The sequence below is a fragment of the Pontibacterium granulatum genome (assembly GCF_029961155.1).
GTDB lineage: Bacteria > Pseudomonadota > Gammaproteobacteria > Pseudomonadales > Balneatricaceae > Pontibacterium > Pontibacterium granulatum.
Map to the genome: position 1 here is coordinate 230,686 of NZ_JASBRH010000003.1, position 57,671 is coordinate 288,356.

The window sequence follows — 57,671 nt, forward strand, 5'->3', positions numbered from 1 at the left end:
CTCATGTGGTCACCGGCCTGAACCGGTTCCAGCGGTACCAGAGAACCGGACAGGATCACTTCGCCCGCCTTCAGTGGGATACCGAACTCACCCAGGGTATTGGCCAGCCATGCTACGCAGTTCACCGGACTACCCAGTGCGGCTGCACCCGCACCGGTGGAGATTACGGAACCGTTCTTTTCCACCACCATGCCGCAGGTCGCCAGGTCCACTTTGCGTGGATCTACCGCCTTGTCGCCGAGGATGAACAGACCGCAAGAAGCGTTGTCTGCTACGGTGTCTTGGATCTTGATCTGCCAGTTTTCAATGCGGGAATCGACCACTTCAAAACACGGGATCACACAGTCGGTCGCTGCCAGTACATCGGCGTTGGTGACACCCGGTCCCATCAGGTCTTTTTTCAGGATGAAGGCGATCTCACCTTCCGCTTTTGGCTGGATCAGTTGCTCGCTGATCGGCATCTCCTGACCCTGGCTGTACGCCATTTTGTCAGTCAGGTAACCGAAATCAGGCTGGTGCACGTTCAGCATGTTCTGAACCGCTTTGGAGGTCACACCGATCTTTTTACCGATGATCGCCTCACCCGCTTCCACACGACGCTCGATCATGCGCAGGGAGATGTTGTAGGCATCTTCGATGGTGATGTCGTCGTAGCGTTCGGTGAACGGGCGCAGGGTTTTCAGCTGCTGCATCGCGTCGAACAGTTCGTCACCACACTGGATAATTTGTTCTTTGTTCATATCTGGTCTCTTCTCAGTTGCCCGTTTTGTTCGGGAAAGCTGGGGTCAGATTCAATCGCGAGCCTTTGTAGGGCAGGCTTCAGCCTGCCGGCACCCTGAAGGGTGCCCTACAATATGAAGCGGATGCTCTTAAGCTCGAGCTTTTGTGTAAGGTTTCCTAAAGCACGCCCTACAGCTTTATGCAGACGTTTTTCAACTCGGTATAAAACTCCAGGCCGTGGATACCACCCTCACGGCCGATTCCGGACTGCTTGGCACCACCAAAGGCAGTGCGCAGGTCGCGCAGGAACCAGCTATTCACCCATACCAAACCCACATCCATGGATTCCGCTACGCGGGTAGCGCGGGAGGTGTTCTCGGTCCAGACGGTGGCCGCCAGGCCATACTCGGTGTTGTTGGCCAGCTCAATCACTTCCTCTTCGGTATCGAAAGGTCGGATGTGGCAGCAAGGGCCAAAGATCTCTTCAGTCACGGTGCGGGAATCGTCGGCAAGACCGGTCCAGATAGTTGGTTCAACCCAGGCCCCAGCGTTCAGTGCTTCACCCATATCCGGGATACCTCCGCCGGTTACGACTGTTGCACCCTCTTCCACCGCCAGGCGGTAGTAGGACAGCACTTTCTCTTTGTGCTCTTGGGAAACCAGTGGTCCGAAGTCCACGTCGGCATCTTCGGGCACACCCAGTTTCAGCTTCTCAGCCCCCTCTTTCAGGCGCTGTACAAACTCTTCAAAGATCGGGCGTTCCACGTACACGCGCTCGGTACCCAGACAGACCTGACCACAGTTCACGAAGGCAGAACGCATGGTGCCTTCGATCGCTTTGTCCATATCGCAGTCGGCAAAAACGATGCCCGGGTTCTTACCACCACACTCCATGGAGATGTTGCGCAGACCCACAGACGCTGCACGCATGATGACCTCCCCGGTTTTGGTTTCACCGGTGAAAGTGATCGCATCCACATCTTTATGGGCGGTCAGGAAAGCACCGGCAGAGTCGCCGCCAAAACCGTGCACCACGTTGTACACACCCGCAGGCACGCCACACTCGTTCATCACTTCACCCAGCAGGGTTGCAGTGGCCGGGGTTTCTTCGGACGGTTTCACCACCACGGCGTTACCACAGGCCAGTGCAGGCCCGACCTTGAAAGTCATCAGCAACAGCGGCAGGTTCCACGGGCTGATTACTGCAACTACACCTTTTGGCTTGCGGTGACCGTAGTTCAATGCGCCCTGACCATCCGGCGTGTCCAGTTTGAACGCTTCAGTCGGGTGGTTGGCCAACGTTTCGGAAAACGCCTTGAAGTTAGCTGCGCCGCGCGGGATATCGATATGAGAGGCGATCTTGCGTGGTTTACCGGTGTCCTTACACTCGGCGTCCAGGAACTCCTCAAAACGCTCGTTGATACGATCCGCAACACGGTTCAGCAGCTCGATACGAGCGGCTTGGGTCATCTTGCCCCAAGGTCCGTTCATGGCAGCCTTGGCCGCCGCGACCGCCGCGTCCACTTCAGGTTCACCGGCTTCGTGAACCATGCCGATCAGGCTGTTATCAACAGGGTTACGGTTTTCGAAAGACTTACCACTGGCAGAGCTGACAAACTCCCCGTTGATAAAGTGCTTAAACTCTTTCATTTGAAATTCTCATTCAGATGGCTATCTGGGTATATATCTGGCCTGTACGAAGCTCGGCGTTACCCGGCAACAGCAGATCCACGCCAACATCTGTCGACGTGGGAACAGCCGCTCTGATCAGGTCAGTACTGTCAGGAATCGATCGTTGAGGGCACGATCGTGGTAGAAGATCGCCTTACCCAGCTCGTCGGCGGTCCAGGTCACGGGCTCATGATCCGGGTAGTGATAGTCGCCACCGCAGAACACTTCGGAGCGGTTACCGGACGGATCAAAGAAGTAGATGGTTTTACCGTGGGTCAGGCCATGGCGGGTTGGGCCGATATCCAGGGATACGTCTTCCATGGAGATCAGGTCAGCCGCGCGCAGCACATCTTCCCAGGTATCCAGGAAGAATGAGGCATGGTGCAGCTTGCCCGGCTCAGGACATTCGATAAACGCGACATCGTGAGCTTTCATACCCACAGTCAGGAACAGCGCTGGACGCTTACCCTCATCGTCAATCACCTGCTCAGCGATATCAAAACCGAGGACCTCCTGGAACATCTTTACCGTGCCTTCGATGTTCGGCCCGTACAGCAGACAGTGGTCGAAACGGGTCGCCTTCATCCCTTTCAGGTCACGCGGCCAGGCTTCCGGGTTCACGTTTTTAACACCCCATTTGCCGGTCTGCTCTTTCTCGGCGAAGATCTCGAACATGTGTCCGGTTGGAGAATCAAAGCGCACGCGACGGCCGCAACCGTTCAGCTCGCCGGCCGGAATCTCTTCCACCTGGCAGCCATACTCTTTCAGCTCCTGTTCCAGCTGTTCCAGTACCTGATTGTTCAGCACCTTGTAGGCAACAAAGTCCATACCAGGCTCATCCGCTTCACGCAGCACCACAGAGAACTTATCCACCTCGGTCCAACCTTTCAGGTAGACACGACCCTGACTGTCGGTTTCGACTTCAATCAGGCCCAGTAGATCACGGTAGTGTTCCAGAGCTTCTTTCATATCCAGCACACGCAGCTGGATATGACCTGGGCGCATTACACCTTTTTTCATCTCATTGTCCTCGGTTTTATTATTTTGTTTGTATAGTCGCCGGGTCGTAGTGGTCAGACTCAATCACCATCTCGCTGCGGGGGAAGATGCGGCACGCCAGGGCGTAACCACTGTTTTCCTCAGCTTCGGAGATATGTGCACGGCTCATCCGCTTACGCTCGTACTCCCCCTTGAGGACACGAATCTTGCAAATGCCGCAACCGCCACCACGACAACCGATATCGATGGCATGAGCACCACTGCGCTCCATGCCCACCAGCAAGGTCTTATCTTCTCGGCACTGGTATTCCTCGTTGCGGTTCACCACCTGAACGCGATGAACCCGAATATCCACTGCCGTCGTCTGAGTGTTCATCCGCCACACCCACTATCAGATGCGCTTAAACAACGCAGACCGGGTCTGGTCTTCCGCCCCATCTGCGGCGGTGACAAAACGTTCCATGTGGATATCCCGCTCGAACAGGCGCCCCTGCATCAGGGTGGTGATCGCTGCGTCAATCATCGGAGGCGGTCCACACAGGTAGGCTTTGTGGCCACTGAACCTGTTATCGAAGTGGTCTTTCACCGCTTCGTGCACAAAGCCGGTAAAGCCTTCCCAGTGATCATCCTCGGTCGGTTCGTTCAGCGCCGGGATGTAGTGGAAGTTGTCATGCTCCGCCGCCAGCTGTTCAAAGATTTCGCGGTTATAAAGCTCGGCCACGTTGCGCGCCCCCTGGAACAGGTAGATCTGACGCGTATCGCCCTCTTCCAGCAATTCCAGAATCATCGACTGCGGACTGGAAAGACCGGATCCACCAGCAATAAAGATCGCATCCTGATCGTCAGACTTACGAGTAAAGAACTGACCGTAGGGACCGGACACATCCAGGGTGTCGCCCACCTGCAGCTGTTCATGCAGATAGGTGGTACCGGCGCCGCCCGGCACCAGACGCACATGCAGTTCCAGCGTTTTGCTGTCGGACGGTTTGTTGGCGATGGAAAAAGCACGGGTGCCCTCAACACCAGGGATATGCAGATTGATGTACTGACCGGCCTGGAACTCCATCTCGCCATCCAGCTCGAAGAAGAATCCCTTGATGGTTGGCGACAGGTCACGGATCTCGGTCACGGTACCGACAAAATCACGCACCGGGTGACCGGCGAAGTCAGGGTCCACATCGATATCCGCTTCGATGGTCACGTCGGATTCCGGCATGGCACAACATGCCAGTACTACACCGTCGTCCCGTTCAGACTCCATCAGCGCGAATGGGGAGGCATCCCCCACATCCACATCACCGTCGGTCACGGTGCATTTACAGGTACCACAGGTGCCGTGACCACAGGCGAATGGCAGCCATACGCCCTGGCGCAGTGCTGCGTCCAGAATGGTCTGGCCCTCATCGACCTCAATCACTTCACCGGTCGGTTCTACGGTTACTTCGTAAGTCATAACTGGTTACCTCCCGCTATCAGACGCCCGCACCCTGATAACCATTCAGGTCGGGGGTGCTGAAACGCAATACGGATTTGTGGCCAATGCCCTGATCTTTCAGCGCCACATCCGCCTGTGGCGTGAATGGATTCCCATCCAGCATCCAGCTCACGTTATCCCAATCGATCTGTTCAAATTCCGGATGCAAACTGAAGGTCTCAGGCATCACCTGCGTACGCAGTGCTTCGAATGTCATCTCCGGCGGCAGTGGGTATGCAAACGGCGCACAGAACATCAGGTGGTGATCCCACCCCACGTACACCACCTGGTTGCCACCAAAATTCTCTACTTTGTCGAGTACTTCGCCTTTGTAGTCAGGCGTAATTGCTTTAACAGCCATGGTCGTTCCTCACTTCGGTCAGGACGCGGGACAAACCCACCGCGCCCGCCGGTTGTTGTTCTTGTTCTGGCTTATGCCACGCCTTTCCACTGTTTCCAGCGCAGCTCGTCCGGGGAGCCCTTCATATCCATGTTGTCCACGCCAACATTCATGTGATAGAAGTCGCTCAGGATGTCGCCCACGTCCGGACCACCGCAGTTACCCTGGAAGATCTGGTGCACCGGCAACCAGGACTGAACAAACTTCTCAGGTTCATCCTCGAAGATGTCCTTACAGCCGTCGGAGCAGAAGTGGTAACGATCGCCGTTGTAGACGGTGTCGCGGTATGAGGTCTGGGTCGGATCGTCCATCTCGGTGAACAGCATCGGAATCTGACAGGTGGTGCACAGCTGTGGCAGGCCTTTGGTATAGAAACGCTCCCCCTTGGCTTCCATTTCCTTCGCCAGCTCCCAACGTGGGCGGTAGTACTTGTCGAAGGTTTCCGGGTATTTCTCGGACAGCCAGTCCAGCTCTTCATCGGTTGGAATCCAGGTGTGGAAACCTGCCGCGTGGCCGTGGGTGTAGAAGGTCCACCATGCCTGGTGAGAGATATGCTCTTTCTCTTTCTCGATGATGTCGGAGTACTTCGGCATGCGGATGCCGTAACGGGCCAGGTCTTTAAACAGGGCACCACCCGCTTCCTCGAAGTACACCTCCCACGCTTCCTTCCAGGACATCACTTTGTTTGGCAGCATGTAGTCCATCATCATCGCCACGATGGTCAGCAGACGGGAACCACGCCAAAACCACTTGTCGATCCACTTCTGCACGATCTCGACGTTGTCTTCGTGCTGCTCCAGCAGGAACTTGATCACTTCCAGACCCAGCGTCATATGACGGGCTTCGTCAGACTGCGCAGAGAAACCGAAGGTTACAGTCGCCATGTCACCGTTGTGTGCCGCACCGGACATAAACGGAACGAACAGCAGGTTGGTGAGCACGTATTCGAAGGAGAAACCGATCGCGATCATGAACTCGAACGGACCGGCGGTACGTGCGTCGTTGAAGAAGGACTTCGGTACGGACAGGTACCACACACGGTCGTGCATGTGGCTGTATTCCTGGAAGCCGTCGAAGAACTTGTTGAAGTGGCTCATCGCATGGATCTGAGTCTGCACGTGACGCAGCTCATCCAGCGACTGCATCTGGCACGCCACACGGGCACCCACGCCACCGAACTGACGGCCGGTGTGGGCAAAGCCCTGGTACGCCTGATACTCCAGCGGAGATACGCCAGTCAGGAAGATTTTGATGGCGTTGATGTAACGCGGATCAGAGACGTTCAGGTGCGCGTTGTTCTGCGCAAAGGCATCGAAGATCGCGTAGAGCTTTTTCTCTTTCTCTGCCTGGTACTTCCAGTAAGCATCCATGGTCAGACGGAACGGGTCTTCCCACTTGGACCAATCGGTAATTTTGATGCCTTCGAAATCTTCGTAAGGGAACGCTTCTTTACGATCGGCGTAGGAATATTCCCAGTCCAGATCGCGGGTCAAAAGACGGTATTTGTCTTTAATATTGAGTTTCTTAGCTGCCATGATTCGTTACCTTATTTTTATTCGTTCCAGTGCAGAGACAGGGAGTCGTCGTCTTCATCAACGTTGCCACCCAGCGTGATCAGGTTGACGTGCAGTTCCTGCACATCCCAATCACGGCCCATCTTCTCTTCGACGGTTTCGCGGTTAACGGTCAGACGACCTTCGTTTTCAATGCGGATCATTGCCGGCATGTGGATAACGGTCACATCCGGGTTGTCTTCTTCGATTGCTTCAACGATGTAGCGGGATTCGTCGTTATCCTGCAGAGCGATGTAAACCTTAGACATTGCGTATCTCCTTACTTGAACAGGCCAGCTTTGGTCAGACGCTTGTCCAGTGCTGCAACGGCTTTGTCCATCGCTTCAGCATCCAGCATCTCTTCTGCCAGGGGTTTCAGTGCTGCCACAGCTTTCGCTTTCCAGCTGGTTACCCAACCTTCCAACAGCGCCTTGTTGTCTGCGGATTCAGCCGCCGCGGTTTTCAGTACAGCATCCGCCCAGCGGGTGTTGTCCTTGTTCCACAGCTGCATAAACTCGGTCAGCATGCCGATGTCCTGGCCACCGTTGTCTGCCAGCCAGGCGTCGTATTGGTTGTAGACCAGGTCATACATCAGCGCGTCCATCACCACGTCCTGCGCGATAAACAGCTCAAACCAGTCTTTAGTCACGGTGGTTTCTTCACACAGAGCGCGCACGCCCTGCCAGATCTCTTCGCTCATCCAGTAGGCCTTGGCTTCACCCAGTGCATCACCGGTGTTGCCATCAAGGATCAGGCCGATGCGGGACAGGTACTGAGCAATACCCAGACGGTCCATGCCGTCGTACAGGAACGCCTGGGTAATAGCCGTGCCATACCCCTGGGAGGAGCTGTACATGTTGTTCAGGTTGGCGGTGTGTTCGAAATGGCGCAGAGGAATCAGGTAACGGATCACCTGTTTCTGCAGGTCGTCGCTCAGCAGACGTTTCAGGTCGCGCTTTTCAAAGAAGGCGTAGTTGCTTTCAGCCACTTCCTGCATCTTCGCGCGCTGCTGCACATAGGCGCCGTAATAGAACTGGCGCGGATCCTTAAAGGCATACCAGTCTTCCATAACCAACGCAGTGCGGCGCGGGTCGTTCAGCTCCATCTCTGGCTGCCATAGCGGGCGGTAGTGGAAGTATTTTTCAGACTGAACGTCGTAGGTTGCTTCCTGGTAACGCGTTGCGGGCTTGTCACCAAAACGACGCTCGATATGAGCGAAGGTGTTACGTACCGGCTCTAGCGTCGCGGTTTTGATTTCAATACTCATCGGACAGTTTCCAGCTTGGTCAGATTATTGTTATTCAGATGCGTAATGTTCGTGGTTATGAGACATCAGGGTGTCTTCGCCGTAGCGCCACTTCTCCATCTCGGCATCGACCTCAGCCATCTGTTCGTTGGTCATGTGCACCACGTCGTTCACCTTGCAAAAGTGCTCGAATGCGCCCTGCGGCATGATCAATTCCACGAACAGACTCGGATCACCGATCGCGAAGTCGAACTCCACGAATCGGGCATCCTGAGGACTACGGACCCTGATGTACTTGGTTAAGCGCTCAAATTTCGGCTTACTCGGATCACTCGACCGGGTATCCAGATTTATCACCTCAGCCATTTCGCCCCCTGCTTGTTTTTCTGATTCAGGTCACTGGGTCTAGAGCAACCCCTGTGCCAGATTTAAATAACGAAACCGGAAAGGCGCAAAAGCATCCAGATAACACTTTGTTTTTAAAGGAATAAAAAAACTTACCGATAAGAAAACCAAACAAAGATCGAATGCTTTTTCACCAAAAAGGCCTTGACGAAGGGGAGGGAAAAGATGATGAAATGATTAAAAGGATCAAAAAAAATTGATGATTTGATCAGGAGATCAATCTCCACTTGAGCAACTCATCACCCTCGAATTTGATCTTTTTAGGCCGCTTTGGCGGGGGAGTGGGGGAGGTGTCTAAAGGCACTAAAAAACAGGCACCAACCAAACATTTAAGCGACATTGACTACAAATAACCGCTTGATAATAACAATAAAGGCGAAAACTCATGAGCAACACGGCTCAACCAAAACTACCGGAATCAAAGGACCTGATTTCGCAGATTCAGTTTGCCAGTGAGGACGGCAAAATCTGGTTTAACGAGCAGCGCATGCTGCTGATTCACTCGGCAGTGATGGGGTCACTGCGAAAGGAATTGATCGAAACCTTAGGTGTAGAACGCACCCGCGGGTTTCTGATGCGCTTCGGCTATTACTCCGGCCTGAAAGATGCCGAAATGGCACACAAGATCCGTCCGGATTTCACCTCGCAGGAGGCCTTTCTTGCCGGACCTCAGCTGCACAACATCAAGGGGATGGTGAGAGTTGTTCCCAAAGAACTGCGCTTCGATATAGAGTCCGGCAGCTTTCATGGCGAATTTGATTGGTATGACTCGTACGAGTCCGAAGTCCATCTTGCCGAATATGGTCGCGCAGATGACCCCATTTGCTGGACCCTGATCGGTTACGCCAGCGGGTTTGCTACCTATTACATGGGCCGCAAAATCATCTTCAAGGAAACCCAGTGCAGCGGCTGTGGCGCGGACCATTGTCATATCGTAGGCAAGCCTGCCGAAGAGTGGGAAGACCAGGAAGAGCTGGAACGCGCGCTGCTACCCGACCCGATCATCGAAGAATTGTTTGCCCTGCAACACCAGATATCCACCTTGCAGGAACAGTTCCGTACTCCGGAAGAGGAGCAGGATCTGCTTTTCAACTCCGTTGGGCGTTCCGGCGGCTTCAAGAATGTCTGCCAACTGATCACCAAAGCCTCCAAGAGCAAAGTCACCGTTCTGCTGCTGGGTGAAACCGGGGTCGGTAAAGAGGTGGTTGCTAAAGGCCTGCATCAGAGCAGTGATCGCCGCGACGGCCAGTTTGTTGCTGTGAACTGTGCCTGCATCCCACCTGACCTGATCGAAGCAGAACTGTTTGGGGTCGAGAAAGGGGCCTATACCGGCGCCACCCAATCCCGCGAAGGTAAATTCGAGCGCGCTCATAAAGGCACCATCTTCCTGGATGAAGTGATTGAACTCTCCCCACGTGCACAAGCCACCCTGTTGCGTGTACTGCAGGAAGGGGAACTGGAACGTGTCGGCGACAATCGACTGCGCCGTATCGATGTACGTGTGGTTGCCGCCACCAACGAGGATCTGGAACAGGCTGTAAAAGAGGGCCGCTTCCGTGCGGATCTGTTCTACCGCCTTAACGTCTACCCGGTGCATATCCCGCCACTACGCGATCGCACCGAAGATATTCCGCTGCTGATCGAACACTTCCTGGAGAAGTACCACACCCTCTATAACAAACGCACCATGGGTGTCACCGATAAGGCCCTGCAGGCGCTGCTGATGTATAAGTGGCCCGGCAATATCCGGGAGCTGGAAAACATGATTGAGCGTGGCGTTATCCTCACCGACAACAACCATTGCATCGATCTGGAGAGTTTCTTCCCGTCTTTGGCAGAACCCACCCATCCACTCAATGTGATCAATGGACGCGGGCATCTGGACAAACCGGAGGAGAATTCAGGCGTCAATCTCACCGACGATAACTGGATGGATAACCTATTGGGCGAAGAGTTCAGCATCGAGAATCTGGAACACGATCTGATCAAACGCGCCATGAACCAGACCGGAGGCAACGTTTCTAAAGCCGCACGTCTGCTGGGTCTTACCCGCCCTGCACTGGCGTACCGACTGAAGAAACTCGATACCGACGAGGCATAACAATCCTCCCATACGCTGTTTGGTGAGCCGGGCGCACTGCTATACAATGCGCCCTTTATCGCCAACCGACAGTACCCACCGATGAACCTGATCCTGCTCTACACCAGCGATTTTATCGACGAACAGACCGTTGCCATCAGCGACCGTCGATTTCACCATATCCGCGGTGTCCATCAACCGGAGCCGGGTGAAGTGCTCAAGGTGGGTTTGCTCGATGGTGAGCGCGGCAGCGGTGAAGTCATCAGCCTGACCGAGGGCGAGATCCGGTTGCGCGTCACACTGGATCGAAATGCGCCCGCACCTCTCCCCCTAAAGTTAATCCTGGCACTGCCCCGCCCGAAGATGATGAAACGCACCCTGCAAACGATCTCAGCGATGGGTGCCAAAGAGATCTACCTGATCAACTCTTACCGTGTGGATAAGAGCTACTGGTCAACCCCCCTGCTGCAACCGGAGAAGATCCGCGAACAGCTGCTGCTTGGCCTTGAACAGGCCGGTGATACCGTGATGCCTGAGGTGCACCTGCGCAAACGTTTCAAGCCGTTTGTTGAAGATGAACTCCCGGCGATCTCCCAAGACACCCGCGCACTGGTTGCCCACCCGTATCACGCAGCCCCTTGCCCGGCGGAGTCATCAGTGCCAACCACGCTCGCCATCGGCCCTGAAGGGGGCTTTATTGCCTACGAAGTCGAAAAACTGAATGAGTGCGGCTTTACTGCTATCCATATTGGCGAGCGTATCCTTCGGGTTGAGAACGCAGTGCCGGTACTGCTGGCCCGGTTATTCCCGCTCTGATATTAATTTCAATGCTGCCAACACCCACAAACGCCCCGCTCGGGAATCCTTGACCGATCTCTATAGGGGAAAAGGATTTCAGACTCGTTGACCTGGATCATCTTGCTGTTAGCAATATTGATAATAATTTGCGTTAACACTTGACATTCCGACCCTGGAAAACAAGAATAATTCGCATTAGCAAATATATTTATCCAGGTTCAGATACGTCGATGAAAAAGATCCTCTCCGCTGTAGCATTGTCCGCTCTTTTCGCAGCACCTGTGGCGCAGGCAGCCGACGAAGTAAATATCTACTCCTTCCGTCAGGCCTTCCTGATCAAACCCTTGCTGGAAGCATTCACCGAAGAAACCGGCATCAAGGCAAACGTTGTCTTCTCCAAGAAGGGCCTGCTGGAACGTATCGAACACGAAGGCAAAAACTCCCCGGCTGACGTACTGCTGACCTCCGATATTGGCCCGTTGTACGACGCTGTCGAAAAAGGGCTGCTGCAGCCGATCGAGAGCGACCTGCTGAATGACAATATTCCGGCCAAATACCGTTCGACCGATGGCCAGTGGTACGGCCTGACATCCCGCTCCCGTATCATCTATGCATCCAAAGACCGTGTAAAAGAGGGCGAGATCACCAGCTACGAAGATCTGGCAGATCCAAAATGGAAAGGCCGTATCTGCACCCGCAGCGGTAAACATACCTACAACCTCTCCCTGATCGGTTCCATGGTGGCAGAACACGGCGAAGCGGAAGCTCAGCAATGGCTGGCAGCGGTTAAAGACAATCTGGCGCGCCGCCCACAGGGTAACGACCGCGCACAGGTTAAAGCTGTCAAACAGGGTGAATGTGATCTGGCACTGGGTAACTCTTACTACTTCGGTAAGATGATCACCAACGACAAGAAGCCGGAACAGATTGAGTGGGCACAGTCCGTTAACCTGATCTTCCCGAACCAGGATAACCGCGGCGCACACATGAACATCTCCGGTGCCGGCGTAACCAAGTACGCTCCGCACAAAGACGCTGCAATTAAACTGATCGAGTTCCTGAGCTCTGAAAAAGCACAGCAGATGTACGCTGAAGTGAACTTCGAATTCCCGGTTCGCGAGGGTACACCACGCTCCGAACTGATCAATAAATACATGGGTGAGTTCAAAGAAGATGGCATCAACCTGCAGCGCGTAGCAGAACTGCGCTCCACTGCAGCGAAGATGGTCGACAAGGTTGGTTTCGATAACTAATCTCTTAGGATATTCAGGCAGTTAGCGCTGCCTGAACCACTCGACTTTGTATCTCACTAACGGTAGTCTGCGCGGCTACCGTTTTGTCGTTTTAAGGATTAAGGATTTGAACGCAAGGCTCAACGCCGAAATCAACACCAACATCAGTAACCCAACCGGTCTCTGGCGCTGGTTTGGTTCTACCTGGTTGGTTGCGCTGCTGGTCGCCCTGCCCGTCCTTTCCGTGTTCTATCTTGCCCTATTCCCTAAGGAAAACATCTGGTCTCACCTGGCCGAGACCGTACTGCCGGTATATGTCATCACCACCCTTGAGCTGATGATTGGTGTGGGCGCATTGGCCGTCGCTACCGGTGTCGTCACCGCCTGGTTGGTGACCATGTGCCGTTTCCCCGGCAAGAAGTATTTTGAATGGGCGTTGATGCTGCCATTCGCCGTGCCCGCCTACGTAATCGCCTACGTGTATACCGATCTGCTGGAATATGCCGGTCCCGTACAAACCGCGTTGCGTGAGTTTTTTGGCTGGCAAACCGCCAGGGACTACTGGTTCCCCGAAATCCGCAGCCTGGCTGGCGCAATTCTGATGCTGGCCTTTGTGCTGTATCCATACGTGTATCTGTTGGTACGTGCGTCCTTCCTGGAGCAATCCAACAGCCTACGTGATGCCAGTCGCCTGCTGGGCTGCAGCCCGCTGCAAAGCTTCCTGCGCATCTCGCTGCCTATTGCCCGCCCTGCGGTGGCGGTAGGCTTGGCGTTGGTATCAATGGAAACCATTAACGACTTTGGTACCGTCGATTTTTTCGCTGTTAAAAGCATGAGCGCGGGCATCTACGATACCTGGCTGAACATGGGCAACCTGGGCGGTTCCGCACAGATCGCCAGCCTGATGATGTTCTTCGTGGTGACACTGATTTTGCTGGAGCGTCTGGCACGCGCACGCCAGAAACAGTTCAACAGCAGCGACCGTTTCAAAGCGATCGACACCTATAAACTCACCGGCTGGAAAGCGGCTTTCGCCTGGACTGTGTGTGCCCTACCCATCCTGCTGGGCTTCCTGATCCCGGTATTTATCTTGGGCGGTTATGCAATCCAGCATCTTGATCAGCTTGAGCAGGAAGACTTCCTCACCTATGCAGGCAATAGCTTCTTCCTCTCGGCCACGGCTGCACTGATCACCATCCTTATCGCCCTGCTGCTGGCGTACAGCAAACGTCTTTATCGCTATAAGAGCCTGACTGCCGCAGCAAACTTCGCCAGCCTGGGTTACGCCATGCCGGGTGCCGTCCTGGCCATCGGTGTGATCATCCCATTGGCCGCGTTTGATAACGTGGTCGACGACTTTATGCGCAGCACCTTTGACATATCCACAGGTCTGCTGCTGAGTGGCACCACCTTCGCGATTATCTTCGCCTACTCCGTACGCTTCCTGGCCGTATCGACCGGTGCGGTGGAATCGAGTCTGAACAAGATCACCCCAACCATGGATATGGCCTCCCGTTCACTGGGCCTTAATCCGCTGCAAACGCTGATGCGTGTGCACCTTCCGCTGATCAAAGGCGGTATCGTTTCGGCTGGCTTGGTAGTGTTTGTAGACTGTATGAAGGAGTTGCCTGCAACGCTGATTCTGCGCCCGTTTAACTACGATACGCTGGCAACGTTTGTGTATCAGTTCGCATCAGATGAGATGCTGGAGGAGTGCTCTCTGGCAGCGCTGCTGATCGTTGCGGTGGGGATTATTCCGGTAATTCTGCTTACCCGTACCATTACGTCTACACGGGAAGAGAGCTAAGGCGCTTTTGTAGGTTGGCCACCGCTACGCGGTGCCCAACGAATTCCTTGCTGATCTATCGTCCTGTAGGGTCGGCTTCAGCCGACCGGTAGGCTGAAAGCCTACCCTACAACCAAAGCATCTAACACCCGATTAAAAAACAATCGGCTTGTGCACGGATACCTCAACACCCACGGTATCACCTGCGTCGATCCTGAGTGGCTCACGCGCCATCGCTTCAATCTTACGCCCGTTGTTCAATTGCAGCTGGTAGCGTGTGGCATCGCCCAGGAACTCAAAGGATCTTACCGATGCAGTTTTTCCGCCAACAACAGGCTTCAGGTCATTTGGACGGATAAACAAACTGATCTCGTCACCCGCCGCGGCGCAACACGGCTCGGCAAACTCCAGCGTGCCCAGTTCGGTCTCAACACAAAACTCGTTCAGGCAGCGGCCGCTAAAGAGCTCACCCTTACCCACGAAACCTGCAACCATCGCGTTTACCGGGTGATGATACAGCTCCTGCGGTGATCCCCACTGCTGCAGTTCACCGTCTGCAAGGATGCCCACCTTATCGCCAATCGCAAAAGCTTCCTGCTGATCGTGGGTTACCACAATCGCCGCGATGCCCTGCTGCTTAAGAATATCTTTCACTTCCAACGACAGCTGCTGGCGAAGGTCGGTATCGAGGTTAGAGAACGGTTCATCCATCAGCAGCAGTTTCGGCTGCGGTGCCAAAGCACGCGCCAGCGCCACACGCTGCTGCTGCCCGCCGGACAGTTCGTGGGGATAACGCTTGGAGAGATCCGGCAAACGCACCAGATCCAGCATCTCAACAATCCGTTGTTTCTGGTTTTTACCTGCGCTTTTGCCCAAACCGAAACGGATATTCTCACCTACGGTCAGGTGCGGGAACAGTGCGTAATCCTGAAACACCATACCCATGCCACGCTTTTCAGGAACCAGCGTAAATTCCGCCGAGGAGATCGTTTTTCCTTCCAGACTAATTTCGCCACCGAATACGGGACTAAATCCCGCAACGGCACGCAGCACCGTGGTTTTACCACAACCACTCGGTCCCAGAAGGCACGCGATTTCACCCTCTCCCACTGAAAAATCCAGGGAGCTGACAATCACCTGATTCTGATATCCACAACTCAGTGAGCGTACATCCAGCAGAGAACTCATGGGTGTTAACCGGCCTTCAACATAAAACGACACAAATTCGAGGGACAAGAATTATAAATGAAAACTATTATCGATCACATAGCGATGTTTGCTACAGATCACTGTTCCTGCCCGATCTCATTGCGAAAGCGCTGCCAGTCAAAGCAAGGACCCGGATCGGTTTTACGCCCCGGTGCAATATCGGAATGGCCAGCGATTCGATCACTCATTACTGCAGGATAGGCCAACTGAATCGCCTGAGTCAGTTCCGCCAGCACAGCATACTGGGTATCGGTGAACGGCTGATCATCCGTACCTTCAAGCTCAATACCAATTGAGAAATCGTTGCATTGCTCGCGCCCATCAAACTGAGATAAGCCCGCATGCCAGGCACGTGCGTTGAGGTTCACAAACTGGGTAACCGCACCGTCGCGCGCAATCAACAGATGAGCAGAGACCTGAAGATCCTGTATCTCGGCAAAATAGGGGTGCTCATCAACCGGCAACTGATTCTGGAAGAAACGCTCTACATAACCGCCGCCGAACTGCCCTGGTGGTAAACTGATGTTATGTAGCACCAACAGGGAAACAGTTTCGCTTTCAGGGCGGTCATTAAAGTTGGGAGAAGGCACCTGCAGCGCCCCATATACAACGCCCGAATCGATGGAAAACTTCTGTTTCATCCCTATTCGCCTACATATGTTTTCGTTAGAATTGGTGCCCATCTTATCACTAATCAATCTGATCACCGGCACGCTATGCTATCGCGCGAAGAACTCCAGAAAGATATTCAGATCACCGTCACCAATGCCCTGAACGAAGACATTGGCGCTGGGGATATTACCGCCCAACTGATTCCTGCTGAAAACGAAGCGACCGCCCGTATTATCAGCCGCCAGACCGCAGTTGTATGCGGCACCGACTGGGTGAACGAAGTTTTTCGTCAGGTCGATCCAGAGCTAAAACTGGACTGGCAGGTTAAAGACGGCGATCTGGTTGAACGTGATCAGGTACTGTTTACCGTAACCGGTTCTGCCCGCAACATGCTCACCGCTGAGCGTACCGCGTTGAACTTCCTGCAAACCCTGTCCGGCACAGCAACCACCAGCTACAACTACTCTCAAAAGGTAGCAGGTACCGGCGTTAAGCTGCTGGATACCCGTAAAACCATCCCATGCCTGCGTACTGCTCAGAAATACGCGGTAACTTGCGGCGGCTGCTTTAACCACCGTATCGGTTTGTACGATGCGTTCCTGATCAAGGAAAACCACATTATGGGTTGTGGCGGTATCGAAGCAGCCATTCAGACAGCCCAGACCAACGAGCCGGGTAAGCCAGTCGAGATTGAAGTGGAAACCTTTGAAGAGCTGCAGGCCGCGCTGATTGCAGGTGCAGACATCATCATGCTGGATAACTTCACACTGGAAGAGATGCGCGAAGCGGTTGAGATGGTAGCGGGTAAAGCTAAGCTGGAAGCCTCCGGCAACATCACCGATGCAACCCTGCGCCCGATTGCAGAAACCGGCGTGGACTATATCTCCATCGGTGCCCTGACCAAGCACTGTCAGGCTGTCGACCTTTCCATGCGGTTTATCTGATCCTGCCTTACAATACGCATATGTATGTAGGGCAGCATTAATGCTGCCGGCACCCTGATCACCTGCGATGACGTCGAAGGGTGCCCTACAAAAAATATTCGACGTTATGAGTCACCACGTTGTAGTGATCTGCTGCATGCGTTCTGTCCCTGTAGGGCAGCGTTCACGCTGCCGGCACCCTGAAGGGGTGCCCTACATAAGAAAGAACTGTATGTGGTGACCCACCTGCTTACAACTGTTTACAGTTGGCCTTTCCGATCAGCGTCCACTCATCACTCTGCTGAATCTGCAGAATATCGTACGCCTCTACTTTCAGGTCAGTCACACCAAACTTCGCTGCAACACGGCATGCTTTTTTTGCGTCCGCATCGTGGTTGTCCTGCTTTTTCACCACACCAATCGCCAACAGGCCATCATCTTCCCACCACACTGGACGGGCCGGGAATCCAGGCAGCTCCAGCAACGCGTTTTCGATCTGGCTTTTAACCTCTGGCTCAAGCACCGTTTTGGTTGAGTTGATATAGACAGTCACCGCTACGGATGCAGCGATCAGGAGGATAATAATATTGCGTTTCATAATGCCCGCTAGATCCTTTCAGAATCGGATTGGGCAACCATGATAGCGGATTGGGAGGAGGATGCTAGTTGTGCTTAGGTGGAGTATCTTTCCGAAAAGGAAACGTTCCCGCGCAGAGCGCGGGAACGAAATAAGTAAAATATCAGCAGACACCCTGTGTACTGCAATTACCGCTTTTCGCCCAAGTCAACGTTCCATTGGCCGCGGTAGGAGTCAAAATATAGGTAGGGTTGTCGGTCCCATCAGTGGTCCCTGTTGTAGACAATGCAATTACGCCAGTAGCAGTAATCATACCTGCAGTAGTTGTATCAATTGCAACAGATTTCACCTGAGTACCGTTTTGAACTTGAGCAGCAGTCATACCGATCTCACCATAGGTATCGCACAGCGCCAGATCTGCAGTGCTCTGGTAACAAACTTCGATAGCAGATTTTACGGAGCTAGTTGCCAATACAACTTCAGAAAACTTAGCTTTCTTTGTATAGGTCTGATACGCAGGCAGCGCAATTGCAGCCAAAATACCGATAATTGCGACAACAATCATCAACTCGATAAGGGTAAAACCCTGCTGTTTAGTTTTGATCATTTCTGTTTTTTTCATAATTTTTCTCCAGCGAAAGAGAGTTCCATTTGTTCAAAGCCGTAGAACGATAATAGCGCAATTAAGATGACATGCCAGTGAAGATTTGCGAAAAAACGCAGATTTTCAAACGTGCGCTTAAATGCTATGTTAGCCCTTGATCTACGTCATAATTTACAGGTGCAGGACGAGACTGTGGCCCAAGCATTTCAACCGTTAAGCGGTCTGGCAAAGCGACTGGTTAACGAAGGTATCTTTTCCGCAGAAGTTGCCATGGAGGCGGCGCAGGAAGCCCGCGATAACAAACAAACCTTTATCGCGCACATTATAGAAAAGCGTCTGGTCAGTGCCGCTCGTGCGGCAGCGGTGGCGGCTGATGAATTCGGTATGCCGCTGCTGGATCTGGATGCCCTCGACCTCGACACCCTCCCGCAAGGCGTTATCGAAGATAAACTGATTACTAAGCATCATGCCTTGCCGCTGCAGAAGAGGGAAAACCGCCTGTTTGTGGCCATCTCTGATCCAACCAATATTCAGGCTCTGGATGAATTCAAGTTCCAATGCGGACTTGCTACCGAAGCGGTTGTGGTGGAAGAGGATAAACTGCGTCGCGCCGTAGATAACTTCCTTGATAAACAGACCTCAGCGCTGGACGATCTTGATGATACCGATCTCGATAATCTGGAGATCGACGAAAGTGGTCCTGACGCCGAAGAGGAGCTGGATAACGATGCCACCAGCGATGCGCCGATTGTCCGATTCGTTAATAAAATTCTATTGGATGCCATCAAAGGCGGTGCATCGGATATCCACTTTGAGCCTTACGAAAAGGCCTACCGTATTCGCTGCCGTATTGACGGTATTTTACAGGAAGTTTCACATCCACCATCTAATCTCGCGTCACGCCTTGCTGCGCGCCTGAAGGTGATGTCTCAAATGGATATCTCTGAGCGTCGTGTACCACTGGATGGACGTATCAAGATGAAAATTTCCAAGAACCGCGCCATCGATTTTCGTGTGAACACCCTCCCCACCCTCTGGGGTGAAAAGATCGTACTGCGTATCCTCGACCCGAGCAGCGCCAAGATGGGTATCGAAGCGTTGGGGTTTGACGAGGAACAGCACGATCTTTATATGAAAACCCTGCACAAACCGCAGGGGATGATTCTGGTAACAGGCCCGACCGGTAGTGGTAAAACAGTAAGTCTCTATACTGGCCTGAATATCCTGAATACCGAAGAGCGCAACATCTCGACAGCAGAAGACCCGGTGGAGATCAACCTTGAAGGGATCAACCAGGTTCATGTGAATCCGAAAGTCGGACTGACCTTTGCAGAAGCTCTCCGCGCCTTCCTGCGTCAGGACCCTGATGTTGTAATGGTGGGTGAGATTCGAGATTTGGAAACCGCCGAGATCGCGGTAAAAGCCGCTCAGACAGGCCATATGGTGCTCTCTACCCTGCACACCAACAGCGCTGCAGAAACCCTGACGCGACTACGCAACATGGGCGTGCCGGCATTCAACATCGCAACCTCTGTAAGCGTGATTATCGCCCAACGTCTTGCGCGCCGGTTATGTAATAGCTGTAAACGAGCCGTCACTATTCCGGAAGCTTCTCTCAAAGAGGAGGGCTTCAGCAAGAAACAACTGAAAGAGCTTCATCTTTATGAAGCCAATCCATCCGGTTGTGCAAAATGCAGCAAAGGCTACAAGGGCCGTGTCGGTATCTACGAGATGATGGAGATGACACAAGAGCTGGCTACCATCATTATGGAAAATGGCAGCTCTCTGGATATTCTGGAAACCGCCACTAAAAATGGTTTTAAGCCTTTACGACAGTCTGGTCTCGCCAAAGTGGCGCAAGGCATCACCAGTCTGGAAGAGATGAACCGCGTGATCAAAACCTGATAAATCTCTAACTTTGTGACGAGTTACCTGTAAAGTTCATCGATTTGCGCTATAACATCAAACCGTTAACGCATTAATAAAGGTCGAGGGGTTATGGCCGCCAAAGAACAGCAAGTGATCAGCTTTCACTGGGAAGGCAAAGACAAAAACGGCAACCGTAGTCAGGGCAAGATTGAAGCCGACAGCCCCTCCGCTGCAAAAGCACTGCTTCGCAATCAGGGCATCAACCCACAAAAAATCCGCAAAGAAGCAAGCTTAAGCTTTTTCAATAACGCCAATGCTCCGATCAAGCCACTCGATATAGCCTTTTTCACACGCCAAATGGCCACCATGATGAAAGCAGGGGTACCACTTCTCCAAGGCCTTGAGATCGTTTCCAACGGTTCCGAAAAGAAGAAGTTCAAGGAGATGATCAAAAGCCTGCGTAACGATGTTAACGGTGGTCTCGACTTCTCTGCAGCACTGGCGAAATTCCCACAATATTTTGACGACCTGTTCTGCAACCTGGTCGCAGCCGGCGAAAAGTCCGGTGCACTGGAACAGATGCTGGATCGCCTGGCGACCTACAAAGAGAAAGTCGAGAGTCTGAAAGCCAAGATCAAAAAGGCACTCACCTATCCCACTGCAGTAATAGTTGTAGGGATTATTGTATCTGCGATTCTGTTGGTTAAAGTTGTGCCGATGTTTGAGTCTATTTTTAAAGACTTTGGTGCAGATCTGCCTGCTTTTACAAATTTTGTTGTCGGATTATCGGAAGCTGCCCAAGCCTGGTGGCATGTGACCTTTGCCGGGGTAGGCATTGCAGCCTACCTTTTCAAAAAAGCCAAAACCCAGTCTCAGTCATTTGCCGACTCGGTTGATCGTGCCATGCTAAAGATTCCTGTCATCGGCCAGATTCTCCATAACGCTGCTATCGCACGTTTTGCCCGTACGCTGGCCACTACCTTTGCAGCAGGTGTACCACTGGTCAACGCACTGGAATCCGCAGCAGGTGCAGCCGGCAACGTGGTGTACCGAAACGCCATCACCCAGATCAAAAACGGTGTATCCACAGGTCAGTCTCTTCAGAACGCCATCAATATGACTGGCGTATTCCCCAACATGGCGGTCCAAATGATCTCCATCGGTGAAGAAGCAGGCTCTCTGGATCTGATGCTGAGTAAAGTAGCCGACTATTACGAAGAACAGGTCGATAACGCTGTAGATAACCTCTCCAGCCTGCTGGAACCAATGATCATGGTTATCCTTGGTGTACTGGTTGGCGGCCTCGTTATTGCAATGTACCTGCCAATCTTCCAGCTGGGTTCAGCTATCTAAGGAATTTCCTAAGAAGTAAGGAACAGTACCATTGATTCTACTTGATACTCTGAATGCCTCTCCTGCTTTGACTGTTGGCGTGGCATTTATCTTTGCACTTATGATCGGCAGCTTTCTTAACGTGGTGATCTATCGCGTACCTAAGATGATGGAGCTGGAATGGCAGGCGCAGATCGACGAGATGCAGGGCAAAGAGCCGGAAGAAACCCGTTTTAATCTGGCTATTCCAGCATCCAGCTGCCCTAACTGCGGCCATAAGATCCGTTGGTATGAAAACCTGCCTGTGATTAGTTACCTACTCCAGAAAGGCAAATGCAACGGCTGCGCCGCGCCTATCTCCATGCGTTATCCAATCGTTGAGCTGTTCACCGCTCTGATCAGTGCGTTTGTTGCTTCAGTGTATGGGCTGAACGAGATTGGGCTGGCGGTGATGTTCTTTACCTGGGTGCTGATCTGCCTCACCATGATCGATTACGATACGCAGCTCCTACCCGACAACATGACCCTACCACTGCTCTGGCTGGGCCTGTTGGTCAACAGCTTTGGTATGTTTACCAGCTTGCATATGGCCGTGGCAGGCGCGATGCTGGGTTACCTGTCCCTGTGGTCGATCTACTGGCTGTTTAAGCTGCTTACCGGCAAGGAAGGCATGGGTTACGGTGATTTCAAGCTACTGGCGGCACTGGGCGCCTGGGCGGGGGCTGACCAACTACCCGTGATTATTCTTTTCTCTTCACTGGTTGGGGCAATCTTTGGGATAATGATGATTATCCTGAAACGCCATGAACGCCAGAACCCGATTCCGTTCGGACCTTATCTTGCAGTGGCAGGCTGGATCACGTTGATCTGGGGGCAGGATATTGTTCACAAGTATCTTCAACTGATAAGTGTATAAAGCGATGTTTGTTGTTGGCCTGACCGGTGGTATCGGCTGCGGTAAAAGCGCCGTTTCCGACCGCCTTGCAGAAAAAAGCGTACCCATTATCGATGCTGACGTCGTTGCACGCGAGGTTGTTGCGCCTGGGGAACCCGCACTCGACGCGATTGGTAAGCGTTTTGGCGAAGAGGTTCTGCTGGAAGACGGATGCCTGAATCGCCCTAAACTCAGGGAGATTGTTTTTTCTGACGAGAAGCAGCGCGTCTGGCTGGAACAACTGCTGCACCCGATTATTCGTGACCGTATCCTGCAGAAACTGGAAGAACTCGACAGCCTCTACGCCGTGTTAGCGTCACCACTGCTACTGGAAACCGACCAGCATATGCTGGTCAACCATGTGGTGGTTGTGGATGCACCGGAATCACTCCAGATTGAGCGTACGGCGGCCCGGGATAACACATCCGAAGATCAGGTACGCGCCATCATCGCCGCACAGATGTCCCGTGAAGAGCGCCTGAAAGGGGCTGATACCGTATTCGATAACAGCGGCGACCAAAGCCAACTGGATGCGAATGTCGCCGCCCTGCACAAGAAGCTGGTTGCGCTGGCCGAAGAAGAAGCAGAGTAAAACCAATGAGCAAACGAATGATTGACTGCCCACAATGTGGCGAGAAAGCAGAATGGAGCGAAAACAATGCGTTCCGCCCCTTCTGCAGTGAACGCTGCCGCCTGATTGATCTGGGTGCCTGGGCAAACGAAGAATACCAGATTGCCACTAACACCAATCAGGACGAAAACGACTTCAGCACCGGGGATGAACCCGGCGCGCGGGAAGCTACTCCCACCATGCACTGATCGCTGCCACACCCTGTGCACCAGCATCCCACGCCTGGCGCAGGGTGTTTTCACCCATTCCTCCCAACGCATATACCGGTATGGTTGTTTCTGCAACCAACTCAGTGAATCGCTCCCAGCCCATCGGTGGGGTCTCAGGATGTGATGCAGTTGCCGCAACCGGTGACAGTGTCACAAAGTCCACCCCCAGCGCCTGCGCTTTCGCCAACTCCTCGACGTTATGACAGGATGCACTCAGCCAGCGGCCAACAAACTGATCCCGTGACTCCATCGCCATCAGGCGTGCACTGCTCAGATGTAAACCATCGGCACCCAGATCATTTGCCAGTTCAACGCCGGTGTTTAGTGTGAGAAAGACATTATGCGTACGGCAGTATTCCAGCATTGACCGGGCAACATCTACGAAACTGTCGTCAGCCAGGTGTTTGGCCCGCAGCATCACACCCTCGGCACCGCGATTCAAACCACCTTCTACAGCCTCAAGATACTGGTTAGCGTTATCGCACCCACCAGTGATCAACAGCCGAGACGGCAGCAGTGCGGCAGCCACAATTGGCTTGTTCGCTGCAGGGAACTCATAGCTTGCCAACCCTGAGCGATCTACCCAGGCGATAGGCTGGCCTTCCCGCCCATAGGCTTCACCTTCAAAGGCACTTACCTCGTAGACATCAAGCAGCACAGACTTGTCCGGATAGTGATGGGGAATCTGGATCAACGGGCGTGCCGTGGTGATCTGGATTCCCAACTCCTCATCCAACTCACGGGCCAGCGCCTCGACTACGGGCTCAGCAGGCTCGACCTTGCCCCCCGGAAATTCCCAGAGGCCGCCCTGGTGTTTATCTTCAGGACGGCGCGCCAGCAGGATCTGCCCTTGTGCGTTCAGGATGACCGCAGCTGCGACATGGATCAGCTTAGGCATATCAGGAGCGGTAATCCGCGTTGATGCTAACGTATTCCTGAGACAGATCGGTGGTCCATACCGTCTCTTCTACGTCTCCACGGTTCAAGACAACACGGATTGTGATCTCTTCCTGATCCATCACCGCTTGACCCGCTTCCTCAGTGTAGCTGGCTGCACGACCGCCGTTTTCGACAATACACACATCTCCCAGGAAGATCTTCAGAGCTTCCAGATCCAGATTTTCCACACCCGCACGACCCACAACCGCCAGGATACGGCCCCAGTTTGGATCGGAGGCAAACAGCGCAGTTTTCACCAGTGGGGAGTGTGCGATATCAAATGCCACTGCCAGCGCTTCATCCTGCTGTGCAGCACTTTCGACTTTAACGGTCACAAACTTGGTTGCCCCTTCACCGTCACGCACAATTGCGTGTGCCAGATCACGCATGACACGATCCAGAACTTCGGTAAATTTATCCAACAGATCGAGGTCTTCGGAATCGACCTTCACTCCAGAAGCGCCGGTTGCCACCAGGATGCAGGAGTCGTTGGTCGAGGTGTCGCTATCAACCGTAATACGGTTAAACGACTGGTTGGTGGAATCAGTCAACAGTGCCTGCAGCAGCGCCTGATCGATCTCCGCGTCAGTGGCAACATAACCCAGCATCGTTGCCATATTCGGCTTGATCATGCCGGAACCTTTGGAGATACCGGTTACGGTAATGGTCTTGCCATTATATTCGAACTGCTCACTCGCACCTTTAGGACGCGTGTCCGTGGTCAGGATACCACTGGCCGCCTCATCCCAGCCGTTTTCGCTCAGCGCATCTTTCGCGGCTGGCAGGGCTGCAACGATCTTTTCAACCGGCAGCTTTTCACCGATCACACCGGTGGAGAATGGCAGCACCTCTGCATCGGACACCCCCATCATGTCGCCCACGCTCTTGCAGGTTAGCGCCGCGTCATCCCAACCTTCCTGGCCGGTGCCGGCATTGGCATTGCCGGTGTTCACGACCAGGTAACGTGCGGATGCCAACTCCATGTGGCGCTTACAGATCTGCACAGGTGCCGCGCAGAAAGCGTTCTTGGTAAATACACCCGCTACAGATGCTCCGACAGGAATTTCCATCAGCACCAGATCTTTTCGACCCGGTGTTTTGATACCCGCGGATGCTGTACCCAGTTTAAAACCCGCTACCGGGTGAAATTCAGGAAGAGTGCCAGGACCTACTGCCATCTCAATATCTCCATTCGCAAAGACAAACAAAGCAGCCGAGGCTGCTTTGTTTCTGTTATTACTTACCGGGGGAGCCGCCAACTGCCACTTCCCCGTTTATTATCAATACCTGTTATACAAGCTTGCCGTGGCACTGCTTGTATTTCTTACCGGACCCACACGGACAAGGTTCGTTACGCCCCACCTTTGGAGTTTCGCGGGTGAACGGCTGCTCAGCACCTGCGACCTGCTCCTCGCCCTGCTGCTCTTCTTCTGAAGACTGCCCCATGGCGGAGCTTTCTTCGTGCTGGTAGTTCATCTGCTGACGCTCAGCCTGCTCACGACGCTGCTGCTCCATCGCCTCGACTTCTTCCGGCTGACGCACCTGAACATGGCTCAGGATACGGACAACGTCCTGCTTGATGTTCTCCAGCAGTTCCTGGAACAACTGGAACGCTTCGCGTTTGTACTCCTGTTTCGGGTTCTTCTGCGCGTAGCCACGCAGATGGATACCCTGACGCAGGTGATCCATGGTCTGCAGGTGTTCTTTCCACAGGGTATCCAGCACCTGGAGCATCACCTGCTTCTCGAACATACGCATGGTATCTGCGCCCACCAGCTCCTCTTTACTGCGGTACGCTTCCAGCACGGATTCCTGAATCTTCTGACGCAGGGTCTCTTCGTGCAGGTTATCGTCTGAATCCAACCACTCCTGCAGTGGCAGCTTCACAGCAAATTCGCTCTCCAGCGCTTTCTCCAGGCCGGCAACATCCCACTGCTCTTCCAGGCTCTGAGGCGGAATAAAACCGTCGATGGTGTTTTCCACAACCTCTTCGCGTACCGCATTCACGGTTTCAGAGATATCATCCACCGCCATCAGTTCATTACGCTGACCGTAGATCACCGTACGCTGGTCGTTAGCCACATCATCGTATTCCAACAGGGCTTTACGGATATCGAAGTTACGACCTTCTACCTTGCGCTGTGCTTTTTCGATGGCGTTGCTTACCATTTTGTGTTCGATCGCTTCACCACGCTCCATACCCAGCGCCTGCATCATCTGACGTACACGGTCAGAGGCGAAGATACGCATCAGGTCATCTTCCAGGGAGAGGAAGAAGCGGGAAGAACCGGCATCACCCTGACGCCCCGCACGACCACGCAGCTGGTTGTCGATACGACGGGATTCGTGACGCTCGGTACCTACGATATGCAGGCCGCCATTTTCAAGCACTTCATCGTGACGCTTCTGCCACTCAGCCTTAACCTGTTCGAGCTGCGCTTCAGTTGGGTTTTCCAGTTCAGCCAGATCAGATTCCAGCTTACCGCCCAACACAATGTCGGTACCACGACCGGCCATGTTGGTTGCGATCGTCACCGCACCGGCACGCCCTGCTTCAGCAATGATCTGTGCTTCGCGACCATGGTTCTTCGCGTTCAGTACGTTGTGCTCGATCCCCTCTTTCTTCAGCAGGGCAGAAATCAGCTCGGAAGATTCTACAGAGGCGGTACCCACCAGTACCGGACGCTTCTGTTCCTGGGTGCCACGGATCTCTTTGATGATCGCTTCGTACTTCTCTTCCATGGTGAGGAACACCAGGTCGTTCATATCTTTACGTGCGACTGGCTTGTTGGTCGGGATTACAACCACGTCAAGACCGTAGATCTGACGCAGCTCGAACGCTTCAGTATCCGCGGTACCGGTCATACCGGACAGCTTATCGTACAGACGGAAGTAGTTCTGGAAGGTAGTGGACGCCAGGGTCTGGCTTTCCTGCTGAACCGCAACGCCTTCTTTCGCTTCCACCGCCTGGTGCAGACCTTCAGACCAACGACGGCCCGGCATGATACGGCCGGTGTGCTCGTCCACGATAACCACTTGGTTGTCCTGAACGATGTAATCCTTATCACGCATAAAGAGGTTATGCGCACGCAGACCTGCAAGTACGTGGTGCAACAGCTGCAGATTGGTTGGCGCATACAGGCTCTCACCCTCGCCCAGCAACCCCATCTCGGTCAGTTGCTCTTCAATAAAGCTGTGACCGGCTTCGGTCAGCTCCACGGTGCGGTTTTTCTCATCAACTACAAAGTGCTCGTCGATCACCTGCGTTTCATCTTTTGGATCGATCTCACCGTCAAAACGGGTCAGCTTAGGGATCAGCGTGTTGATACGCATATACATGGCTGAGCTGTCTTCGGCCGGGCCGGAGATAATCAGCGGCGTACGCGCTTCATCAATCAGGATGGAGTCCACCTCATCCACAACCGCGAAGTTGAATGCACGCTGTACCTTGTCTGCCGCGCTGAACGCCATGTTGTCGCGCAGATAGTCGAAACCAAATTCGTTGTTGGTACCGTAGGTAATGTCACAAGCGTATGCCGCACGCTTGGCTTCCTGATCCTGACCAGACAGGATCACCCCCACAGACAGCCCCAGGGATTCATACAGTGGACGCATCCACTCGGCGTCACGGCTTGCCAGATAATCGTTGACAGTTACAACGTGCACGCCTTCACCCGGCAGCGCATTCAGGTAAACCGGCAGGGTTGCCACCAGGGTTTTACCTTCACCGGTACGCATCTCTGCGACCTTGCCGTCGTGCAGGGTCATACCACCGATCATCTGCACGTCGAAGTGACGCATCCCCATCACACGGCGGGACGCTTCACGCACAACCGCAAACGCTTCCGGCAACAGCTGATCCACTGTTTCACCCTCTGCCAACCGCTGACGGAACTCATCGGTCTTAGCTTTCAGCGCGTCGTCCGAGAGTTGTTCCAGATCCGCTTCAAGTGCGTTGATCTGTTTAACAACACGACCCATGCGCTTGAGTTCACGATCGTTCTTACTTCCAAATACTTTCTTGAACAGTGAGGTCAGCATGTTTTGAGTTTTCAACCTGTCTAATCAAAGGTTTCCGGTAAATAGCGTCCGGCAAATTTAACGCAACATTCTAACTCTATTGGGGCGCGGATTAGAATCTCAAGGGCTAATTATTTCGTGTGATTTGCGACTTTGGTCAATAAGCCGCAATCCAACAACGGCGGGACCGGCAAATCAATTGGATGATCTTCATACAGACACAAAAAAGCCGAACACTCAGGTTCGGCTTTTTTGCAGGAGAGAGTTGCTTTCAGAGAGTTAAGTCTCAGTTAGCAACAACTGGCTTCTGGTACGAGATCGGCGATGCAGCCGCTTCCTCTTCGAACGTTACCAGCTCGTATGCATCCTCGTTGGCCAGCAGTTCGCGCAGCAGCATATTGTTCAGGTAGTGGCCGGACTTGTGACCGAAGAACTCACCAATCAGACTCTTACCGAGCAGGTACAGGTCACCCACCGCATCCAGAATTTTATGCTTCACGAACTCGTCATCGTACCGCAATCCATCTTCATTCAGAATACGATAATCATCGACCACAATCGCGTTGTCGAAACTGCCACCCAAAACAAGGTTCTGGGAACGCAAATACTCGATATCGCTCATGAAGCCAAAGGTACGCGCGCGGCTGACTTCTTTCACGAAAGATGTGCTGGAAAAGTCCAGACTGGCTTCCATGTTACGACCTTCAAATGCAGGGTGCTGAAAGTCGATTTTGAAGCCCACTTTAAAGCCATCAAACGGTCGGAAGGTCGCGGACTTACCATCGCTGGTAACGGTCACTTCTTTTTTGATGCGGATAAACTGTTTTGGTGCTTGCTGCTCTTCGATTCCCGCAGACTGAATCAGGAATACAAACGGCGCAGAGCTACCATCCATGATCGGCACTTCTTCGGCGCTGAGTTCAACAAACGCGTTGTCGATACCCAGACCCGCCATGGCGGACAGCAAGTGCTCAACGGTTGCTACACGCACACCATCCTTACCCAGATTGGTGGACAGCGTGGTATCGGCAACGTTGTGCGCGGCAGCTTTTATTTCGACCACAGGATCCAGATCAACGCGACGGAAAACGATACCGTTATTGATTGGTGCAGGTTTCAGCGTCAGATAAACCTTCTGACCGGAATGCAAACCAATACCCGTGGCCTTGATGCTGTTTTTCAGTGTTCTCTGTTTGATCATATTGTGTGCCGTAACCTACCCTGCGCGCGTTATAAATAACGGGCAATTGTACCAAAGTTATAATTGCAACAGCAACCGCACCCAGCCCGGCATCAGTCGTTCTGCTTGCGCAGGAACGTTGGGATATCCAGGTAGGACTCCCCGTCTGTGCCAGTCTGTTTAACCGTCTCGCGTTTTGGTTTTGGATCAGCCTTTGCCCCACCATCGTTCAGGTTTTCCTGACGCTGTCGACGCAGCACGGTGGGCAGATCAATCTCGTCCAAATTCAATTCGCCGTCCGGCTTCTTCAGGCCAGTTTTAACTTCCAGTGCGGGTTCCTTGGGCTTATCCAGGCCCGTTGCCACGACAGTGACCTTCAACTCATCCGTAAGTTCCGAATCAATCACGGTACCTACAACGATTGTGGCATTTTCGTCGGCATATTCCGCAACCAGATCACCCACCTCGGTGAATTCACCCAGGCTCAAGTCCATACCACCGGTTACGTTCACCAAGATGCCGCTGGCACCTTTCAGGTCTACGTTGTCCAGCAACGGGCTCTTGATTGCAGCTTCTGCAGCCTGAGTCGCACGGCTTTCACCGGTACCGACACCGGTACCCATCATCGCCATACCCATTTCAGACATAACGGTACGCACGTCCGCGAAGTCGACGTTGATCATACCGCCACGGGTGATCAGGTCAGAGATTCCCTGCACCGCGCCTTTAAGTACATCATTTGCTGCATTGAAGGCGTTCATCAGGGAGCAGTTGCGTCCCATCACCTGCATCAGCTTAGCGTTTGGAATGATGATCAGGGAATCCACACAATCGCGCAGTTCACCCAGACCTTCATTTGCAATCAGCAGACGTTTACGGCCTTCAAACGGGAACGGTGTAGTCACCACCGCCACGGTCAGAATACCCAGCTCTTTCGCCACCTCAGCCACAATAGGCGCGGCTCCGGTACCGGTACCGCCACCCATGCCCGCGGTGATAAACACCATGTCGGTCCCCTGCAACGCTTCCGCGATACGCTCGCGATCCTCCAGCGCAGCCTTACGACCGATCTCCGGATTGGCACCTGCCCCCAACCCTTTGGTCAGCTCATTACCGATCTGCAGTACAGAATTGCCTGTCATGCCGCTCAGAGCCTGTGCGTCGGTGTTGGCGCAGATAAACTCCACGCCTTCAAGGGCACTGTTTGCCATGTGCTGGACAGCGTTTCCACCACCACCACCGACGCCCACCACCTTGATCACAGCACTCTGTGGAATGCTATCGACCAGTTCAAACATAACTCTCTCCTTCCGGTTTGATACAACCACCCTGCCCTGGCTGTATCCGTTCAGTCTTGCAATATCGGTGACGCCACTCCAGCCACCGCATGTATCGTTCTATGTACTGCTTAGAAGTTGCCCTGAAACCAGGACTTCATGCGCGTCAAAATATCGGGTTTATTGCTTTCAACCAGCGCCACTGGCTCTTCCACCGTTACGGCAGCAAAGTCGGTATCCTGGTTGTCTTTTGCGTACAACAACAGACCGATGCCGGTGGCATAGATCGGACTGCGCAAAATATCTTCCATCCCGCGTACGCCTTTCGGACTGGCCAGTCGCACCGGCATGTGGAAAATCTCTTCCGCCAGCTCAACCGCGCCTTCCATCTTCGACGTACCGCCGGTCAGCACGATGCCCGCCGCAACCAGGTCTTCAAAACCACTGCGGCGCAGCTCTGCCTGAATCAGGGTGAACAGCTCGTCGTAACGCGGCTCAACCACCTCTGCCAGCGCCTGGCGGGACAGATCCCGTGCCGGACGATCACCTACACTTGGTACTTTGATCATCTCTTCCGGACCCGCCAGTTGGGCCAGTGCACACGCGTACTTGATCTTGATCTCGTCAGCGCTCGCCGTGGGTGTACGCAGCGCCATCGCGATGTCGTTAGTGACCTGATCGCCCGCAATTGGGATCACCGCCGTATGACGGATCGCACCGGCGGTGAACACGGCGATATCGGTTGTACCACCACCGATATCCACAATGCAGACACCCAGCTCTTTTTCGTCTTCGGTCAACACAGAGTAACTGGAAGCCAGCTGCTCCAGCACAATATTGTCCACTTCCAGGCCACAGCGACGGATACACTTCTCGATGTTGTGTACCGCGTTAATCGCGCCGGTTACCAGATGTACCTTGGCTTCCAGACGCACACCGGACATGCCCAACGGCTCTTTGATACCTTCCTGCGCATCAATGACATATTCCTGCGGCAGGATGTGGATAATTTTCTGATCCGCCGGAATCGCCACCGCCTGTGCGGCATCGATCACCCGTTCCAGATCGTAGTCCATCACCTCACGATCCCTTACAGCAACGATGCCGTGGGAGCTAAGGCTGTTGATGTGGCTACCGGCAATACCCACTGTGACGGAGTGGATCTTGCAGCCCGCCATCAGCTCTGCTTCTTCAACGGCGCGCTGAATGGAGGTCACGGTCGATTCGATATTCACCACAACGCCACGTTTCAGGCCTCGGGACGGGTGACTACCGACGCCGATAATCTCTACCTCGCCATCCAGGCCTACCTCGGCGACCAGGCAAACCACCTTGGACGTACCAATATCCAATGCGACAATCATGTTGCTTTCAGCTGTCGAACCCATCTCTTTTAACCCGCGTTCTCTTCGTCTGCCTGTGGCTTCCACTTCACGGAAACCCCGTTTGCGTAGCGAATATCCACTAACTCTATTTGTTCTGCGCGTGCCGCCAGCACCCGCGTATAAAGGTCAAGGAAACGCTCCAGCCGCTCGTTCACCGAGCTGCGCCCTACGACCACTTTGATATTATTCTCCAGCACCAGCGTCCAGGCGCCGCGCTCCTCATAGTTGAGAGCGACCACCCGCTGCCCGATTCGTCTGAACATCTGGTTCAGATCGTGAAACTGGGCCATTACCTGTACCGTGTCTTGCGCGGAGCCGCTCAGGCGCGGTAACTGCGCATATTCCTCTTTCAGTTCGGGCCAGAAGATCTCTCCCTCGTGGTTGAGCAGACCAGATTCCCCCCAACGGGCAACCGGTACTTCCTCCTCGACCCGAATCTCCAAGGTTCTTGGCCAATCCCGCACGACCCCTGCATTCCGCACCCAGGGATGGCTGATCACCTGTTCGCGGATTGCGTTGATATCAATCGCCAGCAATCCCTGCTCCAGATTGGCAGCCACATTGTTAGCCAGAGCGGGTTTATCCAGATGGCGCACCGCACCAACAACCTTCACATCCTGCACAGGCTTGTCCAGCCAGCCCCACACGGGCAGATAGATACTCCACAGGCCGCCGGCAAACATCACCAGTGCGGTCAGGGTCCACAGTGGTTTCAGCCACCAGTCCTGTTCCCGCTCTATCTCTGCAACGTCCGGTTCCGCCTGTGACGGTAATGCCTCGCGTGTCGCGCCTCGGGGAGTCAGCTCTTCCGGTTCCTCTTCCGCACCCGCTTCAGCGTCACGGGAACGAAACCAGTTCACCCGGCCACCGTTGGTCGCAGAATTTCAACCACCAACTGCTCAAAACTGATCCCTTTCTTGCGTGCAGCCATCGGCACCAGACTGTGATCGGTCATGCCCGGCGCGGTATTCACCTCCAGCAACTGGAAATTGCCGTCACCGTCCTGCATCAGGTCAACGCGGGACCAGCCCTCGCAACCCACCGCATTAAAAGCATCGATCACCAGACGGTTTAGCTCCGCTTCCTGCTGTTCACTCAAGTCATGTTCAAACAGGTAACGTGTATCGTCGGCCTCATACTTCGCATCGAAATCGTAGAAGTCGTGGGTTGTTTCCAGCTTGATCGCCGGCAACGTCTCACCATTGAGTACACCCACCGTAAACTCACTGCCACTCATCCAACGCTCAGCCAACACCAGACTGTCCAGCTTGGCCGCGTTTTCGTAGGCCTGATGCAACTCTTCGAGGTTAGTAACCTTGGCGATACCGATACTGGAACCTTCGTGGGCCGGCTTTACAAAAATTGGCCATCCCAGTTTGTCACCGACATAAGCCAGATCGGTATTTTCATCGATCACGACGTATTCCGGCGTCGGCAGCCCAGCACCCGTCCACAGCTGCTTACAACGTACCTTATCCATACCCAGTGCGGATGCTGCTACGCCACTGCCGGTATACGGCTTACCCAGCATCTCCAGCACCCCCTGCAGGGTACCGTCTTCACCGCCTGGACCGTGCAGGATCAGGAACGCGCGATCAAACTGCGCGTCACTCAACTGTGCAACGGGATTCAGGTCACCATTCTCCCCGCCCAAGTCGATACCAAAGGCATCCACGCCTGCACGCAGCAACCCTGCCAGCACCTCGGCACCACTTCGCAGGGAGACCACACGCTCTGACGAGAGTCCCCCGTAGATCACCGCGACACGTCCAAGCTGACGTGCCTCTTCAGCCGTCACCCTGAACATTGTCATGCACCACTCTCCTTCTTAAACAGAGACAGGTTCTTCAGCTTGTGCGCCAGGTGAGTAATGTCGCCAGCCCCCTGGGTCAGCAACAGATCGCCCGGTTCCAGCAAATCCTTCAGCACATCCTGAATATCATCGGCACTCTGGACAAAGATCGGATCAATGCGTCCACGCTGACGAATACTGCGACACATCGAACGGCTGTCAGCACCCGGAATCGGCTCTTCCCCGGCGGCGTAGACCTCCAGTAACATCAGCAGATCAGACTCGGACAGCACTTTTACAAAGTCTTCGTACAGGTCGCGGGTACGGGTGTAACGGTGTGGTTGGTAAATCATTACTAACCGGCGATCGGGCCAGCCTTCACGCACTGCCTTAATGACCGCTTCGACTTCGCGTGGGTGGTGACCGTAATCATCCACCAGCGTGATCTCACCACCGTTTACCGGCAGCTCGCCTAGCACCTGGAAACGACGGCCCACACCTTGGAATTTTTTCAGGGCTTCGCAGATCGCGTCACCTTCCAGCCCCTCTTCGGTCGCAACCGCGATTGCCGCCAGGGCATTTTGTACGTTGTGGCGACCCGGCATGGTCAAGGTAACGTCCAGGTCTTCGTGGTCACCTGGGCGCGTCACGCGGAAGTGGGTGTACATACCTTCCTGACGCAGGTTCGTCGCACGGTAGTCCGCCTCTTCGGAGAAGCCGTACGTCACAATCGAGCGACTGATCTCCGGCATCACTTCACATACCACCGGATCATCCACACACATCACTGCCAGTCCGTAGAACGGCAGGTTGTGCAGAAAATCGATGAAGGTCTTCTTCAGCTTGCCGAAGTCACCACCGTAGGTCTCCATGTGGTCGGCATCGATGTTGGTCACGATGGCCACCATCGGTTGCAAATGCAGGAATGACGCATCACTCTCATCCGCTTCAGCCACCAGATAACGGCTCCCCCCCAATTTGGCATTGGTTCCTGCGCTGTTCAGGCGGCCACCAATCACAAACGTTGGATCCAAACCGCCTTCAGCCAGAACGGACGCGACCAGACTGGTGGTTGTCGTCTTGCCGTGGGTACCGGCGACCGCAATACCGTGACGGTAGCGCATCAGCTCGGCCAGCATCTCCGCGCGTCGCACCACTGGGATACGTTTTTCACGCGCCGCCTTCACCTCCGGGTTGGCTTCGTTCACCGCCGTGGAAACCACCACTACATCCGCAGTTTCAATATTCTCTTCGCGATGACCTATATGGATCTCAGCACCCGCTGATGCCAGACGATCGGTAGTACTGGAATTCTTGATATCAGACCCGGAGATACGGTATCCCTGGTTGAGCAGCACTTCTGCGATGCCGCACATACCTACCCCGCCGATACCCACAAAGTGGATACCACGGATACGGCGCATTTCAGGCACCTCAAACAGGTTTGGGTTGCGGATATCGCTCATCTCTTCATTGCCTCCAGGCATACTTCAGCAACCCGCGCACCGGCCTCTGGACGTCCCAGTGCACGGGCATTGGCTGCCATCTCTCCCAGCTTTTCTCGCTGGCTGAATTTTTCTGTTAACAGTTCTTTCAAACGGTCGACCGTCAGCTCGGGCTGCGGGACCAGTTGTGCGGCATCCAACTGCGCCAGGTATTTAGCGTTCGCTGTCTGGTGGTCATCCACAGCAAACGGGAACGGCACCAGGATCGCGGCCACGCCGGCGATCGCCAACTCGCTCACTGTGAGTGCGCCGGCGCGACACAACACCAGATCCGCCCAGCCGTAAGCTTCATCCATTTGCTCGATAAACGGCACTACCCGAGCGTCCAGCCCTAAACGCTGATAACGCTCAAGCGTCTCTTCGTAGGTACGCTTGCCGGTCTGATGCCACACCTCCGGTCGTTGCGCCTCTGGCATCTGTGCCAGCACTTCGGGCAACGTCTCGTTGATCGCTTTGGCCCCAAGGCTACCGCCCACAACCAAAAGCCGGATTTTACCGGAACGGTTTCCGTAGCGCTCTCGCGGATCGTTCATCTGCAAGATCGGGCCACGAACCGGGTTACCTACGGTTTCGGTGTTGGTTTCTGCCGGAAACGCATCCTCAAACGCCTCCAGCACCCGCCACGCCATTTTCGAGAGGATCTTATTGGTCATCCCGGCAATGGCATTTTGCTCATGGATCACCAGCGGTTTGCCCAGTAGCTTCGCCGCGACACCGCCCGGACCGGACGCAAAACCACCCATGCCCAGTACCACATCCGGCTTAACCTGACGCAATACGACCAACGCCTGCCAGATCGCCAACAACACTTTAAAAGGCGCCAACAATAAACTTAACCGCCCTTTACCACGCAGCCCCGCGACATCAATGCAGTGCAGTTTGATATCCGCTTCGGGAATGACCCGTGCTTCGATACCATTTTGCGTACCCAGCCATTCCACATGTACACCCTGGCGCTGCAACTCATGTGCAGTTGCCAGTGCCGGAAAAACATGCCCGCCCGTACCACCGGCCATAATCAATGCCACCGGTTGTTTAGCCATATGCAGGCTCCTGTACTTCGCTTTCCGAATTTCTCTTTTCTGCCGGTTTTCCGTCAGCCCCGGCTAACTGCAACTTCTTCAATTCCAGATCGATGCGCATCACCACTGCCAACATGGCACAGCTAACCAACAGGCTACTGCCTCCATAACTCACCAGAGGCAGCGTCAACCCCTTGGTTGGCAGTGCGCCGACGTTCACACCGATGTTGATCAATGCCTGTCCGGCAAAGATCACGGTAAAACCGTAGATGATATAGGCCATGAAAAACTCTTTAAGTTTCTCGGCCTTACGCCCAATGCTGAACATTCGGTACACCAGCATGGTATACAGGGCTACCAGCGCGAGTACGCCCAGGAAACCCAGCTCTTCAGCCAGCACAGAGAATACGAAGTCGGTATGTGCTTCCGGCAGATAAAACAGTTTCTGCACACTATTACCCAACCCGGTACCAAACCATTCACCACGCCCAAATGCGATCTGTGCCTGCGTCAGCTGATAACCTGCGCCATAGGGGTCCGCCCAAGGATTCAGGTACGTCTGCAAGCGCTCCAAACGGTATGATTGGGCACCGATCAGCAATCCCAGCAACCCTAACGCACCTGCAAGGATGAGGATGAACTGTGAAAAACGCATGCCCCCCAGAAATATCATCGCCATCACAGTACCAATTAATACCACGGCGGCACCGAAGTCCGGCTCCAGGTACAGCAAAACCACAAAAATTCCGAGTGGCAGTGCCGGCTTGGCAATCCCACTCCAACTGGTACGGACCTCGTCCAGACGACGCACCAGATAACCACCCATGTAGATGACCATGCAGAATTTGGCGACCTCAGAAGCCTGCAAGTTGATCGGCCCGATTGGTATCCAGCGGCTACTACCATTCACCTCTCGACCAATGCCTGGAATCAACACAGCGATCAGCAACACCATGGAGCCCAACATCCACCAGTGCCCTGTGCGCTTCCAGAAATCGATTGGAATACGCCACACGATGATGGCTCCCACCAGCGCCAGCAGCATAAAGATCGCCTGCCGGATCAGGTAGAAATAGGGCGTGCCGTTACGCTCCAGCGCCACATCCATGGATGCCGAGCTGATCATGACAAACCCATACAACACCAACGCGCTGGCACAGAGCAGCACCCACGGATCAAAAGGTAAGACCCCGTGGTTATTTGGCTGTCCCGAGTGCCGCAACGCATCCAGCATCAGAGTTTCTCCACCGCTGCGATAAACATATCGCCCCGGGCGTTAAAGTTCTTGAACATATCGAAGCTGGCGCAAGCCGGTGACAGCAGGACAATATCGCCTTCTTCCGCCATCTCGGTGGCCAACGTCACAGCCTCATCCATATCGGATGCATCTCGGCATTCAATGGCACCTACGACTTCCCGGATACGTGGCGCATCCGTACCGATCAACACCACCGCACGGCCATAACGCGCGAGCGGCGCCGCCAGGTCATCAAACTCAGCCCCTTTGCCATCGCCACCGGCAATTAGCACAATCCGGGCATCACCCAGCGTCGGCCCCAGTCCATCCAGCGCAGCAACAGTAGCCCCTACATTGGTGCCTTTAGAATCGTTGAAATAGCTGACACCTGCTTTGTCCGCAACCCACTGGCAACGGTGTTTCAGACCACCAAATTTACGTAACGCTTCCAGCATCGCTTCCATTGGTAATCCGGCAGCCTTACCGAGTGCCAGTGCCGCCAGAGCATTGGCAACGTTGTGCTGCCCCCGGATCTTTAACTCAGATACCGGCAGCAGTTTTTCCTGCCCGACAGCCAGCCAATCGTTGCCAGTGTCATCGCGAGTAACACCGAACAGATTTAGGTCTGCTCGCCCCAGATGGAATGCACTGGTGGTCACACCTTTCGGCAGTAACGGACTGGTCAAGGCATCGTCACGGTTAACGACCGCATGACCGCATCCACGGAAGATCCGATGCTTCGCTTGGTAGTAAGCCTGCATGTCAGGATAACGATCCTGATGATCCGGACTGATATTTAATACGGTTGCGACGTTGGCGCGCAGGTCGTGGCAGGTTTCCAGCTGGAAGCTCGACAACTCCAGGACATACAGCGCCTGCTCACCTTCCGCCAACATATCCAGAACCGGCGTCCCCAGGTTACCGCCAACCCCCACGTCGATACCCGCAGCGGCAGCCATCTCACCGACCAGCGTGGTTACCGTACTTTTTGCGTTGGAACCGGTAATCGCAATCACCGGGGCGTTGATCTCACGGATAAACAGATCAATATCACCGCACAGGTGCACTCCTTTATCCGCTGCAGCCCGAATCGCAGGATGACTGATCGCCACCCCAGGACTTACGATCAACTCAGACGCCTGCGTCAGGTAATCCGCATCAAGCTCGCCGCAACGCACATCCACGTCCGGAAACGCTGCTTTGAAGTCTTCCAGACCAGCAGGATTTTCGCGAGTGTCTACAACGGCGAAAGGCACGCCTTTGCGTGCCAAGTGGCGGGCGCAGGAAATTCCGGTTGCGCCCAGGCCGATGATGATTCGCCGGTTGTCACTGGCGATTAAGCTCATTCGCTGCTCCTATCGTATCTTCAGACTTGCCAGCCCTATCAGTACCAATACAACGGTAATAATCCAGAAGCGGACAATCACGCGGGGTTCGGGCCACCCCTTTAATTCAAAATGGTGATGGATGGGTGCCATACGGAATATTCGCCGACCGGTCAGCTTAAACGATGCCACCTGCAAAATGACCGAGATCGTCTCCATCACGAACACACCGCCCATGATCACGAGTACCAGTTCCTGGCGCACAATCACTGCAATCACCCCCAGGGTCGCCCCCAGCGACAGCGCACCGACATCGCCCATAAACACCTGTGCCGGATAGGTGTTGAACCAGAGAAAGCCCAATCCAGCACCGACAATCGCACCACAGATCACAATCAACTCACCGGCACCTGAAACATACGGAATGAGCAGGTAATCGGCGAAGCGCACGTTACCGGTCAGGTAGGCGAATACGCCCAATGCCGCCGCGACCATTACCGTTGGCATGATCGCCAAGCCGTCCAATCCATCGGTCAGGTTGACCGCGTTGGAACTCCCCACAATCACGAAATAGGTAAAGACGATGAAGAAGATCCCCATATCGACCATCACGTCTTTGAAAAACGGTACGATCAGTTCGGTTTCCGCCGGTGTCTCTGCCATCAGGTACAGCAACACCGCAGCGCCCAAACCACCCACCGACTGCCAAAAGTATTTCCAGCGTGCAGGCAAACCACGGGAGTTCTTCTCAATCACCTTGCGGTAGTCGTCCACCCAGCCGACAGCGCCAAAAATTACCATCACTGCGGTGGTAATCAGCACAAAACGGTTGGTGATATCGCCCCACAGAAAGGTACTGATAGCGATCGCCAGAATAATCAGCGCCCCCCCCATGGTTGGGGTGCCCGCCTTGCTCAGGTGAGACTGAGGCCCGTCATCACGGACAGCCTGACCAATCTGTTTCACACGTAATTTTTTGATCAGCAGCGGGCCCAGAAACAGCGAGATCGCCAGCGCGGTCAGTACCCCCAGAATCCCCCTCAATGTGAGGTACTGAAATACCGCGAAGCCACTGTAAAAGTTGGACAAATAATCCGCGAGCAGTAAAAGCATTTAGTGGTTTCCTTCAACCAATCCTGCAACAACCTTTTCCATTCCCGCGCTGCGAGACCCCTTGACCAATACGGTCATACCGGGCTCCAGCAATGCACGGACTGCATCAACCATCTGTTCCCTGGTTTCAAAATGCCCTCCCTGCATACCGGTGGCAGCGTTAAACGCCTCCACCGCATGTAACGACAGCGCACCGACCGTCATAAGACGGCCGGTCCCCTTCTGCGCTGCGTAACTGCCAACATCTGCGTGCTGTTCGGCTGCGTCGTCACCGAGCTCTGCCATATCCCCCAGCAGCAACAGATGTTTTCCGGGCAGTGAGGTAAGCAGGTCAATTGCTGCCTTCACTGCGCCGGGATTTGCGTTATAGCTGTCATCGATGACAGTCGCGCCGTTCATGCCCACCTGTGGGCACATCCGGCCTTTTACCGGCGTAAATTTTTCCAAGCCTGTCACGGCTAACTGCAGCGGTAAACCGGCCGCTATTATCGCAGCACAAGCCGCCGTCGCATTTGCAACGTTGTGCTGACCCAATACGCCCAACTGAACGTCAGCCTGCTGCTCACCCACCTCCAGCAGGAAACGGTAGCAGCCGTTTTCGGAGATCTGCAGATTGCGTGCAACCACGTCCGCCAGGTCGTTTTCGATACCAAAGGTCAGACAGTTCTGCCCCTCTGTTTTGTTGAGCCAGTAATCCGCATGCGGATCATCGCGATTGATGATCGCCCAACCTGTCTCGGTCAGTGTGTCGAAGATTTCGCCCTTGGCGCGTACCACACCTTGCAGGGAACCAAATCCCTCCAGATGGGCCCCCATCGCATTGGTCAGGATGGCCACATCCGGCAGCGTCAGGTTGACTGTGTAGGCGATCTCTTTTTCTGCACTCGCCCCCAGTTCGATCACTGCATGCTGATGCTGATCTTCGATCTCCATCAACGTCAACGGCCCGCCGATGTCATTGTTCAGGTTGCCACGCGTGGCGAGAACCGATCCCTGCTGAGCCAGGATCGCCGCCAGCATCTCTTTCACGGTGGTTTTACCGGCACTGCCGGTTACCGCAAACACTGGCTTATTAAAGCGCTGGCGATTCAGCTGACCGATCAATCCCAACGCAGTGTGTGTGTCATCCACCAGCCACTGGGGTACATCAGCCGCCCATTGTTCGCTAACTACAACCGCAACAGCGCCTTTATCCAGCGCCTGTTCGATAAACCGGTGACCATCAAAGTTCGGGCCTTTCAGGGCCAGAAACAGATTACCCGGCTCGATGGTACGGGTATCGGTACTGACACCGGTAAACACGGCATCCTCACCCAGCAGCTCACCACCGAGTTCAGATTGCAGGTCGCTCAGGCGCCATTCACCGATCATGCGGACCACTCCCCGAGCGCAGCTTGTGCGACTTGAACATCATCAAACGGATACCGTTTTCCCATGATTTCCTGGTAATCCTCGTGCCCCTTGCCGGCAATCAATACCACATCATTACTGCCTGCAGCCTTAACGGCCGCCTGGATAGCCTGTTCGCGATCCACATGAACACGCTGTTCTTCAGCACCTGCACAGCCCGGCACGATCATATCGATAATCTGCTGCGGGTCTTCAGTGCGTGGATTATCGCTGGTGATATACAGCGCATCCGCCAGCTTCGCGGCGATTCGCCCCATCTCTGGACGCTTACCGTTATCACGATCACCACCGCAACCAAACACACACAGAAGCTTTCCTGCGGTGTGTTCACGGGTTGCCTCAAGGGCCTTTTCCAGGGCGTCCGGTGTATGCGCGTAATCCACAATCACCAACGGCTGATCACCTTCTCCCAGACACTGCATGCGTCCCGGTACCGGAGTGAGCGCGGCCAACTCCTGCTCTATTTGGTCGGCGTTAACCCCCATCGCCCCCAGTACACCGACTGTTAGCAACAGGTTGGATACGTTAAACGCACCCACCACCTGGGTGCTCAATGCGACATCACCCCACGGTGTAATCAACTGTGCATCAATCCCCGTTTTTTGCAGGGATACGCCGCCTGCCTGGATATCACCACGCTCGACACCAAAACTAAATACAGAGCCACTTAACTGTTCAACCAAGGTCTGTCCAAATGCGTCATCCACGCTGATCACTGCATGCTGGGGCTTCAGCTCGGTAAACAACTTCGCCTTGGCCGTACCATACTCGGCCATGGTGCCGTGGTAATCCAGATGGTCACGACTCAGATTGGTAAACGCACCAACCTCAAAGTGCACACCCGCCACACGATGCTGATCCAACGCATGACTGGATACTTCCATCACCACAGCATCGGCTCCCTGCTGTACGAAATCAGCCAACAGTGCCTGCAATCCCACTGCGTCCGGCGTGGTGTGGGTTGCACCTGCCAAAGCATCCGGAAAGCCGTTCCCAACGGTACCGATCACCGCAGTACGCATACCCAGATGGTTCAGCGCCTGAGCCAGGAAATGGCTGCAGGATGTCTTGCCGTTCGTCCCGGTGATGCCGATCATGCGCAGCTGCGCTGATGGCTTACCGTAAAATGAACCGGCAATATCACTCAGTCGCTGCGCCAGTGCATCAACCGCTATCACCGGCACATCACCTGCCTGTACGTACTGCTCGTCACTGTCGACCAGTACTGCAGCTGCGCCTTTCGCCAACGCATCCGGAATAAAATCGCGGCCTTTGTGGGTTCCACCCGCACGGGCGCAAAACAGATCACCTGCCTTTACCAGGCGGCTGTCCTGGGTAATACCACTCACCCGTACCTGCCCGGCACTGGTCGACTGCAACTCCGGCAGCAATTCGCCCAACGTGCGTCTTATGGTGTCCATCAGCGTTGTACCATTTGTTGATCGTGCTGAATCAGGTTATCCGGCGGCACGTTCAGTACACGCAACGTGCCACCCACGGCACGGGCGAAGATCGGCGCCGCTACTTCACCGCCGTAATATTCCTGGTTACGTGGATTATCCACCATCACTACCGTAATTACCCTTGGATCACTGGCCGGGGCAATGCCCGCGAACACCGAGATATACTGATCTTCGATATAACCGCCGTTACCCACTTTGTGCACCGTGCCGGTCTTGCCCGCGACGCGATAGCCTGGAATCGACGCCTGCCTGCCGGTGCCTTTAATACTGATCACTGTTTCCATCATGCCGCGTACAGAACGCGCCACCTGGGCTGGCATTACGCGCACCGGCGGTAACGGTTTCTCCGCATGCAGCAAACTTACCGGCGACAAGATGCCATCATTTGCCAACGGCAGATAAGCCTGCGCCAGTTGCAACGGCGTCACCGACAGACCATAGCCATAAGACATGGTGGCCCGCTGAAGTACCTGGCTCTCAGCCAGATAAGGCAGTCGTCCTGAACGCTCACCCGGAAAACCAATACCCGTCGCTGAGCCCAAACCTACATTCTGCAGCAGATGATGCAAAGTACCCGGCTCCAGGCTCAGTGCCAGTTTCGCAGAACCCACGTTACTGGACTTGGTAATAATGCCGGTAATATCCAGTTCACCGTAGTTACGGTGATCACGGATGGTTTTGCCTTTCACACGCATGTAGCCAGGTGCTGTATCCACCACACTGCGCATACCGTATTTTCCGCTCATCAACGCTGCAGCCACCGTCATCGGCTTCATCGTTGAACCCGGTTCAAACAGATCAGTCACCGCACGGTTACGGATCGTCGACGAAACGCGATCCGCTGGATTGTTCGGGTTGTACGACGGGTAGTTTGCCATCGCCAACACCTCACCCGTTTTCGCATCCAGCATAACCAAAGATGCAGCATCCGCTTTATGTGCAGTCACGGCTGCTTTCAGCTCTCTATACGCCAGGTACTGCAGGCGCATATCGATGGTGAGCTGCAGCGACTGGCCATGCTGCGCCGCACTCTCCGAGCGAATATGCTTAACCGTGCGCCCCAACAGATCCTTGAGAACCAGCTGTTTACCCGGTTCTGCATGCAGCGCTTTCTCATAGGACAGCTCCAGTCCTTCCTGACCTTTACCGTCACGGTTGGTAAAGCCAACCAGATGACTGGCCACTTCACCGGCGGGATAGAACCGCTTGTAGTCCCGTTCTACATGGATACCCGGCACTTTCAGCGCGCGGATACGATCAGCCACTACCGGTTCTACCTGGCGTTTCAAGTACATGAAACGCTTGCCACGTTTAGCCGAAATTTTCTTCACCAGCGCGGTACGACTGGTGCCCAGCGCCTGTGCCAGCTTGCCCAGCGACACATGGTTAAGGTCAGCCATCTTCGGGTCGACCCACACCGTTGCGACCGGGGCACTGACCGCGATCGGATCACCATTGCGATCTGTAATAATGCCGCGATGAGCCGGAACCTGGATCACGCGCAAGCTGCGGGCGTCACCCTGATTCTGCAGGAACTCCTGCTCATCGATGTAAAGTGAGATCAGCTTAAAACCGATACCAAAGGTGATCGCCGCCAACATGCCCAGCACGAGAGCAAGCCGCCAACCTTTGCCTATTTGTCTGTGTATATGCTCTTCACTCATCGCGCACAAACTCAATTTTTGTGGGATCCGGCACCTGCATCTGAAGTTTTTTCAGCGCCAGGGATTCCACCCGGTTATTCGCTGCCCAAGCCCCCTGCTCAAGCAATAGCTGCCCCCATTCAACCTGCAGCTCGTCGTACTCTCTGACCGCTACCTGATGCTGATGAAACAGCTTGCGGTAATCATGGGATGCAAAGATCACCATCAATGCGGACAACACAACCAAAAAAACTGTTAAAAACAGGATTAGCGCGGACTTAACCAGCTCCTGCGCCTGGTAGATCCTTACCGGCTCTGGTTTCGCGTCTTTCTCTTTAAATTTGCGAAACCGTTGCAATGCAAGCATCAGGCAATCTTGACGGCTGCACGCATCACTGCACTGCGTGCGCGTGGGTTGTCAGAGACTTCCTTTTTACCCGCTTTCACGGCCTTACCCACTGACTTCAGTCGCTGGTTCAGCATATCCTGCGTTACCGGGATGCCCGGCGGCAGATGCTCGTCACCTTTTACATACTTGCGAATAAAGCGCTTAACGATGCGGTCTTCCAGAGAATGGAAGCTGATCACCACCAGACGCCCGCCTTCAGCCAGCACCTCCAGCGCCTGATCAAGACAACGTTCGAGGTCTTCGAGTTCCCGATTGATATGAATGCGAATACCCTGGAATGCACGGGTTGCCGGATGTTTACCTTTTTCCCATGCAGGATTGGCTTCCGCGATAATCTTCGCCAGACGCGCAGTCGTCACAATCGGCGCTTCTTCACGTTCGGCAACTATCGCTTTCGCCATGCGGCGGGAGAAACGCTCTTCACCATAGGTGTAGAGCACATCTGCAATTTCCTTCTCTTCTGCGCGTGCCAACCACTCGGCTGCGCTTTCACCCACTCCCGGGTTCATTCGCATATCAAGCGGGCCATCCTGTGTAAAACTGAAACCACGCTCCGGGTCATCCAACTGCGGAGAAGACACGCCCAGATCCAGCAGCACACCATCAACCTTACCCATCATGCCGGCATCGGTGACGAACTGCTCCATCTCGGCAAAACTGCCATGACAAATAGAAAAACGCGGCTCGTCTCCGAACCGCTGCTGTGAATGCGCAATCGCCTGGGGATCCTTATCAATCCCCATCACGCGACCGCTGTCGGAAAGGCGATCCAATATCAGTGCAGTGTGTCCGCCACGGCCAAAAGTACCGTCCACGTAGAAACCGTCAGGGTCCTGCACCAGCAGATCGACAGCCTCATCCAGCAACACCGTAATGTGTTTAAATTCCTGCGCCATTCTTCAGCATGTATCCAATTTAAAGTGACAGAGTCTGCATCTCTTCGGGTATTTCATTACCCTCGTCTACCTGCAGATATTCATCGCGAGTCGCTTCCCAGAGCGCCTCACTCCATATTTCGAATTTTCGTCCCTGCCCAAGAAGAACAATCTTCTTGTCGAGCTGCGCATAATCCCGCAGCGGTGCAGGTAGTAGCAGACGCCCATTGCCATCCATCTCCAGATCCGTCGCATGACCGATCAGTAATCGCTGTAGGCGGCGTGCCGCTGGATTGAGACTAGGTAGAGCCTCAATTTTTTTCTGTATCTCTTCCCATTCAGGAAGCGGGTAAAGCAGTAAGCAACGTTCTTCCGTATCGATTGTGGCTACCAGACTGCCGTCACAACACCCCATGATCTGTTCACGGTAGCGTGCCGGGATCGCCATACGTCCCTTTGTGTCCAGGTTGATCGGATTAACGCCACGAAACATAGCTGTTTACTCAGGCTCCACTTGGATACCACTTAGACACCAAGATTACCCACAATTCCCCACTTTATCCCACTAGACAACACTATAGAAATTAACCCCAGCAAATGCAAGGCAACACCTACGCGGAAACCCGCGTAAAATCAGGCAATTATTAGATTGTTTAATAGTGAAAGAGGGCTGTAAAAGCCGTACTTTTTTGAAGCCATTGAATTACAAGGAGTAAAAAGCACTTCACTGTGCGGACGCACAAAAAAGAGAGGCAAAACCTGAATAAAACTATAGGAGAAGCCCGCCGATAAGCCGGGTTTTGTCGTGGACAGTCATTCATCTAGGGTGTACGTCGCCATACACCTCAAGCGACCTACCCGGATCCGGTATGGGCCATACCTTAAGGATCCCTATTTGGTCTTGCTCCGAGTGGGGTTTACCATCGCCGTGGAGTGTTGCCACCCACGCGGTGAGCTCTTACCTCACCATTTCAACCTTACCGTTATCCGAAGATACTTAGGCGGTATACTTTCTGCTGCACTTTCCGTCGGCTTTCGCCGCCCAGACGTTATCTGGCACTTTGCCCTGCGGAGCCCGGACTTTCCTCCCCCTTGCCGAAACAAGGCAGCGACTGTCTAGCGGACTTCTCCGGCGCTAAGGATACGCATAACGCACCCTCTTTGCCACCGCAATATGACGATCCTGAAAAAAACTCGTTCCAAAATCCGGCGCACTAATTTTCGGCCCGCTCCAGCGCCAATTTATAGAGCAAATTTTTCTTCACGCCGGTGATTTTTGATGCCAGGCCCGCCGCCTGTTTTACAGGCAACTCCTCCAACAGAACATCCAACACCTGCAGCGAATTGTTATCCACAACCCCAGCTTCCGGCTTTGGCTTACCATGCACCAACAGAACAAACTCACCTTTCTGCTGATTATGATCCGCCTCCATCCAGGCAATGAGTTCAACAAGAGGCGCCAGATGAATTGTTTCAAAGGTTTTTGTCAGTTCACGCGCGATTGCCACCTGGCGCTCGTCGCCCATCACCGCCTGCATATCCTTGAGCGATTCCAGCACCCGGTGCGGTGATTCGTAGAAGACCAGCGTCCGGCTCTCATCGGCCAGATCCGCATAATACTGTTTGCGCGCCGCTTTCTTGGCAGGCGGAAACCCCTCAAACGCAAACCGATCAGACGGTAGTCCAGCCGCACTCAGCGCGGCCACAAATGCTGCACAACCCGGTACCGGTGTCACCCGATAACCCGCTTCGCGCACAGCACGCACAACCACAAAACCCGGATCAGAGATTAGCGGCGTTCCGGCATCAGAGATCAGCGCCACACTGCTGCCACTCGCCAACAGATCAATGATCTGATCAATTCGCTGACGTTCATTATGATCATGTACTGAAATCAGTCGCGTATTAATGTTAAAGTGCGCCATTAAACGGGCACTGTGCCGCGTATCTTCTGCTGCGATAACATCAACGTTGTTCAGCACCTCAACGGCGCGTTGTGACATATCCTGAAGGTTACCAATCGGGGTCGCCACAACATACAGTGCAGATTCAGACATCAGCTATTCCATCCTAAAAACCGGGGTGAGAAGTATATGACGATTCATTGGCGCCTGTCTTTGGCAGCAGGCATTCTCGGAGTTGTTTTGGCAGGCTGCAGCCAGCCACCGGTCAAACCGACCCAACCAAGCAAACCGGGTTACAGTTCGGAAGAACAAGCACGCCTGAAAGTGGAGCAACTGCTCAGAAAGGCCAGTACGGCACCGCAAATCCAGGCAGCACAGCTTCGTATTGAAGCTGCAAATATTCTTATCCAGATGGATAAAAAGCAAAGCGCCCTTAACGTTCTGAACAATGTCGACCTCGAGTATCTCCCCCCAAAACTACGCTACGAGGTTGCCCAAAGCCGCGCCCGCGCTGCTCTGGATGCGCAACAGCCTCAGGAAGCTCTGCGCTATCTTGAGTTCCCAGCCGACACGGCCTATCGCCCTTCACTCGAACAAGCCACACGCATTGGCGAGTTACGTGCAGAAGCCTTCCGCCTGCAAAATGATCCGGTAAGCGAAGCACTGGAGCTGATCCAGATCAGCACCAACGAACAAGATCCAGCGCTGCAACAACAGCTGCATAACCAAATCTGGAATGCACTGCGCATGCTATCACCAGACCAGCTGCAGTCCCTTAGCCTGCGCACTGGGAATACATACTACGAACAAGGCTGGTTCGAGCTTTCACTTATCCACAAACAGGCCCGCGGCCTGGACCAACTCAACAAACTGACCGAAGAGTGGAATACACTGTGGGAGTCCCACCCAGCCCACCTGGTCCCCCCACAATCTGAAGCGATCACCAGCTCCGAACCGATCCTGGCGCAACGTATCGCCGTACTATTACCCATGCAGGGCGATCTCAACAAAGCCGCCACAGCAATCCGCGAAGGCATCATGGCCGCGTACTTTAACGACCAAGCCTATGGAAAACCGGTACCCGATATCCAGTTTGTCGACTCCACACAGATAAGTGAACCGGCTCAGCTGCAAAACCTGATCAACGAACAACAAATTGATCTGGTCATAGGGCCGCTTCAAAAGTCATACGTAAGCGCCCTGAACCGCAGTACCCCAATGCCCGCTCCGGTCCTGGCGCTCAACTACGATCACAACAGCGAATTCAACCAGGTGTTCCAGTTTGGCCTGGCAGCAGAGGATGAGGCACGCCAGGCGGCACGTAAAATCTGGAGTGACGGACACCGCATTGCACTGGCACTGGTACCCATGACAAGCTGGGGAACCCGCATTCGCGATGCTTTCGAAGAGGAATTCACCGCATTGGGTGGCGCCGTCGCTGATAGTACCCGCTTCGACCGCCAGGAAGACTTCTCTCGCGATGTCAGCTCACTGCTGGCCACCGACAAGAGCGCTCAACGCGCGAAGCAGGTCTTTCAGCTAAGCAGTCGCAAAGTAAAGTTTGAAGAGCGCCGCCGTAAGGATGTCGACGCCATCTTCCTCAGTGCCCTACCGGGTGATGCACGCCAGATTAAACCGATCCTGGCATTCCACTACGCCGGCGACCTGCCGATCTATGCAACATCCCATGTTTTTGCCGGTACCAGTGACAGCCAGCGCGATCGCGACCTGAACGGCATCCAGTTTGTTGACGCCCCATGGTCCCTGACCGCACCGTCCGAAACCAAGCGCTATCTGGCACAGAAACGCCAGGACACTGATACCCGCTTCGGCCGGCTGTATGCACTCGGTATCGACGCATACAAACTGTACCCCTACCTGAATCAGCTAGCGACCAGCGACGGCGCCAGCATTCAGGGTGAAACCGGCGCTCTCAGCGTCAACCCTGACAAAACCGTCGTGCGCATCCTGCAGTGGGCCCAGTTCCGCAAAGGCAGCCCACAGATGCAACAGGCCCGCACCGCCCAACCTTAGGATTATTCATGGATCGAAAACAGATCGGCAAGGACGCCGAAAACCACGCCCGCACCTACCTTGAGCGCGCCGGGCTAAAGACACTGACCAGCAACTACAATTGCCGAGGAGGCGAGATTGATCTCATCCTTCGCCACGGCAAAACACTGGTGTTTGTCGAGGTCCGCCTGCGCAGTAACCCACACTTTGGCAGCGCAGCAGAAACCGTCACCCCGTCCAAGCAGAAGCGAATCATCCACGCAGCACGCCACTTTCTGATGCGCAACAGCCAACTGAGCGATTTAGAGTGCCGTTTCGATGTCATCGCTTTTGACTCGACAGAAGCACTCTCCGCGCCACTGTGGTATAAAGACGCCTTCAGACTATGATGTAGCAGTGTTAAGGAAAAAGAATGGAACTTGAGGACCGTATCGTCAGTCAGTTTCACAACTCGATGGAGGTGAACGCCGTAACCATCGAACAATATACGCCCATGATCGCACATGCGGGCGAGCTGCTACTCCATTGCCTGATCACGGATGCGAAGGTGTTAACCTGCGGAAACGGTGCCTCTGCATCGCTGGCACAGCACTTCTGCAGCCTGATGCTCAACCGTTTTCGCCAAGAACGCCCCGGCCTGCCAGCCATTAGCCTGAATGCCGACGCTCATGCGATGAGCGGCATCAGCGAGGACAGCAGCTTCAGTGACGTATACGCCAAGCAGATTCGCGCCTTGGGTCAACCCGGAGATCTACTGTTGATTGTGTCGCCCCACGGCCGCTCGAACAGTCTGGTACAGGCCATTCAGGCTGCTCACGACCGGGAAATGACCGTTATTGCGCTAACCGGCAACGATGGCGGTGACATGACTGCACTGCTTGGCCCGGATGAGGTTGAGATCTGCGTACCGGCAGAAGACCCAATTCTGGTGCACGACGCACACCTGCTCGTTCTGCACTCTCTTTGTGATCTGGTCGATTTTCAACTGTTTGGAAGCGAACTCTGATGAACACGAAACTCGCAATCGCCACGCTTATTTGCTCCCTGACCCTGAGCGGCTGCTCCAACCTGATCAGCGCCAGCCGGGAGGAACCAATCCCTGAAGACTATGGTTCCCGCACCGTCGGCAGCTACGTTGACGACGAAGTGATTGAAACCAAGGCTTATGTAAACCTGATGGAAGCCGAACCTCAACTGCAGGGTGCGTCTGTAGGCGTAACCAGCTTTAACGGTATCGTCCTGCTAACCGGTCAGTCCCCGTCTGAAGAGGCACGCAGTCTGGCCGAGCAGATCGTCGCCAGCGTACGCAAGGTTCGCCGGGTACACAACGAAATCGAAGTCTCCGGCAGCACCTCAACACTAAATGACGCTAGCGATGTATGGCTTACCCTGAAGACCAAAAGCCAGCTACTAGTTGATGAACGCGTTCCAGGCCACCGCATCAAAGTCGTGACCGAAAATGGCACTGTCTACCTGATGGGCCTGGTCACCCAAGCGGAGGCCGATGCAGCAGTGAGCATCGTCAGCGGCCTGGGTGGTGTACAGAAGATTGTGAAGATCTTCGAATACATCGACCAGTAACACAAACTCACGCCAAAGAAAAAGCCGGAACGATCACTCGTTCCGGCTTTTTTTATTTCACAACCTTCAGCACAGGCCCCTTTTTCTTTGGCGGCACCTCTGGCTCTGGCGGCTCCGGCGGCTGTTCTTCCATATCGTAAAGATCAGCGCCGGGCTCTATACCAAATCCCATTCCGGCGGCATTTTCACGGGCATAGATTGCAATGACAGCCCCCAGCGGAATATACACATCCATAGGTACACCACCAAACCGGGCATTAAAGCTCACAGCCTGGTCATCAATCATAAATCCGCGCACGGCTGTTGGTGCAATGTTCAGCACTATCTGACCGTCTTCAACAAACTGCACCGGTACCACAACACCACTCCAGTCTGCATTCACGACTACATGTGGGGTCAGGTCGTTATCCTGCATCCATTCATACAGTGCACGCAACAGATAAGGACGACTTGGTTTCATAACAACTCCATACAAAAAAGGGATGAAGTCACCTTCATCCCCTTATACTTACGCACCAGCATAGCTGCTGGCAATACCTGCTATCAGTCGCGCATTTCTCGCTCTGCGTCAGACAGGCTCGCCTGGAACGACTCACGCTCGAACAGACGCTCCATGTACTTCAGCAGCGGCTTGCACTGATCTTCAGGCAGCTCCACACCCAGCAGCGGCAGACGCCACAGAACCGGAGCCAGACAGCAGTCCACAAGCGAGAACTCTTCGCTCATAAAGTATTCTTTTTCCGCGAAGATAGGAGATACAGCAACCAGGCTGTCGCGCAGCTCTTTACGCAGACGCTCACCTTCTTCGAAGTCTTCCGGGTCAGCCAGAATCTGATCCACCAGTGAACACCAGTCACGCTGGATACGGTGCATGTACAGACGGCTCTCGGCACGCGCAACCGGGTATACCGGCAGCAACGGCGGATGAGGGAAGCGCTCATCCAGATATTCCATCATTACGTTTGGCTCGTACAGAACCAACTCACGATCAACCAGGGTTGGCAGACTGTTGTAAGGGTTCAGGGAAGCCAGATCTTCTGGCAGATCGCTTGCGTCGCAGTCATGAATTTCTACTGCAACACCTTTCTCAGCCAGCACAATACGCACTCGATGACTGTAGTGATCCTCACCATTGGAATAGAAAGTCATGGAAGAACGTTTTGCCACTACGCCCATCGATAGATCTCCGTATAAATTGCTTAATCTTGAAACAAATGCGCGGCCCATCCGGACCGCGCAATTTAAGAACCTGGGTTATTGTACCACAGAGTTCTTAATGTACATCTCGCCAGTACTCTTTCTTCAGCGCGAAAGCGAAGAAGAAGAAGATGAACAGGAAGATCAGCACGTTAGTACCGATACGCTTGGAGTCCTGTTTGTACGGCTCGCCTACGTACGCCAGGAAGTTGGTCAGGTCGTAGATAACCTTGTCAAATTCCTCTGCAGACAGCTGACCCTTTTTCACAGTAGTGATACAGCTGTTCATGCTCTTACCAGTCAGCGGATCAATCTTACCGTGAGCGGCGTGCAGCTCTTCAGGTGTACAGTTGTTAACCTTCACACCCTCCAGGGACTCCAGTACGTTTGGCATACCAACGTCTTTAAAAACAACGTTGTTTACGCCGTACGGACGGGACTCATCCTTGTAGAAACTACGCAGGTAGGTGTAAATCCAGTCCGGACCACGCAGGCGTGCTTCCAGAGACAGATCTGGTGGCGGGTTACCGAACCAGTTAGCTGCGTCTGCTGGAGACATCGCGATAGTCATCTGCTCGCCAATTTTCTGATCACCGAAGATCAGGTGCTCTTCAACCAGCTCGTTTGGAATACCAGCGTCCACTGCAGTGCGCTCGAAACGCTGGTATTTCAGAGAGTGACAACCCATGCAGTTGTTCACAAAGGTCTGCATACCACGCTGCAGGGAAGCCTGGTTAGTCGGATCAACCTCAATGTGATCCAGCGGGGCTTTCGCACCGGATGCACTCGCAGCCAGTGGCATTACAGCCATTACAATAGCAACAAGAAACTTTTTCATTAGCCTGTAACCCTCTCCGGTACCGGTTTAGTGCTTTCCATCTTGGTGTAGAACGGCATCAGGAAGAAGTATGCAAAGTACAGTGCAGTACAGATCTGAGCCACCAACGTACGGATTGGAGTGGAAGAAACAACACCCAGGTAACCCAGGACTACGAAGGATACACAGAAGATCACCAGGGCGATCTTGCTCAGCATACCTTTGTAGCGGATAGATTTAACCGGGCTGCGATCCAGCCAAGGCAGTACGAACAGGATTGCAATTGCGCCACCCATTACAACAACACCAGGGAACTGGGAACCAGCAATTGGTGGAATTGCACGCAGCATTGCGTAGAACGGAGTGAAGTACCACACCGGTGCAATGTGCTCAGGCGTTTTCAGCGGGTTAGCAGGTTCGAAGTTAGGCGCCTCAATGAAGTAACCGCCACCTTCTGGGAAGAAGAAGATTACCGCACAGAATACGAACAGGAAGACCACAACACCTACGATGTCTTTCACAGAGTAGTAAGGGTGGAATGGGATACCATCCAGCGGTACGCCGTTTTCGTCTTTCTTCTCTTTGATCTCGATACCGTCCGGGTTGTTGGAACCCACTTCGTGCAGCGCGATGATGTGCAGCACAACCAGTGCCAGCAGCACGATTGGCAGTGCGATTACGTGCAGGGAGAAGAAACGGTTCAGTGTGATGCCGGAGATCAGGTAGTCACCACGAATCCACAGCGCCAGATCTTCACCGATCACAGGCACAGCAGAGAACAGGGAAACGATTACCTGTGCACCCCAGTAAGACATCTGACCCCATGGCAGCAGGTAGCCCATGAAAGCTTCAGCCATCAGCGCCAGGTAGATTGTCATACCGAAGATCCACACCAGTTCACGCGGCTTGCGGTAAGAACCGTACATCATGCCACGCAGCATGTGCAGATAAACCACCACGAAGAACGCAGAGGCGCCGGTGGAGTGCATATAACGCAGAATCCAGCCGTATTCGACATCTCGCATGATGTACTCGACAGAATCGAATGCACCTTCAGCAGACGGCGTGTAGCTCATGGTCAGCCAGATACCAGTCAGGATCTGGTTAACCAGCACCAGCAGTGCCAGCGAACCGAAGAAGTACCAGAAGTTGAAGTTCTTCGGAGCGTAGTATTTAGACAGGTGATCTTCCCACATTGCAGTTGCAGGGAAACGATCGTCGATCCAGCCCATCAGGCCTGGGTTTCCTTTGTTACGGTAGCCAGCCATTATGCAGTCTCCTGATCTACACCAACGATAATCACATCATCGCTCTCATAGAAATGAGGCGGGATTACCAGGTTACTTGGAGCCGGGGAGCCATTAATTACACGGCCAGACAGATCAAAACGGGAACCGTGACAAGGGCAGTAGTATCCACCCACCCAGTCTGCACCCAGATCTTCAGGAGCAACTTCCGGACGGTAGGTTGGAGAACAACCCAAGTGAGTACAGATACCCACCAGCACTGAGATATCCTCACGAATCGCACGCGCAGGCGTTTTTGGAATGTACGCAGGCTGCTGTGAAGAGTTATCAGAATTAGGATCCTGAAGATTATTCAGCTTAGACAGATTTTCCAGCGCTTCTGGTCCACGACGAACGATCCACACCGGCTTACCACGCCATTTCACGACCGTCTGCTGACCCGGCTCAAGCTTGCTTACGTCCACCTTCACAGGTGCACCAGCAGACTTAGCCTTGGCACTCGGATTCCAAGAAGCTACGAATGGGACAGCCGCTCCTACAGCGCCAACCGCACCAACTGCGGATGTAGCACCGATAAGGAGGCGACGCCGACCCTTATTCACGCCGTCATTGCTCATTTAAGATGTTCTCCCCTACTCGACCTCAAGTTTTTTTTGCAGATGCAAAAACTATTGGCCGCTAAGTATAAAAAGCCACGGAAACATGGATTCTAAAAATGGCCAAGATATTAATGAAATTACCCCTTTCTTACAAGGTGAATTCCGACAAGTGTCGCAAAATTAGATCAAAGTATTGACCTGATCACGGACACAAAAAGCGCGCACAAAAAAACGCCTGATCCCAAAGGAAGCAGGCGTTTTTCTTCTGTATCGCACTGCAAAATGCAGCGCAGCGAATTAACGCTTGGAGAACTGAGGCTTCTTACGTGCTTTACGCAGACCCACTTTCTTACGCTCAACCATACGAGCGTCGCGAGTTACGTAACCAGCTTCACGCAGAGCTGGACGCAGAGTCTCATCGTATTCCATCAGTGCACGAGTGATACCGTGACGGATCGCACCAGCCTGGCCGTTACCGCCACCACCAGCAACAGTGATGTATACGTCGAATTTTTCAACAGTTTCGGTCAGTTCCAGAGGCTGACGAACGATCATGCGAGCAGTTTCGCGACCGAAGTACTCTTCCAGAGAACGGTTGTTGATAGTGATAGAACCAGTGCCCGGACGCAGGAATACACGAGCAGTGGAAGTTTTACGACGGCCAGTGCCGTAGTACTGAGTAGACATAGTGACCTTCCCCTTAGACGTTCAGTTCTTTTGGCTGCTGAGCCTGGTGCGGATGTTCGGAGCCAGCGTACACTTTCAGTTTTGCGTACATAGCGCGACCCAGCGGACCTTTTGGCAGCATGCCTTTAACGGCCAGCTCAATAGTACGCTCAGGGTAGGTTTCGATCATTTTCTGGAAAGAAGCTTCTTTCAGACCACCTGGGTAACCGGTGTGACGGTAGTACATTTTGTCTGTACGCTTGTTACCAGTTACGTTTACTTTCTCAGCGTTGATAACAACGATGTAGTCACCGGTGTCAACGTGAGGAGTGTATTCAGCCTTGTGCTTGCCGCGCAGACGACGAGCAATTTCGGTAGCCATACGACCCAGAGTTACACCCTCTGCGTCAATTACAAACCAGTCGCGTTTTACTTCGGCTGGCTTAGCAACGAAAGTTTTCATTGATATTTCGCCTTTACTAAATTTAGGGCTAGCGATAAAACGATGACACCGTTTTACAACCGACCTAACTTATAATTATTGGTTGTTTTGCATACTGCAAAAACAACAACTGCCTTCCCCAAAATGGAAGGAGCGCGAATTATAGATAACTCGCGCCCCTATTTCGAGTACTTTTTACTCAGAAATCCAACTTTTTACTGATACAGCAACTCACTGCCTCAAGCGCGATGCTCACGCGCCAGGTATTCATGAGACTGCATTTCCAGCAGGCGGCTCTGGGTACGCTCAATTTCGAACTCCAGGCGGCCTTCCGAGTAGATTTCGTGGATCGGTTTTTCTGCAGACAGGATCAACTTCACGCCACTGTCGTAGAATTCATCGACCATATTGATAAAGCGGCGCGCCGCGTCATCATTAGAACGCCCCAGCTGAGGCACATCACTTACCAGTACCGCGTGGAAAATTTTGGCCAACTCGATGTAATCGTTCTGGGAGCGCGGGCCTTCGCACAGCTCCTTGAAGTCGAACCAGACCACGTCTTCACAGCAAAGGCGGGACCGGATACCACGACCATTAACTTCGATCACCTCTTTCTCAGCCAGCTCCTCCAGGTCAGGCGCCAGACTTCTGAAGCTGGCGTTCAGACTCAGATCTGCCTGATCATCCAGTGGACAGTGATACAGCTCAGCCTGTTCCAGTGCACGCAAACGGTAATCCACACCGCCGTCAACGTTCAGCACTTCAGTGTACCTATTCAGCAAATCTATCGCTGGCAGGAAGCGGGCACGCTGCAGGCCGTCCTTATAAAGCCCATCCGGCACGATGTTGGAGGTCGCCACCAGCGACACACCGTTGGCGAAAAGCTGCTCCAGCAATCCAGCCAGAATCATTGCGTCGGTAATATCAGAGACGAAGAATTCGTCGAAACAGATAACACGGGCTTCTTCGGAATATTTCTTCCCGATCACCACCAACGGGTTTGGTGTGCCATCCAGTTCTTTCAGCTCTTTGTGCACACGCTGCATAAAACGGTGAAAGTGGGTACGCATCTTCTGCTCGAACGGCAGACTGTCGTAGAAGGTGTCCATCAAGTAGGTTTTACCACGACCCACACCACCCCAGAAGTACAGGCCCTTGATCGGTTCAACCGTCTCTTTCTTGAACTTACCGGACAAACGTTGCATCAGGCCTTTCTTGGGCTGAGCTTTTACCGCCGTCAGGTCATCGTACAAGCGTTGCAGGTTTTTAACCGCCATTTCCTGTGCCGGGTCGTAAGAAAAATCGTCCCGTTCCAGGTCCTTTTTATAACGCTCTAAAGGAGTCAT

Annotated in this window: 56 protein-coding genes and 1 other RNA gene (1 of these 57 running past the window's edge); 14 read left to right on the forward strand and 43 right to left on the reverse strand. The window is 53.9% G+C overall.

The window, feature by feature from the left end:
• The 10 genes from dmpE to QKW35_RS04395 all read right to left on the reverse strand — a co-directional run.
• Positions 1-740, reverse strand: the 5' portion of a protein-coding gene (dmpE, locus tag QKW35_RS04350; protein ID WP_282351006.1) for a 2-oxopent-4-enoate hydratase. It extends 46 nt beyond the left edge of the window; 740 of the gene's 786 nt are visible here — the first part of the coding sequence; the start codon lies at positions 738-740; the stop codon falls past the left edge of the window.
• Positions 741-909: 169 nt separating this feature from the next.
• Entirely contained in the window at positions 910-2,370 is a 1,461-nt protein-coding gene (locus QKW35_RS04355; protein WP_282351008.1) for a 2-hydroxymuconic semialdehyde dehydrogenase, read from the reverse strand.
• A gap of 117 nt (positions 2,371-2,487) precedes the next feature.
• On the reverse strand, positions 2,488-3,411 hold the full coding sequence (locus tag QKW35_RS04360; RefSeq protein WP_282351010.1) for a catechol 2,3-dioxygenase: 924 nt from the start codon (positions 3,409-3,411) through the stop codon (positions 2,488-2,490).
• A 19-nt stretch (positions 3,412-3,430) separates the two neighbouring features.
• Entirely contained in the window at positions 3,431-3,766 is a 336-nt protein-coding gene (locus QKW35_RS04365; RefSeq protein WP_282351011.1) for a 2Fe-2S iron-sulfur cluster binding domain-containing protein, read from the reverse strand.
• A gap of 15 nt (positions 3,767-3,781) precedes the next feature.
• Positions 3,782-4,843, reverse strand: a complete 1,062-nt coding sequence (locus QKW35_RS04370; protein ID WP_282351012.1) for an NADH:ubiquinone reductase (Na(+)-transporting) subunit F — start codon at positions 4,841-4,843, stop codon at positions 3,782-3,784.
• A gap of 19 nt (positions 4,844-4,862) precedes the next feature.
• Positions 4,863-5,225, reverse strand: a complete 363-nt coding sequence (locus QKW35_RS04375; RefSeq protein WP_282351013.1) for a phenol hydroxylase subunit P4 — start codon at positions 5,223-5,225, stop codon at positions 4,863-4,865.
• A gap of 71 nt (positions 5,226-5,296) precedes the next feature.
• Positions 5,297-6,799, reverse strand: a complete 1,503-nt coding sequence (locus tag QKW35_RS04380) for an aromatic/alkene/methane monooxygenase hydroxylase/oxygenase subunit alpha (RefSeq protein WP_282351014.1) — start codon at positions 6,797-6,799, stop codon at positions 5,297-5,299.
• Positions 6,800-6,816: 17 nt separating this feature from the next.
• Positions 6,817-7,086, reverse strand: coding sequence for an MmoB/DmpM family protein (locus QKW35_RS04385; protein WP_282351015.1), 270 nt, complete (start codon positions 7,084-7,086; stop codon positions 6,817-6,819).
• Between the two features lie 11 nt (positions 7,087-7,097).
• A complete protein-coding gene (locus tag QKW35_RS04390) occupies positions 7,098-8,084 on the reverse strand; it encodes an aromatic/alkene monooxygenase hydroxylase subunit beta (RefSeq protein WP_282351016.1) in 987 nt (328 codons plus the stop codon).
• A 30-nt stretch (positions 8,085-8,114) separates the two neighbouring features.
• On the reverse strand, positions 8,115-8,429 hold the full coding sequence (locus QKW35_RS04395) for a phenol hydroxylase subunit (RefSeq protein ID WP_282351017.1): 315 nt from the start codon (positions 8,427-8,429) through the stop codon (positions 8,115-8,117).
• 424 nt (positions 8,430-8,853) lie between these two features.
• Here QKW35_RS04395 and QKW35_RS04400 point away from each other — a divergent pair, with 424 nt between their 5' ends.
• The 4 genes from QKW35_RS04400 (at position 8,854) to QKW35_RS04415 (ending at position 14,385) form a co-directional block, all read left to right on the forward strand.
• Entirely contained in the window at positions 8,854-10,569 is a 1,716-nt protein-coding gene (locus tag QKW35_RS04400) for a sigma-54-dependent Fis family transcriptional regulator (RefSeq protein ID WP_282351018.1), read from the forward strand.
• Positions 10,570-10,650: 81 nt separating this feature from the next.
• The gene (locus tag QKW35_RS04405) at positions 10,651-11,364 is read left to right on the forward strand and encodes a 16S rRNA (uracil(1498)-N(3))-methyltransferase (protein WP_282351019.1); all 714 of its coding nucleotides are present in this window, start codon (positions 10,651-10,653) and stop codon (positions 11,362-11,364) included.
• Positions 11,365-11,576: 212 nt separating this feature from the next.
• Positions 11,577-12,599: a Fe(3+) ABC transporter substrate-binding protein gene (locus QKW35_RS04410; RefSeq protein WP_282351020.1), complete on the forward strand. Its 1,023-nt coding sequence runs from the start codon at positions 11,577-11,579 to the stop codon at positions 12,597-12,599.
• Between the two features lie 106 nt (positions 12,600-12,705).
• A complete protein-coding gene (locus QKW35_RS04415; RefSeq protein WP_282351021.1) occupies positions 12,706-14,385 on the forward strand; it encodes an ABC transporter permease in 1,680 nt (559 codons plus the stop codon).
• Positions 14,386-14,517: 132 nt separating this feature from the next.
• Here the strand turns inward: QKW35_RS04415 and QKW35_RS04420 are convergent, their stop codons facing one another.
• Together QKW35_RS04420 and ampD are read right to left on the reverse strand one after the other, a co-directional pair.
• Entirely contained in the window at positions 14,518-15,552 is a 1,035-nt protein-coding gene (locus QKW35_RS04420; RefSeq protein ID WP_282351022.1) for an ABC transporter ATP-binding protein, read from the reverse strand.
• Between the two features lie 98 nt (positions 15,553-15,650).
• Complete coding sequence (gene ampD, locus QKW35_RS04425; RefSeq protein WP_282351023.1) at positions 15,651-16,214, reverse strand: 1,6-anhydro-N-acetylmuramyl-L-alanine amidase AmpD; 564 nt, start codon at positions 16,212-16,214, stop codon at positions 15,651-15,653.
• A 75-nt stretch (positions 16,215-16,289) separates the two neighbouring features.
• Between ampD and nadC the strand changes: the two genes are divergently transcribed.
• Complete coding sequence (gene nadC / locus QKW35_RS04430) at positions 16,290-17,129, forward strand: carboxylating nicotinate-nucleotide diphosphorylase (protein WP_282351024.1); 840 nt, start codon at positions 16,290-16,292, stop codon at positions 17,127-17,129.
• 229 nt (positions 17,130-17,358) lie between these two features.
• Here nadC and QKW35_RS04435 read toward each other — a convergent pair whose 3' ends face one another.
• Positions 17,359-17,706, reverse strand: a complete 348-nt coding sequence (locus QKW35_RS04435; protein ID WP_282351025.1) for a hypothetical protein — start codon at positions 17,704-17,706, stop codon at positions 17,359-17,361.
• 142 nt (positions 17,707-17,848) lie between these two features.
• A complete protein-coding gene (locus QKW35_RS04440; RefSeq protein ID WP_282351026.1) occupies positions 17,849-18,307 on the reverse strand; it encodes a pilin in 459 nt (152 codons plus the stop codon).
• A 174-nt stretch (positions 18,308-18,481) separates the two neighbouring features.
• On the opposite strand from QKW35_RS04440, the gene pilB reads away from it, so the two are divergent.
• The 5 genes from pilB (at position 18,482) to yacG (ending at position 23,243) form a co-directional block, all read left to right on the forward strand.
• A complete protein-coding gene (gene pilB / locus QKW35_RS04445; RefSeq protein WP_282351027.1) occupies positions 18,482-20,194 on the forward strand; it encodes a type IV-A pilus assembly ATPase PilB in 1,713 nt (570 codons plus the stop codon).
• A gap of 93 nt (positions 20,195-20,287) precedes the next feature.
• Positions 20,288-21,511 (forward strand): type II secretion system F family protein, encoded by a 1,224-nt coding sequence (locus QKW35_RS04450; RefSeq protein WP_282351028.1) that lies wholly within the window; start codon positions 20,288-20,290, stop codon positions 21,509-21,511.
• 31 nt (positions 21,512-21,542) lie between these two features.
• The gene (locus QKW35_RS04455) at positions 21,543-22,406 is read left to right on the forward strand and encodes a prepilin peptidase (protein ID WP_345774478.1); all 864 of its coding nucleotides are present in this window, start codon (positions 21,543-21,545) and stop codon (positions 22,404-22,406) included.
• 4 nt (positions 22,407-22,410) lie between these two features.
• Complete coding sequence (gene coaE / locus QKW35_RS04460) at positions 22,411-23,016, forward strand: dephospho-CoA kinase (protein ID WP_282351029.1); 606 nt, start codon at positions 22,411-22,413, stop codon at positions 23,014-23,016.
• 5 nt (positions 23,017-23,021) lie between these two features.
• Positions 23,022-23,243, forward strand: a complete 222-nt coding sequence (yacG, locus tag QKW35_RS04465) for a DNA gyrase inhibitor YacG (RefSeq protein ID WP_282351030.1) — start codon at positions 23,022-23,024, stop codon at positions 23,241-23,243.
• On the opposite strand, the gene QKW35_RS04470 is transcribed toward yacG, so the two are convergent.
• The 21 genes from QKW35_RS04470 to rsmI form a co-directional block, all read right to left on the reverse strand.
• Positions 23,224-24,162: a Nudix family hydrolase gene (locus QKW35_RS04470; protein ID WP_282351031.1), complete on the reverse strand. Its 939-nt coding sequence runs from the start codon at positions 24,160-24,162 to the stop codon at positions 23,224-23,226. The two genes, yacG and QKW35_RS04470, sit on opposite strands and share 20 nt — an antisense overlap.
• Before the next feature lies 1 nt (position 24,163).
• On the reverse strand, positions 24,164-25,381 hold the full coding sequence (gene argJ, locus QKW35_RS04475; RefSeq protein WP_282351033.1) for a bifunctional glutamate N-acetyltransferase/amino-acid acetyltransferase ArgJ: 1,218 nt from the start codon (positions 25,379-25,381) through the stop codon (positions 24,164-24,166).
• A 112-nt stretch (positions 25,382-25,493) separates the two neighbouring features.
• Entirely contained in the window at positions 25,494-28,244 is a 2,751-nt protein-coding gene (gene secA, locus QKW35_RS04480; RefSeq protein WP_282351034.1) for a preprotein translocase subunit SecA, read from the reverse strand.
• 265 nt (positions 28,245-28,509) lie between these two features.
• Positions 28,510-29,424: a UDP-3-O-acyl-N-acetylglucosamine deacetylase gene (lpxC, locus tag QKW35_RS04485; protein WP_282351036.1), complete on the reverse strand. Its 915-nt coding sequence runs from the start codon at positions 29,422-29,424 to the stop codon at positions 28,510-28,512.
• A gap of 92 nt (positions 29,425-29,516) precedes the next feature.
• Complete coding sequence (gene ftsZ, locus QKW35_RS04490) at positions 29,517-30,701, reverse strand: cell division protein FtsZ (RefSeq protein WP_282351037.1); 1,185 nt, start codon at positions 30,699-30,701, stop codon at positions 29,517-29,519.
• Between the two features lie 110 nt (positions 30,702-30,811).
• Entirely contained in the window at positions 30,812-32,068 is a 1,257-nt protein-coding gene (gene ftsA / locus QKW35_RS04495; RefSeq protein WP_282351039.1) for a cell division protein FtsA, read from the reverse strand.
• Between the two features lie 5 nt (positions 32,069-32,073).
• Positions 32,074-32,925 carry a cell division protein FtsQ/DivIB gene (locus QKW35_RS04500; RefSeq protein ID WP_282351040.1) on the reverse strand — a complete coding sequence of 284 codons (852 nt, stop codon included), beginning with the start codon at positions 32,923-32,925 and terminating at the stop codon, positions 32,074-32,076.
• The gene (locus QKW35_RS04505) at positions 32,922-33,878 is read right to left on the reverse strand and encodes a D-alanine--D-alanine ligase (protein WP_425607986.1); all 957 of its coding nucleotides are present in this window, start codon (positions 33,876-33,878) and stop codon (positions 32,922-32,924) included. The genes QKW35_RS04500 and QKW35_RS04505 overlap by 4 nt, the downstream gene beginning before the upstream one ends.
• On the reverse strand, positions 33,875-35,344 hold the full coding sequence (murC, locus tag QKW35_RS04510; protein WP_425607987.1) for a UDP-N-acetylmuramate--L-alanine ligase: 1,470 nt from the start codon (positions 35,342-35,344) through the stop codon (positions 33,875-33,877). Before murC ends, QKW35_RS04505 begins: the two co-directional genes overlap by 4 nt.
• Entirely contained in the window at positions 35,320-36,405 is a 1,086-nt protein-coding gene (murG, locus tag QKW35_RS04515) for an undecaprenyldiphospho-muramoylpentapeptide beta-N-acetylglucosaminyltransferase (protein ID WP_282351041.1), read from the reverse strand. The genes murC and murG overlap by 25 nt, the downstream gene beginning before the upstream one ends.
• Complete coding sequence (gene ftsW / locus QKW35_RS04520; protein ID WP_282351042.1) at positions 36,398-37,618, reverse strand: putative lipid II flippase FtsW; 1,221 nt, start codon at positions 37,616-37,618, stop codon at positions 36,398-36,400. Before ftsW ends, murG begins: the two co-directional genes overlap by 8 nt.
• A complete protein-coding gene (gene murD / locus QKW35_RS04525) occupies positions 37,618-38,967 on the reverse strand; it encodes a UDP-N-acetylmuramoyl-L-alanine--D-glutamate ligase (RefSeq protein ID WP_282351044.1) in 1,350 nt (449 codons plus the stop codon). Before murD ends, ftsW begins: the two co-directional genes overlap by 1 nt.
• A gap of 9 nt (positions 38,968-38,976) precedes the next feature.
• Positions 38,977-40,059, reverse strand: coding sequence for a phospho-N-acetylmuramoyl-pentapeptide-transferase (gene mraY / locus QKW35_RS04530; protein ID WP_282351045.1), 1,083 nt, complete (start codon positions 40,057-40,059; stop codon positions 38,977-38,979).
• Positions 40,060-41,430: a UDP-N-acetylmuramoyl-tripeptide--D-alanyl-D-alanine ligase gene (locus QKW35_RS04535; protein ID WP_282351046.1), complete on the reverse strand. Its 1,371-nt coding sequence runs from the start codon at positions 41,428-41,430 to the stop codon at positions 40,060-40,062.
• Positions 41,427-42,890: a UDP-N-acetylmuramoyl-L-alanyl-D-glutamate--2,6-diaminopimelate ligase gene (locus tag QKW35_RS04540; protein ID WP_282351047.1), complete on the reverse strand. Its 1,464-nt coding sequence runs from the start codon at positions 42,888-42,890 to the stop codon at positions 41,427-41,429. The genes QKW35_RS04535 and QKW35_RS04540 overlap by 4 nt, the downstream gene beginning before the upstream one ends.
• Positions 42,890-44,596 (reverse strand): peptidoglycan D,D-transpeptidase FtsI family protein, encoded by a 1,707-nt coding sequence (locus tag QKW35_RS04545; RefSeq protein WP_282351048.1) that lies wholly within the window; start codon positions 44,594-44,596, stop codon positions 42,890-42,892. The genes QKW35_RS04540 and QKW35_RS04545 overlap by 1 nt, the downstream gene beginning before the upstream one ends.
• A complete protein-coding gene (gene ftsL, locus QKW35_RS04550) occupies positions 44,589-44,942 on the reverse strand; it encodes a cell division protein FtsL (protein WP_282351049.1) in 354 nt (117 codons plus the stop codon). The genes QKW35_RS04545 and ftsL overlap by 8 nt, the downstream gene beginning before the upstream one ends.
• Positions 44,942-45,880, reverse strand: coding sequence for a 16S rRNA (cytosine(1402)-N(4))-methyltransferase RsmH (gene rsmH / locus QKW35_RS04555; protein WP_282351050.1), 939 nt, complete (start codon positions 45,878-45,880; stop codon positions 44,942-44,944). The genes ftsL and rsmH overlap by 1 nt, the downstream gene beginning before the upstream one ends.
• Positions 45,881-45,899: 19 nt before the next feature.
• Positions 45,900-46,352 carry a division/cell wall cluster transcriptional repressor MraZ gene (gene mraZ, locus QKW35_RS04560; RefSeq protein ID WP_282351051.1) on the reverse strand — a complete coding sequence of 151 codons (453 nt, stop codon included), beginning with the start codon at positions 46,350-46,352 and terminating at the stop codon, positions 45,900-45,902.
• A 280-nt stretch (positions 46,353-46,632) separates the two neighbouring features.
• Positions 46,633-46,987: RNase P RNA component class A (gene rnpB / locus QKW35_RS04565), an RNA gene on the reverse strand.
• 86 nt (positions 46,988-47,073) lie between these two features.
• Complete coding sequence (rsmI, locus tag QKW35_RS04570) at positions 47,074-47,916, reverse strand: 16S rRNA (cytidine(1402)-2'-O)-methyltransferase (protein WP_282351052.1); 843 nt, start codon at positions 47,914-47,916, stop codon at positions 47,074-47,076.
• A gap of 36 nt (positions 47,917-47,952) precedes the next feature.
• Between rsmI and QKW35_RS04575 the strand changes: the two genes are divergently transcribed.
• Genes QKW35_RS04575 through QKW35_RS04590 form a run of 4 tightly spaced genes read left to right on the forward strand, consistent with a single transcriptional unit; the run spans position 47,953 to position 51,357 of the window.
• Positions 47,953-49,797 (forward strand): penicillin-binding protein activator, encoded by a 1,845-nt coding sequence (locus tag QKW35_RS04575; protein ID WP_282351053.1) that lies wholly within the window; start codon positions 47,953-47,955, stop codon positions 49,795-49,797.
• An 8-nt stretch (positions 49,798-49,805) separates the two neighbouring features.
• Positions 49,806-50,165 carry a YraN family protein gene (locus tag QKW35_RS04580; protein ID WP_282351054.1) on the forward strand — a complete coding sequence of 120 codons (360 nt, stop codon included), beginning with the start codon at positions 49,806-49,808 and terminating at the stop codon, positions 50,163-50,165.
• Positions 50,166-50,188: 23 nt separating this feature from the next.
• Entirely contained in the window at positions 50,189-50,782 is a 594-nt protein-coding gene (locus QKW35_RS04585) for an SIS domain-containing protein (RefSeq protein WP_282351055.1), read from the forward strand.
• Positions 50,782-51,357, forward strand: a complete 576-nt coding sequence (locus tag QKW35_RS04590; protein WP_282351056.1) for a BON domain-containing protein — start codon at positions 50,782-50,784, stop codon at positions 51,355-51,357. The genes QKW35_RS04585 and QKW35_RS04590 overlap by 1 nt, the downstream gene beginning before the upstream one ends.
• A gap of 52 nt (positions 51,358-51,409) precedes the next feature.
• Here the strand turns inward: QKW35_RS04590 and QKW35_RS04595 are convergent, their stop codons facing one another.
• From QKW35_RS04595 to zapE, 8 genes are all read right to left on the reverse strand, one after another.
• Positions 51,410-51,817, reverse strand: a complete 408-nt coding sequence (locus QKW35_RS04595; protein ID WP_282351057.1) for a ClpXP protease specificity-enhancing factor — start codon at positions 51,815-51,817, stop codon at positions 51,410-51,412.
• An 83-nt stretch (positions 51,818-51,900) separates the two neighbouring features.
• Complete coding sequence (gene sspA, locus QKW35_RS04600) at positions 51,901-52,533, reverse strand: stringent starvation protein SspA (protein WP_282351058.1); 633 nt, start codon at positions 52,531-52,533, stop codon at positions 51,901-51,903.
• A 97-nt stretch (positions 52,534-52,630) separates the two neighbouring features.
• Positions 52,631-53,392: a cytochrome c1 gene (locus tag QKW35_RS04605; RefSeq protein WP_282351060.1), complete on the reverse strand. Its 762-nt coding sequence runs from the start codon at positions 53,390-53,392 to the stop codon at positions 52,631-52,633.
• Positions 53,392-54,639 (reverse strand): cytochrome b, encoded by a 1,248-nt coding sequence (locus QKW35_RS04610; RefSeq protein WP_282351062.1) that lies wholly within the window; start codon positions 54,637-54,639, stop codon positions 53,392-53,394. Before QKW35_RS04610 ends, QKW35_RS04605 begins: the two co-directional genes overlap by 1 nt.
• On the reverse strand, positions 54,639-55,235 hold the full coding sequence (gene petA / locus QKW35_RS04615) for a ubiquinol-cytochrome c reductase iron-sulfur subunit (protein WP_282351064.1): 597 nt from the start codon (positions 55,233-55,235) through the stop codon (positions 54,639-54,641). Before petA ends, QKW35_RS04610 begins: the two co-directional genes overlap by 1 nt.
• A 279-nt stretch (positions 55,236-55,514) precedes the next feature.
• Complete coding sequence (gene rpsI / locus QKW35_RS04620) at positions 55,515-55,904, reverse strand: 30S ribosomal protein S9 (protein ID WP_282351067.1); 390 nt, start codon at positions 55,902-55,904, stop codon at positions 55,515-55,517.
• A 13-nt stretch (positions 55,905-55,917) separates the two neighbouring features.
• Positions 55,918-56,346, reverse strand: coding sequence for a 50S ribosomal protein L13 (rplM, locus tag QKW35_RS04625; protein WP_282351069.1), 429 nt, complete (start codon positions 56,344-56,346; stop codon positions 55,918-55,920).
• A 218-nt stretch (positions 56,347-56,564) separates the two neighbouring features.
• Complete coding sequence (zapE, locus tag QKW35_RS04630; protein ID WP_282351070.1) at positions 56,565-57,671, reverse strand: cell division protein ZapE; 1,107 nt, start codon at positions 57,669-57,671, stop codon at positions 56,565-56,567.

Bases quoted from the DNA above. Each gene is read 5' to 3' on its own strand.
- sspA (WP_282351058.1), bottom strand. From the start codon at position 52,533: ATGGGCGTAGTGGCAAAACGTTCTTCCATGACTTTCTATTCCAATGGT.
- QKW35_RS04610 (WP_282351062.1), bottom strand. From the start codon at position 54,639: ATGGCTGGCTACCGTAACAAAGGAAACCCAGGCCTGATGGGCTGGATC.
- QKW35_RS04595 (WP_282351057.1), bottom strand. From the start codon at position 51,817: ATGAAACCAAGTCGTCCTTATCTGTTGCGTGCACTGTATGAATGGATG.
- QKW35_RS04380 (WP_282351014.1), bottom strand. From the start codon at position 6,799: ATGGCAGCTAAGAAACTCAATATTAAAGACAAATACCGTCTTTTGACC.
- mraY (WP_282351045.1), bottom strand. From the start codon at position 40,059: ATGCTTTTACTGCTCGCGGATTATTTGTCCAACTTTTACAGTGGCTTC.
- QKW35_RS04385 (WP_282351015.1), bottom strand. From the start codon at position 7,086: ATGTCTAAGGTTTACATCGCTCTGCAGGATAACGACGAATCCCGCTAC.
- argJ (WP_282351033.1), bottom strand. From the start codon at position 25,381: ATGGCAGTAGGTCCTGGCACTCTTCCTGAATTTCACCCGGTAGCGGGT.
- yacG (WP_282351030.1), top strand. From the start codon at position 23,022: ATGAGCAAACGAATGATTGACTGCCCACAATGTGGCGAGAAAGCAGAA.
- ftsZ (WP_282351037.1), bottom strand. From the start codon at position 30,701: ATGTTTGAACTGGTCGATAGCATTCCACAGAGTGCTGTGATCAAGGTG.
- petA (WP_282351064.1), bottom strand. From the start codon at position 55,235: ATGAGCAATGACGGCGTGAATAAGGGTCGGCGTCGCCTCCTTATCGGT.
- ampD (WP_282351023.1), bottom strand. From the start codon at position 16,214: ATGAAACAGAAGTTTTCCATCGATTCGGGCGTTGTATATGGGGCGCTG.
- rpsI (WP_282351067.1), bottom strand. From the start codon at position 55,904: ATGTCTACTCAGTACTACGGCACTGGCCGTCGTAAAACTTCCACTGCT.
- QKW35_RS04605 (WP_282351060.1), bottom strand. From the start codon at position 53,392: ATGAAAAAGTTTCTTGTTGCTATTGTAATGGCTGTAATGCCACTGGCT.
- coaE (WP_282351029.1), top strand. From the start codon at position 22,411: ATGTTTGTTGTTGGCCTGACCGGTGGTATCGGCTGCGGTAAAAGCGCC.
- secA (WP_282351034.1), bottom strand. From the start codon at position 28,244: ATGCTGACCTCACTGTTCAAGAAAGTATTTGGAAGTAAGAACGATCGT.
- rplM (WP_282351069.1), bottom strand. From the start codon at position 56,346: ATGAAAACTTTCGTTGCTAAGCCAGCCGAAGTAAAACGCGACTGGTTT.
- QKW35_RS04435 (WP_282351025.1), bottom strand. From the start codon at position 17,706: ATGAAACGCAATATTATTATCCTCCTGATCGCTGCATCCGTAGCGGTG.
- mraZ (WP_282351051.1), bottom strand. From the start codon at position 46,352: ATGTTTCGTGGCGTTAATCCGATCAACCTGGACACAAAGGGACGTATG.
- QKW35_RS04440 (WP_282351026.1), bottom strand. From the start codon at position 18,307: ATGAAAAAAACAGAAATGATCAAAACTAAACAGCAGGGTTTTACCCTT.
- QKW35_RS04395 (WP_282351017.1), bottom strand. From the start codon at position 8,429: ATGGCTGAGGTGATAAATCTGGATACCCGGTCGAGTGATCCGAGTAAG.
- QKW35_RS04585 (WP_282351055.1), top strand. From the start codon at position 50,189: ATGGAACTTGAGGACCGTATCGTCAGTCAGTTTCACAACTCGATGGAG.
- lpxC (WP_282351036.1), bottom strand. From the start codon at position 29,424: ATGATCAAACAGAGAACACTGAAAAACAGCATCAAGGCCACGGGTATT.
- QKW35_RS04470 (WP_282351031.1), bottom strand. From the start codon at position 24,162: ATGCCTAAGCTGATCCATGTCGCAGCTGCGGTCATCCTGAACGCACAA.
- QKW35_RS04360 (WP_282351010.1), bottom strand. From the start codon at position 3,411: ATGAAAAAAGGTGTAATGCGCCCAGGTCATATCCAGCTGCGTGTGCTG.
- QKW35_RS04450 (WP_282351028.1), top strand. From the start codon at position 20,288: ATGGCCGCCAAAGAACAGCAAGTGATCAGCTTTCACTGGGAAGGCAAA.
- ftsW (WP_282351042.1), bottom strand. From the start codon at position 37,618: ATGCTGGATGCGTTGCGGCACTCGGGACAGCCAAATAACCACGGGGTC.
- rsmH (WP_282351050.1), bottom strand. From the start codon at position 45,880: ATGGCGCAGGAATTTAAACACATTACGGTGTTGCTGGATGAGGCTGTC.
- QKW35_RS04580 (WP_282351054.1), top strand. From the start codon at position 49,806: ATGGATCGAAAACAGATCGGCAAGGACGCCGAAAACCACGCCCGCACC.
- QKW35_RS04390 (WP_282351016.1), bottom strand. From the start codon at position 8,084: ATGAGTATTGAAATCAAAACCGCGACGCTAGAGCCGGTACGTAACACC.
- ftsA (WP_282351039.1), bottom strand. From the start codon at position 32,068: ATGGGTTCGACAGCTGAAAGCAACATGATTGTCGCATTGGATATTGGT.
- murC (WP_425607987.1), bottom strand. From the start codon at position 35,344: ATGCCTGGAGGCAATGAAGAGATGAGCGATATCCGCAACCCAAACCTG.
- QKW35_RS04545 (WP_282351048.1), bottom strand. From the start codon at position 44,596: ATGAGTGAAGAGCATATACACAGACAAATAGGCAAAGGTTGGCGGCTT.
- QKW35_RS04535 (WP_282351046.1), bottom strand. From the start codon at position 41,430: ATGATCGGTGAATGGCGCCTGAGCGACCTGCAATCTGAACTCGGTGGT.
- nadC (WP_282351024.1), top strand. From the start codon at position 16,290: ATGCTATCGCGCGAAGAACTCCAGAAAGATATTCAGATCACCGTCACC.
- QKW35_RS04370 (WP_282351012.1), bottom strand. From the start codon at position 4,843: ATGACTTACGAAGTAACCGTAGAACCGACCGGTGAAGTGATTGAGGTC.
- QKW35_RS04505 (WP_425607986.1), bottom strand. From the start codon at position 33,878: ATGACAATGTTCAGGGTGACGGCTGAAGAGGCACGTCAGCTTGGACGT.
- murD (WP_282351044.1), bottom strand. From the start codon at position 38,967: ATGAGCTTAATCGCCAGTGACAACCGGCGAATCATCATCGGCCTGGGC.
- QKW35_RS04540 (WP_282351047.1), bottom strand. From the start codon at position 42,890: ATGGACACCATAAGACGCACGTTGGGCGAATTGCTGCCGGAGTTGCAG.
- QKW35_RS04410 (WP_282351020.1), top strand. From the start codon at position 11,577: ATGAAAAAGATCCTCTCCGCTGTAGCATTGTCCGCTCTTTTCGCAGCA.
- ftsL (WP_282351049.1), bottom strand. From the start codon at position 44,942: ATGCTTGCATTGCAACGGTTTCGCAAATTTAAAGAGAAAGACGCGAAA.
- QKW35_RS04355 (WP_282351008.1), bottom strand. From the start codon at position 2,370: ATGAAAGAGTTTAAGCACTTTATCAACGGGGAGTTTGTCAGCTCTGCC.
- QKW35_RS04400 (WP_282351018.1), top strand. From the start codon at position 8,854: ATGAGCAACACGGCTCAACCAAAACTACCGGAATCAAAGGACCTGATT.
- QKW35_RS04575 (WP_282351053.1), top strand. From the start codon at position 47,953: ATGACGATTCATTGGCGCCTGTCTTTGGCAGCAGGCATTCTCGGAGTT.
- murG (WP_282351041.1), bottom strand. From the start codon at position 36,405: ATGGCTAAACAACCGGTGGCATTGATTATGGCCGGTGGTACGGGCGGG.
- zapE (WP_282351070.1), bottom strand. From the start codon at position 57,671: ATGACTCCTTTAGAGCGTTATAAAAAGGACCTGGAACGGGACGATTTT.
- QKW35_RS04590 (WP_282351056.1), top strand. From the start codon at position 50,782: ATGAACACGAAACTCGCAATCGCCACGCTTATTTGCTCCCTGACCCTG.
- rsmI (WP_282351052.1), bottom strand. From the start codon at position 47,916: ATGTCTGAATCTGCACTGTATGTTGTGGCGACCCCGATTGGTAACCTT.
- QKW35_RS04365 (WP_282351011.1), bottom strand. From the start codon at position 3,766: ATGAACACTCAGACGACGGCAGTGGATATTCGGGTTCATCGCGTTCAG.
- QKW35_RS04405 (WP_282351019.1), top strand. From the start codon at position 10,651: ATGAACCTGATCCTGCTCTACACCAGCGATTTTATCGACGAACAGACC.
- QKW35_RS04420 (WP_282351022.1), bottom strand. From the start codon at position 15,552: ATGAGTTCTCTGCTGGATGTACGCTCACTGAGTTGTGGATATCAGAAT.
- QKW35_RS04375 (WP_282351013.1), bottom strand. From the start codon at position 5,225: ATGGCTGTTAAAGCAATTACGCCTGACTACAAAGGCGAAGTACTCGAC.